The sequence below is a fragment of the Rhodococcus coprophilus NBRC 100603 genome (genome assembly GCF_001895045.1).
Lineage (GTDB): Bacteria > Actinomycetota > Actinomycetes > Mycobacteriales > Mycobacteriaceae > Rhodococcus > Rhodococcus coprophilus.
The window spans coordinates 1-56438 of record NZ_BDAM01000006.1; the positions used below are offsets into that span (position 1 = coordinate 1).

Genomic DNA, 56438 nt, shown 5'->3' on the forward strand with positions numbered 1-56438 from the left:
CGACAACGACAACGGCGCCCAGAACCGCGTATTCTCCAACGCCCTGCCCGGATCGGTGTCGTACGAAATCTTGATCTCGATCATCTTGTCGACCCCCGCCACATCACGCTCGGCCTTCGCCGCACCCTCCGCCACCGCCGGCAACAACTTCTCCGTATACAACTCCATCCCCTTACCCGAGGTGCAGATGAACCCATCACCCGCCCGGCCCGCATACCGCGCCACCACCGGACCCCCCGCCGCCACATACACCGGAATCCCACCCTCGGGCACGTCATAGATCGACGCCCCCTTCGCCGAATAGAACTCCCCCTCGAAATCCACCCGATCCCCACCCCACAGCTCACGCATCAACGCCACCGACTCCCGCAACCGGGCGAAGCGTTCCTTGAACTCCGGCCACTCCCCCACATAACCCGTCGCGATCTCGTTGAGGGCTTCACCCGTCCCCACACCCAGAAACACCCGCCCCGGATACAGACACCCCATCGTCGCGAACGCCTGCGCGATCACCGCCGGGTTGTACCGAAACGTCGGAGTCAACACACTCGTACCGAGCTGCAACCGCTGCGTGCGTTCCCCCACCGCCGTCATCCACGCCAGCGAAAACGGGGCATGCCCGCCGTTGTGCCGCCACGGCTGGAAATGATCCGACACCGTCGCCGAATCCATCCCGTGCGCCTCGGCGAGCACCCCGAGTTCGACCAGCTCACGCGGTCCGAACTGCTCCGCCGACGCCTTGTATCCCAACTTCAGCATGTCTGTTCGTCTCCATATCGACATTTCGCCTCGCCGCGGAGGAGGGGCATCGCGAAGTCGGCGCCCGGAGCCTCGGCGACTCTGGTGATGCTCACTATGATCACGCGAATTCGCGCATATACTGCACGAAATAATGCACATTTCGGAGCGTTTGTGTCAATATCTGTGCACATATTGGAGTGGGTGCGCTATCGTCGCGCATCGCCGCGGAAGCCGTACCCACGGACATCCCGAAAGTGCTGGACGTCAGCAGAACCCCGGAGGAAATTCGTGACCGCGAATGCCAGGCGACGTGAGATCTTCCATCGAATGCTCGCCGACGGTTATGTCGACGCGAAGACTCTCGCCGGCGACCTCGGAGTCGACGCGTCCACGATCCGGCGAGATCTCGATGCGCTGGCCCGTGAAGGAAAGATCGAACGCACCCATGGCGGCGCGCGTCCCGTAGAAGGCGCGGGACCCGAAGTGCCTTATGCCGCAAAGAAAGACGTGCGGCGGGCCGAAAAGGCAGCAATCGCCGCCGTAGCGGCGGCGATGGTGTCCGACGGCGACAGTGTCGTCCTCGACAGCGGATCGACCACCTACGAGGTCGCCGTGGCACTTCGTCACCACTCGTCGCTGACCGTGCTCACCAACGACCTGCGAATCGCCAAGTATGTGGCGAGTTTCCCCGAAGTGCGCCTACTCGTCACCGGAGGTGAACTGCTCGGGTCGGTCTTCACTCTCGTCGGCGACCACGCAGTGCGCTTCATGTCCTCGTACTCTGCGGACTGGACTTTCCTCGGTGCCGATGCGATCGATCCGCGCGCGGGCGTCACGAACACCAACACGCTCGAGGTTCCGATCAAGCGGGCTCTGATCGAGGCGGCGGCGCGCACCGTCCTCGTCGCCGATCATTCCAAGTTCGGCCATCGCGCACTCGCGAAAGTCACTGCGGTCGAGGACATCGACACCCTGATCTCCGACTCCGGATTGAGCACCGAGCAGCGCGACGCCTACGGTCCGGCGCTCGTCGTCGCCGAGCCACTTCCGTCTGCCTGACGGCCCACCACCTCATCGACGCGAAAGCCCGACGCCCCCTTCCGATCCGGTCGACATTGCCGGAAGAAGGGGGCGTCGGGCGTTGTTCGCGTGAAGACGAAGACTCAGAGATTCCAGTCGCCGAGACCGTCCCAACCGTTGAGGGTTCCGCCGGCGGTGTTCTGCACGATCACCGGATCACCCTTCTTGGAGTTCTCGAAGAACCATTTGCCGTCCTCGGTGCTCACGTTGAGGCAGCCGTGACTGACGTTGGTGTTGCCCTGCGCGTCCACCGACCACGGCGCCGCGTGCAGGAAGATACCGCTGTTGGACATGCGGGTCGCATACTCCACGTACGTGCGGTAGCCCTCCGGGCTGTCGACGGGCACCCCGTAGGTCGACGAATCCATGTACATCTCGCGGAACTTGTCCCCGACGATGTACGTGCCGTTGGGGGTGTCGTAACCGGGCTTGCCGAAGGAGGTCGGCATGGTCCTGACCACCTCGCCGTTGCGCGTGACGGTGATCGTCTTGGTGTTGTTGTCGGCCACCGTGACGAGTGCGTCACCGATCGTGAACGACGACTGCGTGTCGCCGGCCTTGACCGTGACCGAGGTGTTCGCCGGCCAGAATTCGAACGGCTTCCAGCGCACCTGGGTGTTCGACGCCCAGTAGAAGTGACCGCCTACGGCGGGCTCGGAGGTGATCTTGATGGCGCGTTCGGCCGCGGCGCGGTCGTCGACCGCTTCGTTGAAGCGGATGATGATCGGCTGCGCGACACCGACCGTCTCGCCGTTCGACGGGTTCACCGACGGCGCGGAGAACGGTGCCGGCTGCTCGGGCAGCAACTGCGGCGGCAACTGAGGTGCCCCCGGACCCGGCGGGACGACGCTCTGGATGACGTCTTCGACGCTCGGCACCTCCGGACCACCCGGCCACAACGGCACCGCGGCGGCGGGACCTGCGGCGGTAAGGGCGACTGCGGCGGCACCGGCGAAAGCCATCGCTACGCGTACGGACCGGCGTCCAGCGCGGCGGCGACGGTTCGACAAGACATGCTTTTCGACCATTCCACAACCCATCATCGACGGTGTGTTACGACGCCGAAATCTTCGCCGTAACACTTTCGTTACTGCTCATCAGACACAAGTGTATTCGAACCGGGCAGTTCGAGCACAAATACTACCTGCGTTACCGCAGGTCAGAGCGGTAGAGCCGCCGACTGCCTAGGCGCCGGTACGCGACGCCGCGAGCATTTCCTCCACCGAGACGAACTTGAGCCGTGATCGTCCTGCGGCCGAACCGCGAGCCTTCTCCTGCTTGTCGATCTGCTGCCATCCGCGGTAGTCGACGTACTCGGGTCGCCGCTCGGCAACCAGGGTCGCAAGCTTCTCGCGATCGGCGACGGGTTCGGGCAGCTTTCCTGCGATGAAGTCGTCGAGAATCTGCTCGACGGTCTCGTTGGAGCACTGCTTGTTGGTGCCGATGACGCCGGTCGGTCCGCGCTTGATCCATCCGGCGGTGTAGACACCCGGCATCGGCTCACCGGTCTCGGGATCGACGACCCGGCCGAGCTGATTCGGCAACACACCCCGACGTTCGTCGAACGGAAGACCGTCCACCGCGGTGCCCCGGTAGCCGATCGAACGCAGCACCAGACCCGTTGGGAGAGTTTCGGTCTCACCCGTGGGCCGGGCTTCGAGACGCCCGTCCACCTCGACCAGCTCGTTGCGCTCGAGGGTGATGGAGTTGACGGCGTCGTCGCCGGTGATCTCGATGGGTGAAGCGAGGTAGCGCAGGACGATCCGCTTGTTTCCGGGCGTCGGGCTCTGCTGCGCGAAATCGGCGACCTGGCGCACCTTGAGCGCGATGCGGGGTTCGACTTCGGGATCGTCGACGAGTGCGCGGCTGACAGGGTCGAGTTCGACCTCGGCAGGATCGACCATGACGTCGACGCCTTCCAGGGCGCCGAGGGCAAGCAGTTCCGGGTTGGTGTAGGCCGCCTGCGCCGGTCCACGCCGCCCGACGACCACCACTTCCTGAATCGCGGAGTTGCGCAGCGCTTCGACGGCGTGTTCTGCCATGTCGGTGCGAGCGAGTTCGTCAGGGTTCATCACGAGAGCGCGGGCCACGTCGAGAGCGACATTGCCGTTGCCGATGATGACTGCGCGTTCGCCGGACAGGTCGAACGTGCGGTCGGCGTAGTCGGGATGGCCGTTGTACCAGGCCACGAACTCGGTGGCAGCGAACGAGCCGGCCAGATCCTCACCGGGGACGCCGAGACGCCGGTCGCTGGACGCACCGACGGCGTAGAGCACGGCGTGGTGATGTGCGAGGAGTTCGTCGTGGGTGATGTGCGTGCCGACCTCGACGTTGAAGTAGCACTGGGTGTTCTTGTGGCCGATCGCGCTGCGGAAGACGTTCGTGACGCCTTTGGTGCTCTGGTGATCCGGCGCGACGCCGGCCCGTACCAGGCCGAAGGGCGTGGGGAGCCGATCGAAGATGTCGACCTGCACGGCGGAATGGGTTGTCAGTTCCTGCGCGGCGTAGCACGCCGAAGGCCCGGATCCGACGATCGCGACCCGCAGGGTTCCGAGGTCGGCGGGGATCTTGCGGCGGGACCGCAACTCCGGCCAGTCCGGTCCGATCGGGTAACGCCGGTAGTACTCGGCGTTGATCTCGAGGTACGGCTCCTGGGCGGGGGTGAGCTCGTTGTCCGCGGCGATCGCGTCGACGGGGCATTCGTCGACGCACGCACCACAGTCGATGCATGTCTCCGGGTCGATGTAGAGCATTTCCGTCGTAGCGAACGGCGCTTCATCGGGCGTCGGGTGGATGCAGTTGACCGGGCAGACTTCGACACACGAGACGTCGTTGCAACATGCCTGGGTGATCACATAAGCCACAGTGGATACCTGCCTGAAAGTGCCGGTGGGGTACGACGATCGAGCCCCAGACTATAACACGTTACAACTCTGGTCGAGAACGCCGTTATCGTCACTCTAGCAGGGCATTTCAGTTCCTGAGAATAACCTTACCGGGCCAACTCGTTTCCCGACTCTATCCTGAATCCGATCTTGAGCGTGACTTGGGTATGCGCGACCTTTCCGTCGTCGATGTGACCCCGCACATTGACCATTTCGAACCATTCCAGATGCCGAGTCTTCTCCGCGGCCCGCGCCACCGCCTTGGCGATCGCATCGTCCACTCCGGAGGTCGACGAGCCGACCACCTCGATCACTCGATACACGTGGTTCATTCGTGCTCCTCGGGCTCACCGCCGAACACGGATTCGTGTTCTGGTTCGGATACTCCCGCGCACGCCAGGTCCCCGTGCCCGATTCAGCAAAAAACGTCGCTACGACGGCCGGGCAGCCGCACTCACGCCTTGCGGGCCAGATCGCGCGCGAGCGCGCCGAGTCGTGCGAGTCGCAGGTCGCCGAGCGGCATCGCCCCGGTACCGAGGCGGTTGGTGACGAAAGCGAGCGACATCCCCGAATCGAGATCCGCGAATGCGCCGGAACCGCCGACCCCGTAGTGCCCGAACGCTCCGCGTGGACGTTCCCGGCTGGCGAAGATCGGCTGGTGGTAGCCGAGACGCCACGCCATCGGCACTCCCAGCACGTAGTCGCGACTCCGCACCCGGACCTCGTCCATCGCCGCGATCGTGGACGGATCGAGGAACTTCACGCCGTCGATCGTGCCGCCGGCCGCGATCGCGCCGTACATGCGCGCGAGCGAGCGTGCGGTGAACACCCCGTTCCAGCCGGGCATCACCGAATCGTGCACGGCCGGATCGCGAACGAGTTCGTCGAACCCGGCGGGCATCGCTGCCTCGACCAGTCCCCGCGTCGGCCCGACCCGGGACAGGACCGAGGCACTCACACCCCAGTCGAGACCCACCGGGTTGATCCGCGGGAACAAGCGGGCGATGCGGCCACGCTCGTCGTGCGGGACCCGGTACCAGAAGTCGGAACTCCCGAGTGGACGCGCGATCTCACGCTCGACGACTTCGGTGAACGGCAGGCCCGTCACGCGCTGGACGATCTCGGCGACGAGCCAGCCGTACGTGACCGCGTGATACCCCGAGCCCGAGTGCCTGCGACGATCGGGAACGGCGGCCGCGAGAGCGGCGACCGTCGCGTCGTAGTCCAGAATGCCGCGCTTGCCGGGGACGAGTCCCCGGACGCGATGCAACCCGGACCGATGCGTCATGACATCTGCGACGGTGAGGGATTCTTTGCCGCCCGCCGCGAATTCGGGCCAGTACTGAGCAACCGGCGCGAAGTAATCGATCAGTCCGCGTTGGGCCAGGCGGTGTACGACCGTGGAGGCGACGCCCTTGCCCGTCGAGAACGACAGCGCCATCGTGTCCTGCGACCATCGGCGCGTGCGGTCGGCCCAGCCCGCCCAGACGTCGAGGACCTTCTCCCCGTGCAAGTAGGCGGTGAGCGCGCCGCCGCCGTGGTGCGGCTGGCGATACAGCGCGAAGAACCTGTCCGCCAGGGGGAGAAAGCTCGGATGGACGTGCATCTCGGTCCGTGAGGGGAGGGCGCCGTAGCCCTCTTCGGTCAGCACTGCTCCGGTCGTCATCGACACACTCCCTCGGACATGTGACGAAGATTACGTGCGGACACCACCGAACGGAAGGGGTTGCGTACACGCTGTCTGTATTCCCGAGAACGCGCACCGAGGCCACGGACGGTCACAAGGGCGGTCGGGTCACAAGGGTGAGGGCGTCACGTAACGGAACGCACCGGCCAGAACGCAACCCGACCCCGCCGTGAGGTTGAACGCCGCGGCGAGGTTCCCTTCGCACAACACCGGATCATCGGCATCACCGACGAAGGCCTGAGAAGCCGGTCCGGTGACGATCACCGCGATACCGGGCTCGTCGAGCATTCCGAGTGCGAGGGAGTCTGCTCCGTACCCGACTGCCAGGAGCCGTCCCGCGCGGCTCTCACCGGCCCCGGCTCCGCCGTCGAAACCCGCGGCCGCGACGGTCGCACCGTCCACGGCATCAGCGAATCCGACGCCGCCCGCGCCGAGGCTCCACGCCCCGCCCGTACCGTCCGTCGTCGACCCGCACGCCTCGGCGTCCTGGACCCGGGTCAGCTCGGCGGGGGCACCCGGCGGGGCCGCGCACGTGGTGGCGGCGAGCGCGGACCCCGGGACGATCAGGCCCGCCCCGACGACGGCAGCACCGATCACACCGGCACCGAACAGCCGACCCGACATCCACGCACGAGACACTGTGACGATCCTCCTGACACTCCGGTGAAGAGCTTTCCGGACAGTCTATGGACGCCGCGAAGAACCCGTACTCCGGCGAGGTAACGACCGGGGAGCAATTCGCTGCGGTGAAACCGCCTCGCGCACCGGAATTCTCAGCTCGTCATCTTTCGGTCCGTGTCGCGCGACGGTTGTACCCGCTTGGGCTCACCTGGCATCTTCGGATGAGTCGGCGGATACGGCAGATCGCCGAGACCGTCCGCGGCATCCCGATCCGCCATCTCGAGCAACACGTCGAGGGAATGCGCGTGGTCGTCGAGCTCGGCCATCGGATCGCCGCGGCGCGCGAGCAGGTCGGGCACCGTCGCAATGGTGAAATCGTCGGGCTCGGCGTCCGCCAGTTCGTCCCACGTCAACGGAGTGGATACGGTCGCGATCGGGGTGCGGCGCACCGAATAGGCAGACGCGATCGTCTTGTCGCGCGCGTTCTGGTTGTAGTCGAGGAACAAGCGGTCCCCCCGCTCTTCCTTCCACCACGAGGTCGTCGCACGACCGTCGCTGCGACGCTCGATCTCACGCAGCAGCGCGATTCCGGCACGACGCACGCCGACGAAATCCCACTCCGGCACGATGCGCAGGTAGATGTGCAGCCCACGACCTCCCGAGGTCTTCGGAAATCCGGTGAGCCCCAGCTCGTCGAACAGCGGTCGCACCACCTCGAGTGCGACGGTGCGCGCATCGGCGAAGCCCGTCCCGTCCGGCGGGTCGAGATCGATGCGGAGTTCGTCGGGCCGGTCCACGTCGCCGCAGCGCACCGCCCAGGGATGGAAGGTGACCGTGCCGAGATTCGCCGCCCACACCACGTCGGCGGCGCTGCGCACCCGCAGCGCGTCCGCGGTACGGCCCGACGGGAAGGTGATCTCGCACGTCGCGACGTGGTCCGGTCGCTTCGCGGGCGCCCGCTTCTGATAGATCTCCTCGCCGCCGATCCCGTCGGGGAACCGCTGGAGGTGAGTGGGCCGGTCGCGCAGCGCCCCGAGAAGTGGGGCCCCGAGTTCGGTGGTGACCGTGCGGTAGTACTCCACCAGGTGCCGTTTCGTGCCGCCGGAGGAGCCGAGTTCCGGGAAGTAGACCTTGTCCGGGTTCGACAACCGCACCGGAACTCCGTCGACGTCGAGTTCCTCCGCGGGTGAGCGTTGGGCAGCGGCCACAGTCAGTCCTCCGTCCGGTCCAGCACGTCGGCCAGGTCGTATCGCACGGGCACGTCCAGCTGATCGTAGGTGCAGCTCTTCGGGTCCCGGTCGGGTCGCCACCGCTGGAACCGCGCGGCGTGCCGGAAGCGCATTCCCGCTCCGGCAGTCCCTTCCATCTGGTCGTAGGCCACCTCGAGGACACGCTCGGGCCGCAACGGCACCCACGAGCGATCCGTCCCGGACCGCCAGCGGGTCGCTTCCCCCTCGGCGACGACATCTTCACCGACGCGCAGCGGCTCCAGTTCCGCGAGCAACTCCTTGCGTCGCGCAGTGGTGAAAGCCGATGCGCCACCGACCATCGCGAGTTCACCGTCGTGGTACAGGCCGAGCAGAAGGGATCCGACGCCGTCGACACTCTTGTGCTTGCGGTACCCGATGAGGACACAATCCGCCGTCCGGGCGTGCTTGAGCTTGATCATCTCCCGCTTGTCGGGCCGGTAGATGCCGTCGAGCCGCTTGGCGACCACACCGTCGAGTCCGGCGCCTTCGAATTCCTCGAACCATCGCCTTGCCGTCTCCGCGTCGGTGGTCGACGCCGTCACATGACAACTCGGCCCGCCACCGATCCCGGTGCGCAGCCGAGCACGACGGTCGGAGAAAGGAGCCTTCATCAGATCGTCGTCGCCGAGCGCGAGCAGGTCGAAACCGATGAATTGGGCCGGTGTCTGTTCCGCGAGCAGCGCCACGCGGCTCGCCGCTGGGTGGATGCGCTCCGACAACGCCTGCCAGTCCAGCCGGGCGAACCCGTCACGCTCCCGCGGAACGACGATCTCGCCGTCTACGACGCACCGGGTGGGCAGTTCCGTCCGGACTGCCTCGACGAGTTCCGGGAAATACCGCGCGAGATCTTTGCCGCCCCGCGACGAGAACACCACCTCGTCGCCGTCGCGGAACACGATCGCCCGGAAGCCGTCCCACTTGGGCTCGTACGACCACACGGGGTTTCCGTCGTCGGGTTGTGGCGGGACCGCGGCGGCAGATTTTGCCAGCATCGGGGCCAGGGGCGGAACCACGGGGAGGTCCATGCGCACATGGTTGCACCCCGCGGTGCTCTCCGCGCTGAGGATCGAGGGAATCCGCCACCTGGACGAACGGACGGAATCAGACATTCCGTACCCTCCACACATGATCCTTCTCCGGCGGGCGGGCCTCGCCTTCCTGGCAGTGGTAGCGACGGCCGCGCTCGCCGGATGCGCAACCGAGACCGACGGCCGCGCGATGCCCGCCGCCGTCGCCGCGACCGAATCCGATTCGGCTCCGGCTACCACGCGTTCGTCCGCTGCCGGCACGACGACACCGGCCGCCGCGGACGTCGATCTCGAAATCGACGTCGAACCCGGCGATTGTGTCGCGCTGGGCGGCACCGTGGACGCCGCCACCATCGACAACGCGGACTGCGGCAGCAGCACCTCGAACTACAAGGTCGTCGACGTCGTCGAGTCGGCCGACGAGTGTGCCGGCGACATCGACCAGACGTACTACGAATCGTTCGGTGGCGTCGAGGTCGGCGCTTTGTGCCTCGACGTCGACTGGGAAGTCGGCGGTTGCATGGACGTCGGTGGGGAGGATCCCCAGCGGATCGATTGTTCCGCGACGGCGATCCAGGGCGAGAAGGTCACCGAAATCCTCACCGGAACCGCTGATGTGAACGATTGCTCGTTGTCGGATGCCGGATACGAGTACCGGGAACGCAACTTCGTGGTGTGCAGCGATTCGTTCTGACATGTACAGGGTGGTCTCGTCGCACGAGCGGTCGTGTCGGTGCCCCCGGCAACAATGCGGGCTGTAGGCAGCATTGACCGATCACATGAACGCGAGGACCCGGATGACGCACTGGCCAGACAGACCCATCTGCGCATTCGACCTCGAGACCACCGACCGCGATCCCCGCACCGCGCGCATCGTCGCTGCCTGTGTGGCCACGTTCGACAGCAACCGGATCGAGTCTCGCTCGTGGCTGCTCGACCCCGGGATCCCGATTCCGCAGGAAACGACGGCTGTGCACGGCATCACCACCGAACGGGCCCGCACCGAGGGCGTCGACTATCTCACCGGTTACCGCGAGATCCGGCAAGCGGTGTGCGATGCCTGGGAGCGCGGCCACATCGTGGTTGCGTTCAATGCGAGCTACGACCTGACGATCCTCGACGCCGAGGGCCGCCGACTGGGCTTTCCGGAACTCGATATCGGCACGGTCGTCGATCCCTACGTCATCGACCGGGAGATGGACCGAACGCGCAGCGGTAGACGCACCCTCCAGGCGGTATGCGAGGCGTACGGCGTCGAACTCGCGAACCCCCACGAAGCGGAAGCCGATGCCCTCGCCGCCGGGCACCTCACGCGAGCGCTCGTCGAGCGGTACCCACAGCTCGCAGACCTCGACATCATGGCCGACCAGGCCGCATGGCACGCGGAGCGCCAGCGCAGCTTCGCGGAGTACCTCCGTGGTCTCGGCCGCGACGTCACCGATGTCGACGACGGCTGGCCGGTACGCCGGCCGGAGCCTGTCGGTGGCGGGATGCTCGACCGGCCCGCGGTCGCGCGTGTGGCGTGGCATCGCCGGATCCTCCTGCGCCTGCGCGGCGTCTTCCGCCGCGCGCCGGACACGCACGCGACACGGTGAGGCGCCCGAAGGACACGATTCGGCGATTTGTCACCTCTGTACCGTTCGGGGTTGGGACGATCACAGGCAACGCCGGTCGCGCGACCACCCGGAGGTGTCTGTGTCCACCGTGTCCTGTGCCCGCCAGTGCGACGATGTGCCCGGTGTGCGTCGTCGGCCCGAGGTAGCCGTCGTCCGCGACAGACCGGCACTGGATACTCGACTGTCATGACGTCAGGCACCGGCACCCCGCGCCGCACCGAACCGGCTGGCCCCGACCCGGCCCAGTTCCGCGTGCACGTCGTGACCCAGGCGATCCGCCTGTTCTCCGAGTTCGGATACGAGTCGACCACCGTCGAGCAGATCGCGGCGGCGGCAGGAGTGTCGCGCAGAACCTTCTTCCGGCAGTTCCGGTCGAAGGAGGACGTTATCTTCGCCGACCACGAGTCGCTGCTCGAGCGGGTCGCCGAGTATCTGTCGGGCAGCTTCGGCGATCCGTGGCTCGCCGCCTGCGATGCCGCCGAACTCGTGTTCGGTCACTTCCGCGACCGGCGTGAACTGGCAGTCTGGCGATACCGCGTGGTGCAGCGAGTGCCTGCGCTGCGGGAACGCGAACTCGTGACGACCTACCGCTACGAGCGACTGTTCACCGATTTCTTGCGCGCTGCCGTGCCGTCGGCCGAGCCGGTGCGCACCGTGAGCTTCGCGGCCGCGATGACGGCGACACACAACTATCTCCTCCGGGCGATGATCCGGGGGGACGAGACCGCGACCGCCGAGCGCTTGCACCGCGCCCTCTACGACGTGCGACGGACCTTCGGCGTGGTGCCGTCGGCCACGGACTCCGGCGCCGGCCAGGGCCGGGGTGCGCCGCAGCGCGCGGTGACGGTGGTGACCTTTCCGGTGGGGTCCTCACCCGCCGAGGTGGCCGAGCAAGTGCGACGCCAGTTGGAAGAAGACCCGCCGTCTCCGTGACGAACCTCCCCCACCATTGACTTGGCACTCAGTGCCGGGGGTAAAATAGAGAGATTCCGTGACGTCGCACACCTTTGAAGCCGAGAAGGTAGTGCAGATCCGCCCCAGTTAATGGCACCGCGTGCCGTTAGGAGTTTGCCACCGTGGCCCTCAATCCCGACTTCGATCTCTTCAAGCTCGGAGACGAGCACGACGAACTGCGCACCGCGATCCGCGCCCTTGCCGAGAAGGAGATCGCGCCGCACGCGAAAGACGTGGACGAGAACTCCCGTTTCCCGCAGGAGGCCCTCGACGCGCTCAACCGCTCGGGCTTCAACGCGATCCATGTCCCCGAGCAGTTCGAAGGTCAGGGCGCCGACTCCGTCGCAGCCTGCATCGTCATCGAAGAAGTTGCCCGCGTCTGCGGTTCCTCGTCGTTGATCCCGGCCGTCAACAAGCTCGGCACCATGGGCCTGATCCTCCGCGGCTCCGACGAGCTCAAGGCAAAGGTCCTTCCCGACATCGTCAACGGCGCGATGGCGTCCTACGCGCTCTCCGAGCGTGAGGCAGGCTCCGACGCCGCGTCCATGCGTACCCGCGCGAAGGCCGACGGCGACGACTGGATCCTCAACGGCTCCAAGTGCTGGATCACCAACGGCGGAAAGTCCACCTGGTACACGGTGATGGCCGTGACCGACCCCGACAAGGGTGCCAACGGCATCTCCTCGTTCATGGTCCACAAGGACGACGAAGGCTTCGTCGTCGGACCCAAGGAAAAGAAGCTCGGCATCAAGGGCTCCCCCACCGCCGAGCTGTACTTCGAGAACTGCCGCATCCCCGGCGACCGCATCATCGGCGAGCCCGGCACCGGCTTCAAGACCGCACTCGCGACCCTCGACCACACCCGCCCGACCATCGGCGCGCAGGCCGTCGGGCTGGCGCAGGGCGCACTCGACGCCGCGATCGAGTACACCAAGGACCGCAAGCAGTTCGGCACCTCGATCTCCAACTTCCAGGCCGTGCAGTTCATGCTCGCCGACATGGCGATGAAGGTCGAGGCCGCCCGCCTCATGGTCTACACCTCGGCGGCCCGCGCCGAGCGCGGTGAGCCCAACCTCGGCTTCATCTCCGCAGCGGCGAAGTGCTTCGCCTCGGACGTCGCCATGGAGGTCACCACCGATGCGGTCCAGCTGTTCGGTGGCGCCGGCTACACCACCGACTTCCCCGTCGAGCGCATGATGCGCGACGCCAAGATCACCCAGATCTACGAGGGCACCAACCAGATCCAGCGTGTGGTCATGTCGCGCGCGCTGCTCCGCTGAGCAGCACGCGTAGGTTGACACCGCTGAACCATCACACCGATCAGGAGTACTCGTAGTGACAGTGGAAAAGGTAGGCGTGATCGGCGGCGGCACCATGGGTGCCGGAATCGCCGAAGTGTGCGCGAAGGCCGGAAGCGACGTCCTCGTCCGGGAGACCACCGAGAAATTCGCTGCGGCTGCCCGTGAGCGCCTCGCGAAGTCGGTCAACCGGGGCGTCAAGTCCGGGAAGATCACCCAGGACGACGCGGACGCGGTGCTCGCCCGGATCCGGGTCACCACCGACATCGAGGAGTTCGCCGACCGCGACCTCGTCGTGGAGGCGGCACCGGAGATCGCGGCCCTCAAGGTCGAGATCTTCGCCGAACTCGACCGCATCGTGAAGCCGGAAGGCATCCTCGCCACCAACACGTCGTCCATCCCCGTCATCAAGGTGGCGCAGGCGACGAAGCGGCCCGGCAAGGTCGTGGGCGTGCACTTCTTCAACCCGGTGCCGGTGATGCCGCTCGTGGAGATCATCTCCGCGCTCACCACCGATGCGGACACCGCCGACACCGTCTTCGATTACGCGCAGAACACGCTCGGCAAGACCGCCGTGCGGGCGGGCGACCGCGCCGGCTTCATCGTCAACGCGCTCCTCATCCCGTACCTGTGCTCGGCCGTGCGCATGCTCGAATCGGGCTATGCCACAAAGGAAGACATCGACGCCGCGATGAAGGGCGGCTGCGGATACCCGATGGGCCCGCTCACCCTCATCGATACGGTGGGCCTCGACATCACCCTCAATGCAGCGCAGTCGCTCTACGAGGAATTCGCAGAGCCGCATTACGCTCCCCCGGCACTGCTGCGTCGCATGGTCGACGCCGGCCGCCTGGGACGTAAGACCGGCGAAGGTTTCTACAACTACAAGTAGAGACCCCGCCGGCACCGGCAGCCACACTCGCGACGCCCCCTCGGTTCGTTCCGGACCGAGGGGGCGTCGTCGTCCCCCCGCCGAACGGGCACCCTTGCGATCCTTGCGATTCCACGGTATCCGCCGGATTCGGGCGATAGCCGTGACTCGCAATCGAGTGGAGTGCGAGCCGAACGCCACCGAGACCGGAAGTACCCGAGCGACGTACAAATCTCGTCGGCGCAACTACGATCGGCGTATCGGCCGACATTCATCGAACCCCGGATCAATGGGCGCATCCCTGGACCCGAATACGCTGCACCACTGGTGACTGTCGGAAACTGAGGTCCGAACACCCTGGAGTGACGATGACCGACAGCTGGATTTCGCGCGATCCGTTCGACGACATCTTCGATCGATTCTTCGGACCCGGCGGGCTGCGCCAACCACCGGTCCAGCGCGTCGATTTGAGCCGACTGCTCAACGACGACGCCAAAAGGCTTGTCGCAGATGCCCGAAATGCCGCAGCAGAATGGGGTAACTCGGAACTGACGCCCGAACATCTGCTCTATGCCGCAACCTTGAACGACCCGACGCGCGGCGTGATCAGCAGCCTGGGACTCGACCCGGACAGTGTCGCCGAACAGATGCGGTCGATCGCGGGCCAGGGCGAGAGCGGGGGCGAGACAGCGGTCCTGAGTCCGGCAGCCAAGCGTGCACTTCGCGTCGCCCAGCAGCAGGCGGCACAGACGGGCATAAGCTACATCGGGCCCGAGCACATCCTCTACGGGATCGCCGAGAACAGCGAGAACCCTGCCGCCCACGTGCTCGCGGGCGCCAAACTCGACACCGGCGGTAAGCGCGACACCTCGCCCAGCACGACCCCCACGCTCGACCAGTACGGCCGGGATCTCACCGCGGAAGCACGAGCCGGGAATGTGGACCCGGTGGTCGGCCGCTCCGACGAGATCGCCCAGACGGTGGAGATCCTCTCCCGGCGCAGGAAGAACAATCCCGTGCTCATCGGGGATCCCGGGGTGGGTAAGACCGCGATCGTCGAGGGCCTGGCGCAGCGGATCGTCAACGGAGATGTGCCCTCCACCCTCGCCGACCGTCGAGTGGTCGCGCTCGACGTGGGGTCGCTGGTCGCGGGCAGTAAGTACCGCGGCGAATTCGAGGAACGCCTGACGAAGATTCTCGACGAGGTACGCGATCATTCCGAAGAATTGGTGCTGTTCATCGACGAGTTGCACACCATCGTCGGCGCAGGCAGCGGCGGCGAGGGGTCGATGGACGCCGGGAACCTGCTCAAGCCCGCTCTCGCCCGCGGGGAACTGCACGCGGTGGGCGCGACCACGATCGACGAATACCGCCGGTACATCGAAAAGGATGCTGCGCTCGAACGCAGGTTCCAGCCGGTCATGGTGGTCGAACCCTCGGTCGACGACACCATCGAAATCCTGCGCGGGCTCGCCGACGTCTACGAGGAACACCACCAGGTGCACTACACCGACGAGGCGCTGATCGCCGCGGCCGAACTGTCGGACCGGTACATCACCGACCGGTTCATGCCGGACAAAGCCATCGACCTGATCGACCAGGCCGGCGCGCGCGTGCGTTTGCGTACGAAAACTCCCGACGCGGACACCCGTTCCCACGAAGAGGAGCTGGCACGGCTCGAACGCGAGAAGGACTCCGCCGTCGCTGCCGAAGACTATGCGAAGGCGGGGGAACTGAAGAAGGCGATCACCGCGCTGGAGGAGCGCACCGGAGTCGGAGAAACCGAATCCACCCCGCAGGTCGAAGTCATCGACATCGCCGAGGTGATCTCCCGGCAGACCGGCATTCCGGTGTCCGAGTTGACGGCGGAAGAGCGGCAGCGGCTCCTCGACCTCGAGGACGTACTCCACTCGCGGGTCATCGGCCAGGAGAAGGCCGTCACGGCGGTCGCCGAGGGCGTCCGCAGGGCGCGCGCCGGACTCGCCGACCCGGATCGCCCGATCGGGTCGTTCCTGTTCCTCGGACCCACCGGTGTCGGCAAGACGGAACTGGCAAAAGCGTTGGCAGAGGCAGTATTCGGTGACCAAGACCGGATGATCCGTTTCGACATGAGCGAATTCCAGGAGAAGCACACCGTGTCGCGCCTGGTGGGTGCTCCTCCCGGCTACGTCGGGTACGAAGAGGCCGGGCAGCTGACCGACAAGGTGCGTCGTCAGCCGTACTCGGTGATCCTGTTCGACGAGATCGAAAAGGCGCACCCGGACGTGTTCAACGTGTTGCTGCAACTTCTCGACGACGGGCGCGTCACCGACGCCCAAGGACGGACGGTCGATTTCAAGAACACCATCGTCATCCTCACCAGCAACATCGGGTCGGACATGATCCTCGCCCACCCGAGTGACGACATCGAATCCCTGACCCCGCAGTTGATGGAACGTCTGCACGCGCACTTCCGGCCGGAGTTCCTCAACCGGATCGACGAGACGGTGGTGTTCCACAGGCTCGCGAAGGAACAACTGCACCAGATCGTCGGATTGCTCCTAGGCGGAACCAAGCGGCTGTTGCGGGCGCAGAACGTCGAGTTCGAGATCACCGACAGCGCGGTGAATTGGCTGGTCGATGCGGGATTCGCACCGGAGTTCGGGGCGCGTCCGTTGCGCCGGACGATTCAGAAGGAACTCGACAACAAGCTGTCCAACCTGCTGCTCGCCGGCACGCTGTCCGGTGGCGACACGGTACGCGTCGATGCGGGGAAGGACGGCCTGCTCATCGAGACCGTCGGCGGAAACGGTCAGGACGCGGACGGCGGCGAGACCGCCGACAGCGATACTCCTGCGGAGACCGCTGCTCCTACGGAGACCGCTGCTGCCGCGGGTGGCGACGGAAAGGACGCCGAGCTCGAGAAGGACTGAACCGCGTCAGTCGTCGAACCGGCCGTGAACCCGCTCGTGCAGCGCTTCCATCCGTACATCGAGTGCACGGGCCGTTTCAGCGGCGAGCCGTAGTTCTTCGCGCAGATCGCTCGGCACTGCACGGTCGTGCTTGTAGTAGATCTTGTGCTCGAGACTGGCCCAGAAGTCCATCGCGACGGTGCGAATCTGGAGTTCCACGAACACCGGTTCCACCCGGTCCGACATGAACACCGGGACCTCGACGATCACGTGCAGGCTGCTGTACCCGTTCGGCTTCGGGTGCGCGATGTAGTCCACCACCTCGACGACCCGCACATCGCGCTGCCGGGTGATCATGTCCGAGATCCGGTACACGTCGGACGTGAAACTGCACGAGATGCGGATTCCCGCGATGTCGCGCAGGTTGACGCGGATGCCGTCCAGCGTGGGATCGATGCCCTTGCGAGCGGCCTTCGCGAGAATCGACTCGGGGGTCTTGAGGCGCGACTTGACGTGCTCGATGGGGTTGTAATCGTGGGCGTAGGTGAATTCGTCCCGCAAGATGTTGATCTTGGTCATCATCTCGTCGATGCCGAACTTGTACACCATCAAGAACCTGGCGAGCTCGCGAGGTGAGAGCGACATCGCGCTCTGTCCGTCCGTGGGAGGTTCCGGAATCGGGGCGCCCGGATCAGGGTCGCCCACCGTCGGTGTCACTGCTCGTCCTCCTCGGGGTGTTCTCCTCCGAGTCTGCCAGTTCCCCGCGACGCGCTGCGGTCCGCTGCCGCAGAACCTGCCATGAGCTGCGCGGATGCACACCCGCCTCGCGGCGCGCACGGCCGCGCGTCACAAGAACACCGATGATCGCGATCACCCAGACGGGATACTGCGCGAGCCACGCGACACGGAACGCGTCGAAGGTGTACCCGCCGAGCCGTTCGAGGACGAGACCCATCGTCTGCACGACGAGCAGGGTGGCGAGGAACCCTCCGATGTTGACGATGCCGTTCGCGGTCCCCAGTGCGGAGCCGGGATTGAACGTACGGGCGTAATCGAACCCGATCATCGAACCCGGGCCGCCTACGGAGATGACGACGATGAGCAGCACGAGCAACGCGATCGGCGCCGGACCGGGCAGCGCCAGCACCACCGTCCAGATCGTCGCGTTCGCCAGCATGATGGCAAGCACCATCCAGGAACGCCGCAGAGGAAAGCGGCCGGACAAGATGCCGAGGACGGGTCCCGCCGCGATCGCGGTGACCACCGAGACAGTCAGCATCGTGCCGGCGGTGGCTGCCGACAGCCCCTGCGCGGAGACCAGATAGGGAACACCCCACATCAACGCGAAGGTCGTCACCGAGAACTGGGTGCCCATGTGGGTGAAGAAGCCCAGCTTGGTACCCGGACGCCGCCACACCACACCGATCTGTGCGACCAACTCGCGAAGACCCATCGGCTGTGTCGCCGGCGCGTCCCCGTACGGCGCATCACGCACCGTCGCGATGACGAGGATGCAGGCGAACACACCGATCGACGCGGCGCTGCCGTACGCCGCCGTCCATCCCACATCGGTCAGCACCAGCACGAACGGAACCGCGGACAGCACCTGCCCGATCTGGCCGAGGATCCCCGTCAGCTGCGAGACGAGGGGCACCCGTCGCGGTGCGAACCACACCGGCACCAGCCGGAGAACCGAGATGAACGTGAGCGCATCGCCCGCGCCGACGAAGACCCGGGCGATATAGGCGATCGGCAACGACTCCGTGGTGGCGAGCACCAACTGGGCCACCGCCATGACCGCCGCACCGATCGCGATGACCCAGCGCGAACCGAACCGATCGAGGAGCACTCCCGCGGGGATCTGCATGCCCGCGTAGACGACGAGCTGGAGCACGACGAACCCCGACAGCACCGAAGGGGAAATCTCGAAACGCTCGGTCGCGGCGAGTCCTGAGACGCCGAAGGCCGTCCGGTGCAGGACCGCCACGACATAGGCGAATACTCCGACACTCCAGACCAGCCACGCTCTCATGATGGACGAACGTTACTCCCACGCTCGATCTTGTCGGCGGGAAGATCGAGTCGCGCGATCCGGGCCGGTGTGAGCGCAACTCCCCGACCACGATTCCACCGGTGCCGTTGCCGTACACGTTCGCGGCGAGCGGGCACGGGCGCCCGGGCTGAAATCGCCATGAGCGCACCCCGGCCGTGTCTAGGGTGGGAACCATGGCGAACGACTGGGTTTCCCTACAACGCACCGCTCGGCGCGAGTTCGACAGTCGCGTCGCGCGGATCACCGACTGGCACGCTTCCACCCCCGACACCGAATGGGACGTTGCCGCTCTGGTCCGGCACGTCGTCGACGAACAGCGCTGGGTAGCGCCGTTGCTGTCGGGACGCACACTCGAGGAGGCCGAGGCTGCTCTCGAACCGCTCGGCGACGACCTTGCCGCCGACTGGGCCAAATTCTCCGAGCAGGCGACCGAGGCGTGGGCCGCGACGCCGGCCGACCAGGAAGTCCAACTGTCCTACGGCGCGGTGCCGTGCATCGATTATCTGAGGCAGCAGGTCGGCGACATCGCCGTGCACGCGTGGGATCTCGCACGGGCCACCGGATCGGACGAGCAACTCGATCCGGTTCTCGTCGATGCCATCTGGAAGGACCTCGAGCCGCAGACCGACATGCTGGCAGGCAGCGGGTTGTTCGCCGATCCCGTGCCTGTCGGCACCGATGCTTCCGTGCAGGACCGCCTGCTCGCTCTCACCGGACGCGACCCCCGCCGGCACGGAGCGTCATGACCGATCGGCCCGAGCAGCACGTCCCCGACCTCAAACCCCGCAGCCGCGACGTCACCGACGGAATCGAGAAGACCGCCTCCCGCGGCATGCTCCGCGCGGTGGGCATGGGCGACGACGACTGGGACAAACCGCAAATCGGGGTCGCGTCGTCGTGGAACGAGATCACCCCGTGCAATCTGTCGCTCGACCGGTTGGCGCAGGCCGTGAAGGAGGGCGTGCACGCCGCCGGGGGGTATCCGCTCGAGTTCGGCACCATCTCCGTGTCCGACGGCATCTCGATGGGGCACGAGGGGATGCACTTCTCCCTCGTGTCGCGGGAGGTGATCGCCGACAGTGTGGAGACGGTGATGCAGGCCGAGCGACTCGATGGATCGGTGCTGCTGGCCGGGTGCGACAAGTCGCTGCCAGGCATGCTCATGGCCGCCGCCCGCCTCGACCTCGCGTCGGTGTTCCTGTACGCCGGATCGATCCTGCCGGGAGTAGCAAAACTCTCCGACGGCACCGAACGCGATGTGACGATCATCGATGCGTTCGAAGCCGTCGGCGCATGCGCGCGGGGCCTTATGTCGGAAGCCGACCTCGGTGCCATCGAGCGGGCCATCTGTCCGGGAGAAGGCGCATGTGGAGGCATGTATACCGCGAACACGATGGCCAGTGCGGCCGAAGCCCTCGGCATGTCGCTGCCCGGGAGCGCGTCGCCGCCGGCCGTCGACCGCCGGCGCGACGGATTCGCGCGGCGTAGCGGGCAAGCGGTGGTGGAACTGCTGCACCGCGGGATCACCGCGTCCGACATCCTGACGAAGGAAGCGTTCGAGAACGCGATTGCCGTGGTCATGGCGTTCGGTGGATCCACCAACGCGGTCCTTCATCTACTCGCCATCGCGCACGAGGCGCAGGTGGAACTCACCCTCGACGACTTCGTACGCGTCGGTGCGCGGGTGCCGCACCTCGCCGACGTCAAACCGTTCGGCACCCATGTCATGAAAGATGTCGACCACATCGGCGGCGTACCGGTGATCATGAAGGCGTTGCTCGACGCCGGACTGCTGCACGGCGACTGTCTCACCGTCACCGGCCGCACGCTGTCGGAGAATCTCGCGGGCATCGCCCCGCCCGATCCCGACGGCAAGGTGCTGCGCGCTCTGAGCAACCCGATTCATCCCACCGGCGGTATCACCATCCTGCGCGGCACGCTCGCTCCCGGCGGTGCGGTCGTGAAGTCGGCGGGATTCGACGAGTCGGTATTCGAAGGCACCGCGCGGGTATTCGAGCGGGAACGTGCGGCGATGGACGCGCTCGAGGACGGCACCATCACGGTGGGCGACGTCGTGGTCATCCGGTACGAAGGCCCGAAGGGTGGGCCCGGGATGCGGGAGATGCTCGCGATCACCGGCGCCATCAAGGGCGCGGGGCTCGGAAAGGACGTCCTGTTGCTCACCGACGGGCGCTTCTCCGGTGGCACGACCGGCCTGTGCGTCGGGCATGTCGCACCCGAAGCCGTCGACGGCGGACCCATCGCCTTCGTCCGCGACGGCGACCGGATTCGACTCGACGTGGCGAACGGCCTCCTCGACGTGCTGGTGAGCGACGACGAGATGGCGGCGCGGCAGCAAGGGTGGGAACCGTTGCCGCCGCGATACACACGGGGCGTGCTCGCGAAGTACACAAAACTGGTCGGCTCCGCGTCGCACGGCGCGGTGTGCGAATAACGCCGATTCACCTTGTGCGGGAAGGGCTTCCGGCTAGATCGGCCGGAAGCCAGTTCCTGCACCTCCGCGAGCGGTGATGTCGGCGAAAATCACGTCGATGTTCGTTCCGACCTGCGGGCCGGCACACGGCGCGAACAGGTAGGCGTTGACCATCGCGACGAGGGTCGTGCCCACCACGAGCGGTGCGCCCGAATCACCCTCGATCACGCACACCTGGGTCCAGGTTTCCTGCGAGCCGAAGACGTCGCCCCACACGACACCGCAGGTGTTGCCTGTCGTGCGGCCCTCTTTGCACGCGACGTCGGGGAAGCCGGCGGGCGATCCCAATGCGGTGATGGTGGTGTTTCCCACCCGATTGACCGGCACGACCTTGCCTCGATCGAACTCGATGACCGCGTAGTCGAGCACGGTGTTCGCGGAGACGATCCGGCCGACGGGACCGGCCGCGGGGTCGTACTCGGCCTTCACGGTCATGCCGGGGAGACCGCAATGCGCCGCGGTCAGGCCGACGAGACGACCAGCGGCATCGTTTCCGATGGTGGTGAGCGTGCAGTCGTAGATGTCCTGACCACCGTCGCCGAGAGTGATCCCCGAACCCCCACCGAGGGTGACAGGAGGTGCTGCGGTAGCAATCCCCATCCCGGCGCCCGCCGAAGCGAGCATTGCTACGGCCAGTACAGCGAGCCTTCTGAACATCGTGTCCCTCTCGCGCGGCGGGCGACCTTCGTTGTGAGGGTACTAGAGGTCGGTGCTGGTTTTCGGGGTTGCGCCGAGACTTTCCAGGGCTTTTCGGGCCTCCTCGAGTTCACGGCTGAGCAGCGCGACTCGTTCCTCGGCCGCGCTTCGGGCCGCGTCGATCACGGACTGGACTGCCTCGACGGCACCGGGATCAGCGAGTTCTTTGACTGCCCGTTCGACGGCATCGGGTGCCACGGGTGACGGCTTGCCGACCTTCCGTGTGCCGTGCGCGATTCCGACGGTCCATTCGCTCTCGGGGTCGATGGTGATCGTGATGCTGATCGTGGGCGCCTTCTTCGCCTTGCGGGCCGGGGCTTTCGGCTTGGCGGGCGACGCGGGCGCGGCGGAACCGGGGGTCGTGTCGTTCACGGGTTTCGTCTCCTCGACGCTCTTGGTCTGGGCACCACGCACCGAAGCCGCCGACCTCGACGTGGGTTGGGCGGCAGCGGGACCGGCGGCAACAGGCTGGGGTGCAGCGGGCTTGGGGGCAGAAGGCTTGGGGGCAGAAAGGGCCGCAGCCTGGGACGTCGACGCCACCACCTTCGCGGGAGCGGACTTCGTGGCCGCCGCCTTCTTCGCCGGCGCCCCGGCCGGTTGCCGGGTCAGGCGGAGTTCGTCGGACTCGAACGGCAACTCGTCGTCGACCCCTTTCGGCCGCACCATGACGGTGGTGCCGGATACCGAGATCACCCGCGCCGACGCGCCGGGTTCGATGCCGAGGCTCGGGATGCCGTCGATGAGATATACAGTCGCGCGACGACCCTCCGCGAGTGCATCACTCAACTCGCCGAGTTGCTCCTCCGTCAGATGGTCCGCGCGTGTGCGGGGCGACATGCATGTCCTTTCTCGGCTCGCTGGATTGTCCGGCGCTTTTTCGACGCCAACTGTCGCACATGTGTACGACACGACACCGAGCGCCGGGGGCGGAATCTACAGCCCCCGCAACCGGAGGACAGGTAAGGATGGTCTCGTGACCCCGTCCGATGAGCGATCGCAGGCCACCCCCGAGGTGGTTGCGACGATCCGAGCCGAGCTCGAACGCACCCTGCTGGGCGTTCGCCGATACACCTTGCGCGAGGTCGCGGACCTCGCCGGGCTGGAGCCGACCCGGGTCCGCCAGTTGTGGCAGGCCCTGGGATTCACGGTCGACTCCGACCCGGGCGCGGTCATGTTCACCGACGGGGATCTCGGCGCCCTGCGCAATATCGCAGCGATTCTCGGCAGCGGCGCCGTCGACCCCTCCGCCGAGATATCCGCGGCGCGTTCGCTGGGACAGTCGATGTCGCGGCTGAGCGAATGGCAGTTCGCCCTCTTGAGCAGCCACGTCGTCTCCCAGCTCTCCACCGCATACGGCACCGCGTCGACGCCCCCGGAAGACGAGGAGATCCGCGAGTTCGTCGATGACATCCTCCGCCGGGTGGCGAACCGTGCCGAGAGCCTCCAGGGCTACATGTGGCGTCGGCACCTGGTTGCCACGACCAACCGCACGGCCGTCCGGGCACAGGGTGAGGGTGACGCGCAGACCCGTCCGCTCGTCGTCGGGTTCGCCGACATGGTCGGGTACACCCAGTTGACGCGGCGTATCGATGCCGACGAACTCAACGTGCTGCTCGATCACTTCGAGGCCGCGGTGTCCGGCGTGATCACCCGGCACGCCGGCTGGGTGATCAAGACCGTAGGCGACGAGGTGATGTTCGCCTCCGAAGATGCGGTCGACGCCGCGCGGATCGCGCTCGAACTGCAGGAGGCGTTCGCGGCGTTCGAGGACACACCCGCCCTGCGGATCGGTCTGGCCTCGGGCCCGGCGCTGGCCCGGTTCGGCGACCTGTTCGGTTCGGTGGTCAACATCGCCGCACGGTTGACCGGTGCCGCTCGCCCCGGTTCCGTCCTGGTCGACGAGCAACTCGCGGCCGCGCTCGAGGGCCACGACGAATTCCGGCTCCACGCCGTGCGGAACTTGCGGGTCAAGGACTTCCGCCACTCCCGTGCCTATGTGTTGCGCCCTTCGCGGCACCCCAGCGGGGACGCACGCAACGAGACCCCGCCTCCCCCTGCAGGAACCGCGGCGCCAGCCGATCCTGCTGCGTGATCTCCGGCAGGACCGGAGAATTCGAGCAGGGCCGAACACCAGCGGTTACGATGCGCGCAGTCTCGCCCATGCTCCGGTACCACCTTCGTCCGGAAGGCACCCGTGTCCGAAACAGCCACTTCGGCCCAGAAGACCCGTATGACACGGTCGCAGGTGTGGCTGCTCACGGTCGCGTGTGCGGCGGTCGCCACCGTGATCGCGGCAATGGCGTCGCTCAACACGGCACTGCCGGATATCGCGGTCGAGACGGGGGCGACCCAGGCCCAGCTCACGTGGATCGTCGACGGGTACACCCTCGCGCTCGCGGCGCTGCTGCTCCCGGCGGGCGCGCTCGGAGACAGGTTCGGGCGGCGCGGCGTCATGCTGGCGGGGCTCGTCGTCTTCGGGATCGGGTCGGCGCTTCCCCTGTTCGTTTCCGATCCGACCTGGTTGATCGCCGCTCGCGCCGTGGCCGGGGTGGGCGCCGCGCTCGTCATGCCTGCGACGCTGTCCCTGATCACCGCTGCGTTCCCCGCGGAGCATCGGTCCCGGGGCATCGGAATCTGGGCGGGTGTAGCCGGATCCGGCGCGGTCATCGGCATGCTCGCATCGGGCGTCATTCTCGAGTACTGGTCGTGGGAGGTCATCTTCGCGGGGTTCGCGGTGATATCGGTTGTGCTCGTCATCGCAGGTGCCACGGTGGGGTCTTCCCGTGCGGCGGAACCGGCCCGGTTCGACATCTTGGGAGCCGTGCTCGTCGTCGCTGCGGTCGGGCTGTTCGTCCTCGGCGTGATGGAGGGCCCCCAACGGGGATGGGTCGACCCGCTCACCGTCGGATCCCTGGTCACGGGGGTGGTCGCAGGAGTGGTGTTCGTACTCGTCGAGCGGCGTTCACCAGCACCCCTGCTCGACGTACGGCTCTTCACCCAGCGCGCGTTCGCCGTCGGAGCGGGCAGCCTCACGCTGCAGTATCTCGCCGGTTTCGGCGTCTTCTACCTCATCGTGCAATACCTGCAACTGGTGCTGGGGTATTCGCCGCTGATGTCGGCGGTGGCCCTCACCCCGATCTTCCTGGTGGTGATGGCACTCTCGGTGGGGATGCCGATGTTGTTGCGGTGGTTCGGCCTCCGTGTCCTCATGAGTGCCGGGCTCGCACTCATCGGGGTATCGCTGATCGTCATGGGCCTGCTGGACGCGGACTCGTCGTACACCGACGTCGCGCTCGCGATGGCGATCGCGGGTGTAGGGATCGGCGTCTGCACCGCGCCCGCGACGCACGCGATCGTCACCAATACCCCGGAAGACCAGCTCGGTGTCGCGTCGGCGGTCAACGACGCGACCCGCGAGGTGGGTGCCGCCATCGGAGTGGCTGTCGCGGGCAGCGTGCTCGCCGCCGCGTACGGGCACCGGATCGATCCCGTAGCGCCGTCGATTCCAGAACCGGCGCGCAGCGCCGTGCAGGATTCGCTCGCCGCGGCCGTACAGGTCGCCGAAGCTGCGGGTCCGCAGGGTGACGCTCTCGCCGACGTGGCCCGGGACGCCTTTCTCGCGGGTATGCAGCAGGGCATGTGGGCGCTCGCCGCAATCCTGCTGGTCGGTGCGGTCGCATCGGCGCTGTGGGCTCCTGCCCGCTCGTAGCTGCCCTGCGCTGCTTCCGCCTTCGACAGAACACTCTTGTCGTAGGCGTTGTGCTGTGCCCGCGCTCACGCTAACCTGACTTAACAGTTACCCGTCGTCACACTAAAAGGTGGAGACAATGACCGCATCGCTCACCCGCGAATCCAGCAAGGGTTTCGTACCCGGCATCCGGCTTTCCGATCGCGAGGAAACGGCCGGTCGTCTACTCGCTTCGTCCGCACGCAAGTCGTACGACCCGGTCGTCGAAGTGGACTGGGAAGCGCCCGTCCCCGACGACAAGTTCGGCATGACCCCCGAGTGGAGCACCCTCTACGGCACCGCACTGTGGGACGAACTCACCGACGAGCAGCGCATCGAGCTCACCAAGCACGAGGCCGCGAGCGTGTCGAGCACCGGCTTGTGGTTCGAGATCCTGCTCATGCAGATGCTCCTGCGCGATGTCTACGACCGAAACAAGCACAGCCGGCACGTGCAGTTCGCGCTCACCGAAGTCGCCGACGAGTGCCGTCACTCCGTGATGTTCGCCCGCGCCGGTGAACGGCTGAACATGCCCGGTTACGGCCCGCCCCGCTACATCCACCACCTCGGCCGTCTGTGGGGTCACTTCTTCAAGGGCGCCAACGCGTACGCCGCGGTCATGGCCGCAGAAGAAATCCTCGACATGATGCAGCGCGACTTCATGCGCGACGAACGCGTCCAGCCCGTCACACGTGCGGTCTCGAAGATCCACGTCCTCGAGGAGGCGCGCCACATCCGGTTCGCTCGCGAAGAAGTGGGACGACGCCTCAACGGTGCGAGCCGCCTGCGGCTCGCGATCGAACGAATCAACACCGCGGTGGTCGTGTATTTCGTCGTCAAGAGCATGATCCACCCGGACGTCTACGCCAACGCGGGCCTCGACACCGAACGCGCTCTCGCCGAAGCCCGGAACAACACTTACCACCACGACCGGGTGCGCAAGTCCGGCGCCAAGCTCATGACGTTCCTCGACACCGTGGGCCTCATCGGCGGGCCGTCGAAGTTCCTCTTCAAGAAGGTGCACCTGCTCTAGGCATCTGCTGAGCGGGAACGTCGGTGCACCGTCGAAGGTTTCGGCATAGCCTCCGCGGCATGTTCTTCGACAATCCTGCAGACTTCACCGGTCGCGCGGTCCTCGTCACCGGCGGCACCAAGGGCATCGGGTACGTCATCGCCGAAAGCTTCCTGGCCGCCGGTGCGGAGGTACTGGTGTGCGGGCGGACCTCGCCCGAGCGGTTGCCCACGGCCGACGGCCGCTCCGCCGAGTTCGCTGCCGTCGACATCCGCGACGCCGAGCAGGCGAAGACTCTCGTCGAGACGGCCGTGGAGAAGTTCGCACGGCTCGACGTTCTCGTCAACAATGCCGGTGGCTCACCCGATTCGGATGCTGCGACGGTGTCGACGCGATTCTTCGACAAGATCGTCGCTCTCAACCTGCTCGCCCCGTTCTACGTCGCCCAGGCTGCGAACGCCGTGATGTGTGGGCAGGACGAGGGCGGTTCGATCATCAACATCGGGAGCGTGTCGGCGCACGATCCGCAACCCGGCACCGCCGCCTACACCGCCGCGAAGGCCGGACTGCTCGCGCTGACGAAGGCTCTCGCCCTGGAGTGGGCGCCGAAAGTGCGGGTCAACCACATCACCACCGGCCTCATCCGCACCGAAGCCGCCGCCGAGGTGTACGGCGCCGACGGCGGTGCCGCCGTGACGAGAACACTGCCGATGCAGCGTATGGCGGTGCCGTCCGATATCGCGGGGGCGTGCATGTTCCTCGCCGGCCCCCTGGCCTCGTACGTGAACGGGGCGGATCTCGCGGTACACGGCGGCGGCGAACTGCCCGCGCGGTACATGGCTCTGCACCCCGAAATGTGAAGTGCCGGCGGATCTTCCGCCGGCACCTCGTGACGCGTCCGATCGCGACTAGCGGCCGCCGGCAGCCTTGGAGACGACGCTGCCGAGCGGCGCGGTCGTCGCCATCGGAGTACCGGGCACGGCGTCGTCGCGGTCCTGGTCCGGGAAGAGCGTGCGGGTGATCTTGCGGGCCGCGTCGGCGACGATCGGCGCCACCCATTCGAGCCGGGTCGACCGCGCGTCCGCAGCCAGGGAGAGCGCTGCGACCGGGCCGTCCACCCCGCGCAGCGCTACACCGACACAGCCGATGCCCGGCGCAGCCTCCTCACGTTCGAAGGCGACGCCGCGGCGCTTGCGGATCCGGTTGAGTTCCTGATGGAGCGCAGCGTTGTCGCCGATGGTGCGCTCGGTGCACGGCGGCAGGCGCTTGCCGTAGAGCGCGTCGACGCGCTCGGGCTCGAGCCACGCGAGGATCGCTTTGCCGCACGCGGTGGCATAGGCGGGAAAGCGCCCACCGACCCGTGACGGAACACTCGACGCGAACTGCCCTCCGACCTTGTCGAGGTAGAGCACCTCGTTGCCGTCGAGCACGGTCAGGTGCACGATCGCGCCCGTCTGCAGAGCGAGTTCGTGCAGATGCGGGGCAGCGGCCTCGCGGATGCGCCGGTGACCGGTGTCGCTGCCGCCGAGGCCGAGTGCGCGTGCACCCAGGCAGTATCCGTACGACGCGTGATCGATCCACCCGCGTCCGACCAACTGGTCGAGGATGCGGTGCACCGTCGAGCGGGGCAGGCCCGAACGGCAAGTGACCTCTTCGAGTGTGAGCGCTCCCCTGCTGTCGAAACTCTCGAGGATGAGCGTCATCCGATCGATCATCGACGGAGGGAGTTCGCGCTTCACCGGGCTGCCGGCATGCTCGAGTGAGAAGTCCACGGCGGTCAAATTTACCTCCATAAGCACTGGCCACGGCCTTGCGCGCCCCACGAAACTAGAATCTGTTCCAGAACGTTAGCAGGATCACACACTTCGACGGAAGAGCAACACACAGCCTGTAGGTACGGTTGCCCGACCCCGCGCGCCGTCCCGCCGCCCCCGATTCCCTACGGGCCTGGTCGGAATCGCCGCGAGCCGTTATTGTCGAAGCCGTGAGCAAGACGTACGAGCGGTCGGCACAGCGGCCGCGCCGTCATGCCTGTCTCCTGTGTATGTGCGGGTGTCCGGCCGGCTGACCGCCCGCACCCACCCCCAGCCCCTTACGGACCGCCCTCTCAGCGGCGTCGCGCGCGGGGCCGCAAGGTCAGCGTCTCGACGACCCGTTCCACTCACCGAATCCGGAGCAGTAGACCCATGAGCGAAAACACCCCCGAAGCCGTCGATCCCACCGCGTCGTGGAGCTTCGAGACCAAGCAGATCCACGTCGGTCAGCCCGCCGGGGGCGACACCAAGGCCCGCGCGCTGCCGATCTACCAGACCACCAGTTACACATTCGACAGCACCGACCACGCCGCGGCGCTCTTCGGGCTCGCCGAGCCCGGCAACATCTACACCCGCATCATGAACCCGACCCAGGACGCGGTCGAGCAGCGCATCGCCTCGCTGGAGGGCGGTGTCGCCGCATTGCTCCTGTCCTCCGGGCAGGCCGCCGAGACGTTCGCGATCCTCAATCTCGCCTCCGCCGGCGACCACATCGTGTCGAGCCCCTACCTCTACGGCGGCACCTACAACCTCTTCCACTACACGCTGCCCAAGCTGGGGATCGACGTCTCGTTCGTCGAGGATCCCGACGATCTCGAGCAGTGGCGCGCGGCGGTGCGCCCCAACACGCGGGCGTTCTACGGCGAGACCATCGCCAACCCGAAGAACCACATCCTCGATATCGCCGGCATCGCCGGAGTCGCCCACGACAACGGGCTGCCGTTGATCGTGGACAACACCGTCGCCACCCCGTACCTGCTGCGCCCGCTCGAGCACGGCGCCGACATCGTGGTGCACTCGGCCACCAAGTACCTCGGCGGTCACGGCACCGCGATCGCGGGCGTCATCGTCGACGGCGGCACGTTCGACTGGACCCAGGGCCGCCATCCCGGCTTCACCACTCCCGACCCCAGCTACCACGGTGTCGTGTTCGCCGATCTGGGCGCTCCCGCGTACGCCCTCAAGGCACGCGTGCAGTTGCTCCGCGACCTCGGATCGGCGGTTTCGCCGTTCAATGCCTTCCTCATCTCCCAGGGCATCGAAACCCTGAGCCTGCGGATGGAACGCCACGTGTCCAACGCGCAGAAAGTCGCCGAGTTCCTCGAGGCGCGGCCCGAGGTTCTCTCTGTCGCCTACGCGGGCCTGGAGTCGTCGCCCTGGCACGAGCGTGCAGAGCAGCTCACGCCGAAGGGCCCCGGCGCCATCGTCGTGTTCGAACTCGCGGGCGGGATCGATGCCGGTAAGAAGTTCGTCAACGCGCTGACCCTGCACAGCCATGTCGCCAACATCGGTGACGTTCGCTCGCTGGTCATCCACCCGGCGTCGACCACCCACTCGCAGCTCACCGCGGAGGAGCAGCTCGCGGCCGGCGTCACCCCCGGACTGGTCCGCCTGGCTGTCGGCATCGAGAACATCGACGACATCCTCGCCGATATCACCACCGGACTCGAGGCTGCAGCCTCCTGACATCTTCGGCTCGAACCACGGCAGGCCCGGCCTCGACGAAAGTCGTTGCCGGGCCTGCCGTTTCGGATCCGGATACACCGGACGTCCGTTCAGATCTTGTCGCGCGACAGCGCCTCGACGATCCGCTCGGTCTGCGCATTGCCTTCGAGCAACTGACGCACCAGCCACAGCTTCAGGACCTTCGACACCGCCGACGCGATGTAGACCGCCGCGCCGACGAGCGTCACCGCGACGAAGGCCGTGCTCAGCAGCTGGTAGGACACGAGGTCGCGCAGGTCCGACAAGGTCAGCGACGCGATGTAGACGACGAAGGCGGCTACCGCACCGACGATCATCAGCACCATGCCGACGATCCGGCTCTTCCCGCCGGATCCGCTCTCCGCGGTTCCCAGCCCCAGTGCAGCCACATCCTGCTTGAATTGTTCACGTCGTTCGTCGACCGCAGTGGTCATCGTCATCCTCCTAGGTAGCTGGTAGACAGTTCTTCTTCGATCTCCGCCGGATCGCCCGTGCGCACGACTCGTCCCTGGAGCATCAGCGCAGCGCTGGTGGCGATGGGCAGGACCGCCCGGGCGAACTGTTCGGCAACGAGAATCGACACCCCCTCCGCCGCAAGTTCTCCCACTATGTCGTAGATCTGCGAGACGATACGCGGGGCCAGGCCCATCGACAGTTCGTCGAGCAGCAGCACCGTCGGGTTCGTTCCGAGCGCCCGCGACAGTGCGAGCATCTGTTGCTCGCCGCCCGACATCGATCCGGCGAGCTGTGTCCGGCGCTCTCCGAGAATTGGGAAGCGGGTGTAGGCCACGTCCTCGAGTTCTGCCAGTGAGACGCCCGTGCCGGTCGCGATCCACAGGTTCTCGCGCACCGTGAGGTTGGGGAACACGCCTCGCCCCTCGGGGATCGAGCAGATGCCCAGGCGTGCGAGTTCGGCTGCGGAGGCTCCGTTGACGACGTGTCCCCCGAGCCGGAACTCCCCGGACGACACAGGGTGGATGCCGGAGCACACCTTCAGTGTTGTCGTCTTGCCGCCTCCGTTCGGCCCGAGAAGGGCGACGACCGCCCCCGGTGGGAGCGCGATGTCCACCCCGTGGAGCACCTCGATGGAACCGTATCCGGCACGGACGCCGGACAATTCGAGCAGGGGTTCGGTGCTCATACCGCCTCCTTCTCGGTTCCGATGTAGGCGTTGATCACAGCGGGATCGTTCTTGATCTCGTCGGGGATCCCGCTTGCGAGCACCGCACCGTAGTCGAGCACATGGATCGTGGAACAGATCTTCATCACCAGCGGAATGTCATGTTCCACAAGGCAGATCGCGAGTCCGCCGGCGGCGAGACCGGACAGCAGTGCGGCGAACTCCTCGGTTTCCTGTTCCGTCTGACCGGACGCCGGTTCGTCGAGCAGCAGAATCTGCGGATCGGTCATCAGTGCTCGTGCGACCTCGACGACACGCGCCCGCCCGGTGGGGATGTCGGACACGTCTCGGTCGGCGATGTCGCCGAGGCCCGTCAGCTCGAGCAGACGATCGGTTTCCGCTTCGACGTCGACTCGATTGCGCGAGTTCGCGTTGTGGATGTCGCCGGCCACCCGCAGGTTGTCCCGCACCGACAGCGACACGAACAACTCGAGACGCTGGAAGGTGCGAGCGAGTCCCATCCGGGCCCGCTTGAACGGCGGCAACGTCGTCACGTCCCGGCCGTCGATGAACACCTTGCCCGCAGAGGGTTTCTGCAATCCGGTGATCGTGTTGAACAGGGTGGTCTTGCCGGCACCGTTGGGCCCGATCAGACCGGTGACGGTCCCACGTCCCACTTGAATGCTCACGTCCTTGACCGCGACGTGGCCGCCGAAACGCACGGTGATACCGCGAGTTTCGAGAATCGGCGTGTCAGCCATTGGTGACCAGCTCCTTGTCTGTCCGGGCGGGCTGGGTCGACAGGTACTCGGAGATACCGAGTTCACGATCGATCTCGTCGCGCACCGCCGCGCTGTACGGCTCGTCGACACCCACCCGTTCAGGGATCAGCGGGCGGCGCCGCGCCGCTTCTTCTTCACCGAGCACCGCTTCGGGCATCAACCACTGCCCCATCACCGGGAGCATGAACACCGTCACGATCGTGATCGACGCAAACCACCAGTTGTCGAGCACACCCACGAGTGCGAGCACGTACGACACCAGGACCACGGCGGCGCCGCCCACCAGGACGGGTTTCGCATTGGCGAGATGGCGGTAGCCCTCGACAACCTGGTGGACACTGCCGCTGGGGTTGGCCGCGACACCGATACCGATCAGCGCCGGGCTCACCGCCGCGACGTGGCCGAGGAACGTCCACATTCCCGCGAGTTCCGGTTGGTCTGCCGCGAGATTCGCGAACGAGGTCATGATGACCGCGAACCCGACCCCCGACATCAGGCCGCCGAAGAGGGCGCCCGATACGTAGCCGATACCGGCCACCACGGTGAGCATCAGCAACGACAGGCTGACCATGATCGAGAAGCTCTCGTTGGACACCGACCCCATCGCGCTCGCCATGAACAGACCACCGAGGCCCGCGATACCGGCCGAGAGCGTGAACACGCCGAGTTTGAGCCGGACGAGGCTCTGCCCGAGCATCGCCGACGCGGCGGGGCTGTCCTTCATCGCCGCGAGGCGGCGTCCGTAACCGCTGTTGCGCAACGCGATGACACCGACGCCGAGCACCGCGAAGATCACCGTGACCGTCATGAGGAAGACGGTGTCGTTGCGCAGATCCAGCGGTCCGACCTTCAGCGGCGGAATCGCGATGTTCCCGTCGGTGAAAATGGAGAACTTGATGCCGAACAGTTCGTGCACGGTGGTGTCGCGCAACACCATGTTGGACAGGAACACTCCGAATGCCATGGTGGCCAGCGCCAGATAGAGCCCTCGGAGCCGAAGCGCCGGGAGCGCGATGAGGCCACCGACCACCGCGGTCGCGGCGACCCCCAGCGCGACGCCCCACAGGTTGAGATGGGCCGCCAGTCCTGTGCCGGAGATCCCGAAGTGGAAAGCCACGATGGTGGCGATCGCACCGAAGGACACCGGTGCCAGGTTCATCTCGCCGGCGTAGCCCGTCAGCAGGGTCAGCGAGAGCGCGATGATCGCGAAGGTCATTCCGATCGTGAGCGTGGTGATCGCCGACGTGACCATCAACAAGCGGATCGCGTAGACGATCACGACCAGCGCCACCGCCCACGCGACGGCCTTGCGCACCGACGGAACGTGGTAGCGCTCCCGGGTCCGGGTCACCGCTCCGCGCAAACGGTCCTGCGGCAGCACGATCAGCACGACGAACAGGGCGATCATCGGCAGGGACACCCGCAGGTTCGACGTCCACGTCCAGGCCGTCGGGAAGTACGCGAGCACATACGTCGCGGTCAGGCCGAGGAACAAGGCACCGGCGAAGGTGCGCGGAATGCTCCGGAGTCTGCCGAACATCGCCGCCGCGAACGCATCGATGACGAGCAGGGTCAGCATGTTCGCTTCCAGCGTGCCGCCGTTGATCGGTGTCACGAGGATGCCGGCGAGTACCGCCAGGGTCGAACCCATGACCCACGACAGCGCCGCGAGCCGGTCCGGGTCGTGCCCGTTGAGCCGCAACAGATCAGGATCGTCGACCACGCCGCGCATGGCGACACCGGAGCGTGTGCGGGTGAACATGATCCGCAACCCGATCGCGATGAGGACAGCGACCGCGATGCAGATCAGCTCGTGGTACCGAATTCCCACTCCGAAGATGTCGATCTTGGCCTGGTCTCCGAAGAACATCGTCATCGTCCGGGCCTGCTCGGGATGCCAGAACCAGTGCGACACCGACAGCATGCCGAGCAGGATCGAGACCGTGACGACGATCTTGGTGACCTCTGCCGTGTTGCGCATGCCGCGCATGATGAGGACGTAGAGCAGCAGTCCCATCAGCGGCCCGAGGACTCCGAGCACGAGGATCAGTGCCACCGGGGTGGGCAGTCCCCAGCCGTAGCGGAATTGCCAGTATGCGAACGCGCCCAGCATGGCCTGCGCACCGTGCGCGAAGTTGAAGATGCCCGACGTGTTGTAGGTGAGAACGAGGCCCGATGCGGCGATGGCGTACACCGATCCGAGCACCAACCCCACGATCGTGAAGGTCAGGAAGGTATCCATACAAGTACCTCTGCTCGAGGGTGCCGGCGGTCGCGATTCACGCCGCCGGCACCGGTCGAACGGATCAGGCGTTCGGCCTGATGACGTTCGGGTTCAGGTATTTCGTGGAGATGCGGTCCGGTCCGAGTTCCGTGCCCCACGTGGATGCGTCGGTGGCGACGAGATACCGGTCGTCGCATTTGAACTCCGCGGCTTCCGCGGGGAATGCCTGCGAGTACTCGGCGCCCTTCAGGGACACGACGAGTCCGCATGTGGCGGGCATGTTGTTGCCCGGATCGGTGACAGCATGCAGCCCGCCGCCGTCCCACTCGTGGATCTGCGAGAGTTCGTCGATCATGCACTGGCGGGTCAGGTCCGATCCGCATTCCTTCGCGGCCGTCGCCCACAGCAGGAACGACGAGGTGGCCTGCATACCGAGGAGTGCGGTCTTGCCGCCGGCTTCGGCGACGAGTTCGGTGTACTTCTTCACCGCCGGGACGACGTCGGCGTTCTCGAGCATCTGGAAGGTCATGCCCGCGTGCATGTTGTCGAGCAAGCCGGTCTCACCGTTCCAGGCCGGAACAGCGTTGGCGTACCAGGTGGCCTCGCCGAGAAGGATCGGATCGACACCGACCTGGTCGAGTGCCTTCACGAAGTTGAACTCCGCGGGTACCGGCGAACGGGAGGTCCACAGGCCCTTGGCGCCGCACTGCTTGATCTTCTCGGCGAACGGGACGTAGCTCGATTCACCGTCGTAGTTGAGCGTGACGCCGCAGTTCTTCAGGTTGAAGCCGGCCGCTGCGGCGATCGAGCGGGCCTTGGTGTTCGCGGTGATGATCGTGGGCATCGTGCTGTCGACCACGTCGAACTCGTTGACGAGTTCGGGGTACATCTCCGCCATCTGGAACCACTGCGACCCGTTCGCGTAGTCGACGGGGAACGGAACGCCCTGATAGGTCATCGGACCGTTCGCCGCGTCGGGCGAGACGGTGAATGCCGGGACGGCCGCGAGATTACAGGCGACGCGGGTCTGTTCCGACGTCTGATCCATCGCGAACCCGTGTCCCACCAGCATGAACTCGGAGGCACACGCGTTCTGCATGACCGCGTTGGCCTGCGTCATGGCACTGTCGAAGAGGGTGCCCACGATTCGGCGGCCGTTGATTCCGCCCTGCTCGTTGCACCAGTCGATCATGGCCGAGACGGCGTCGCCCATCTCCTTGTTCAGGCCCGGGCTCTTCGCGTAGCCACGGTCGTCGCCGTAACCGATGCGAATTTCGGTGTCGCTCACCCCCTGATCGGTGGCCCCACTGGCATCGCCCGCACCACAGGGGGATTCCAGTGTCCCGAAGGTCGCGTCGGACGCCTGCACCGGCGCGGCGGCAGCGCCGGGCGCTCCGGCGGACACGACCGCGTCGCCTTCCCGATCGGACGCGCAAGCGGACGTCACCACCATGACGGCGGCCAATGCCGCCACCAACTTCGTAGTAGAGCTACGTTTCACTGCGAGGTCTCCTTGGTCTCAACCGAACCCCGCTCGAATACTGTGGACGGCGAGGGCCGAAGCATCACATCGGCGTATCGGGTGACGCGAAGGTAGCCAGGGTGACCTGAACCACCACGAGTACTCCCGGTGAGTGGGACTTGAAAGTGACCGCCACCACAGGGTCTTCCGGCCAGTGGCACGGGTCACCCCAAATACCCCTGGCGACGTGGCATCTTGTGCGTCACGTGACACGAGTAGTTGTCGGTAACCGGAAAGGCTCGTCATGACAGCGCCAGCAGACCTCCAGCAGATGTTGATCCAGGTGACTTCGAAACTCACCGGTCCCGGTGGACGATTCGAACTCGTCGAGGAGGAGGTGCGCGGAAACCGCATGCCGGTGATCCGCAACCGCGACCGGAAGGTCGGTGACCTCGTTGCTGCGTCGAAGGCATGGGGAGACCGCGATTACCTGGTCACCCTCGATCGCCGGATCTCGTTCGCCGAGCATGCCGACGCCGTCGCCGCGGTCGCAACCGCGATGCGCGACGAGTACGGCATCGAAAAGGGAGACCGGGTCGCACTGCTCGGCGCAAACACACCCGAATGGGTCATCGCGTTCTGGGCGGCACAGTGTCTGGGCGCCGTCGCAGTCGGACTCAATTCGTGGTGGACGCCCGCCGAACTCGAGTACGGCATCGGCAAGGTGCGGCCGAAGATCGTCGTCGCCGACGCCAAGCGAGCCGAACTGCTCGCCAAAGCGCAGGTCTCGGGGTTCACCGTTCTCACCGTCGAGGACGACCTGCCCCGCCTGGTGGCAACGGGGGCAGGAGCAGACCTCCCCACAGCCGACGTCGACGAGGACGATCCCGCAGTCATCCTGTTCACGAGCGGGACGAGCGGTCGCCCCAAGGGAGCGCTGCATTCGCAGCGCAACCTGCTCGCCGTGGTGGACTATCACCGCTACTCCGACGCGATGGTCGCGCACATGTACGGCCGGACCTACGACGACTCCGCACCGAGCGACGCCCGGTACCTGCTCACCTCACCGCTGTTCCACATCGCGAGTCTCCACAACCTCGTTGTGCCCCGCCTTGCCACGGGCAGCGCCGTCGTCATGACCGAGGGCCGCTTCGACATCGATCAGGTCTTCGGACTGATCGAACGCGAGAAGGTCACCAACTGGGGCGCGGTGCCGACCATGGCCGCGCGCATGCTCGAACACGAGAACACCGACCGCTACGACCTGTCGTCTCTCACCGCGTTCGCATTGGCGTCCGCTCCGTCCTCTCCCGCGTTCAAGAAGCGGCTTCGCGAGAAGTTCCCCTTCGCTGATCGGGCTCTGGTGGACAGCTACGGCCTCACCGAATGCAGCACCGCGATCGCGGTCGCCACCGCAGGCGAACTCGAAGCCTTCCCCGGCACTCTCGGGAGCCCGATCCTCACCGTCGCGATGGAAATCCGCGACCCCCTGGGCGAAAAGGTCCCCGACGGCGTCGAAGGCGAAGTCTGCGTCCGCAGCCCGTTCGTCATGCTCGGTTACTGGGAGGACGACGCCGCCACGGACGCCGCGATCACCGAGGGTGGCTGGTTGCGGACCGGTGATTTCGGAATCATCGAACACGGCCGGCTCAGGCTGACGGGACGCCGGTCGGATCTGATCCTGCGCGGCGGGGAGAACGTCTATCCGACCGAGATCGAGCAGGTTCTCGACGAGCATCCCGCCGTGCAGGAATGCGCGGTGATCGGGGTCGACCACGAGGATCTGGGTGAGGAAGTGGCGGCGGTTGTCGTGCTGCATCCCGGCCACGACGCGAGCGAACAGGAATTGCGCGACTTCTGTGCGGAGCGCCTTTCGTACTACAAGGTGCCCGCCCACTGGCGGATCACCCGCGACGCGCTGCCGCGTAATGCCACCGGCAAGATCCGGCGCCGCGAGGTGAACGTGTAGTCACAGCAGAGCCCGGGGGGCGGCAGTCACCCGGCATCCGACGAGCGGTCGCGCTGATCGATCCCGAACAGCGCGGCCGCGTTGTCGTGGCACACCGCGCGCAGCCAGCCCGAATCCGGTGCGACCCGCTCGAGCGACTCCAGTTGATGAAAGTAACTGTAGGGAATATTGGGAAAGTCGCTTCCCAGAAGTATTTTCGACCGCAGGTCGTCGAGTCTCGGCAGGGCATCGCGCGGAAACGGTGAGTCTTCCTCGACGAAATCGGTGAACGCCATCGTCGTATCGAGGTGCACCCGCTCGTACTTCTCCGCAAGATCGAGGAAGTCGACGTACTCGGGCAACCCCATGTGCGCGACGATCACCGTCAGCTGCGGGTACCGGCGCAGCAGTTCCGCCATCGGGCCCGGCCCGGTGTGGGTGCCGGGCGCCGGCCCCGATCCGCAGTGCACCACGATCGGCACCGCGGCGTCCTCGAGGAGTCCCCACACCTCGGCCAGCAGCGGGTCCAGAGGCGTGTAGTCGCCGACCTGCACGTGCGACTTGAAAACTCTCGCACCCCCGTCGAGCGCGGAAGCGACGTACGCGTCCGCCCCGGGCTCGGGGTAGAAGGTTGCGGTGCGGAGGCAACCGGGAGTGCGCGCGGCGAACCCGGCCGCCCACGAGTTGAGCCATGCCGCCATGTCGGGCTTGTGCGGATACACCATCGAGGTGAAGAACCGCACCCCGAACGCGCGTAGTTGCGCGACTCGCTCGTCCTCGCTGCTCCGGTAGGAGATCGGCCAGTGCCGCCCCAGCAGCGGCCCCGCCGAATCGAAATACGCCCACACCTTGTCCATGACGTTCGCGGGCATGAAGTGGGTATGCACGTCGACGAGCGCGTCGAGGCCGTGCTCCCGCCGGAAGCGCGCGATCCGGTCAACCTCGCTCATGCCCGTGACCGTACCCCGAGCCTGCCGGAAGGTGATGGCGCCGCGGCGGGCCCGTCAGAACAGTGTGAGTTCGGCGTCCTGGGATCTCGCGGTGCCGGCCCGCGCCACCGAACGGGGAAGCGGGTCGGGAATCTCGATCGGTCCGGGACGGGCTGCGATCTCGCGCGCAGCCTCGCCGGCCAGCGTGTCGGCAACTTCGTTGAAGTGATTGCCCACGTGCCCACGTACCCACCGGAACCGGACCGGCCCGGTGCGCTCGACGAGTTCGCGGTCGATCGCCCGTACGAGCTCGATGTTTTTCACCGGTGACCCCGTGGACGTCTTCCAGCCCTTGCGTTTCCAGCCGGGCAGCCACTCGGAGGCACATTTGATGGCGTACTGCGAGTCGGATTCGATGATCATGGGCTCGGCCCCTGGATGTGCGCGCAGGGCCTCGAGTACGGCGCGCAGTTCGGCGATCTGATTGGTACCCGACCGTTCACCCCCCGATGCGCTCGGCCCTTCGTGATTGACCCACGCCCATCCGATGGCGCCGCCCGGATTACGCAGGCAGGATCCGTCGGTGCTCACGATGATCATGTTGCCGACCATAGCCTTTCCGTCCGACACCGGGAAACTGTCACGGCCGTCACAGAAGACTTGCAGGTACCGGAGTACGGTAAGTCGGTGACCGCGTCCGTCAACGATGCCGCACCTGTCGACACTCTGGTGAGGGTGCCCGGGCCCGTCGACGTCGCACAAACCCTACGCCCACTGCAGCACGGCCCCCGCGACCCGTGTCACCGCCGCGACGGCAGCGCCGTGTGGCGGGCGTCGCGGATGGAGTCCGGGCCGGTGACCTACCGGATCACCCAGGCCGGACCCGATTCCGTCCACTGCCTCGCGTGGGGTCCCGGGTCCGGTGAACTCCTCGATCGATTGCCCGCGCTGCTCGGCGCCGACGACGACCCCTCGGGCTTCGCTCCTGCTCATCCCGCGCTCGCCGAGGCGCACCGCCGGATGCCCGGGCTTCGGATCACTCGCACCGGTCGTGTCCTCGAGTCGCTCGTTCCCGCGATCCTCGAACAGCGCGTGCACGGCATCGCGGCATTCGCCTCGTGGCGCCACCTCGTGACGCGGTTCGGAGAGCCGGCGCCCGGACCTGCCCCGCACGGCATGCGGGTGCCACCGAGTGCGGAGGTGTGGCGGCGGATTCCGTCGTGGGAATTCCATCGCGCGAACGTCGACCCCGCCAGGGCCAAGACGATCGTGCGGTGCGCACAGTCGGCCGACTCGCTCGAGCGGCTCGTCGACCGCGACGCCGTTCGAGCGCGACGTGCCCTGCGCACCGTGCCCGGTGTCGGAGTGTGGACCGCCGCCGAGGTCGCACAGCGCGCATTCGGCGACGCCGACGCCCTGTCGGTCGGCGACTACCACCTCGCCACAGTCGTGGGCTGGGCGTTGCTCGGCTCCCCACTCGACGACGCCGGCATGATCGAATACCTCGAACCCCTTCGCCCGCACCGGTATCGAGCGGTACGCCTCCTCGTCGAAACCGGAGGTTACTCGGCCGTCCCGCGTCGTGGTCCACGCACCGCTGTCACCGATCACCGCCGCCATTGATCCGACCCTGCCGTTCGATCCGACCCTGCCGTTCGACCCACCGCCACTGATCCACTGCGCCACCGCACGGCGACAACTCCCGGCGCCGCCCCGCCCCCATCAACACCGACATCAGGGAGATCCACCAATGTCCGAGCCCGACGACTTTCCGGTGCCGACCCGGCTCGATCACCTACCCAGCTTTCTGCTGACGCAGTCGGCGATGCGGGTGCATCGAGTGGTGTTCGGCCGCCTCGACGCTGCCGGCGCCCGCGGCCACCACTACCGGATGCTTTCCGCCCTCGACGAATTCGGTTCGTCCAGCCAGGTGGAACTCGGGCGCCGGTGCGGCCTGGACCGAAGCGACGTCGTGGCGTGTATCGACGCACTGGCCGACCGGATGTACGTGCGGCGCGCCCCCGACCCCCAGGACCGACGGCGCAACATCGTGAGCCTCACCCGCAAGGGGCGCGACCGGCTTGCCGAGTTGGAACGCGTGCTCACCGCGGTACAGGACGAAGCCTTCGCCCCACTCGACGACGGCGAACGCGAGCAACTCGTCGCCATGCTGACGAAGATCATCGCCCACCACACCCGGGCATCCGAGCGGCGGTCGTAGCGGCGCGCTGCCCGGCGACCGTCGTACGCTGGACGGGTGCGATCGGCAGAGATCCTGCAGGTCCCACCCTCGAAAGGATCCCCGTGGAAGCAAGAACCTGCAGCGAATCACGAGTTGTCAAGACCAGTAGGGTCTTTCCCAACGACGTCAACGATCACAACACGTTGTTCGGTGGGAAGCTGATGAGCGATATCGACATGACCGCCTCGATCTCGGCCACCCGCCACAGCCGTGCATCCGTCGTAACGGCCTCCACCGACTCTGTGGCGTTCCTCGCACCCGTGCACCAGTCCGACTCGGTGTGCCTCGAGTCCTTCGTCACCTGGACCGGCCGCAGTTCGATGGAAGTGTTCGTGAAGGTGACCGCGGAAGACCTCCGCAGCGGCGACCGTCGCATCGCCGCTACTGCTTTCCTGACCTTCGTGGCAATCGACGACGGCGGGCGGCCCACGCAAGTGCCCCCGGTGATTCCGGAATCCGACGAGGAACGCAAGCTCAACGAGTCCGGTGAGGTGCGCGCCGAGCATCGTCGCGCACACCGTCGCCAGAGCCAGGAGATGGCTGCGTACCTCACGACGAGTCGGCCGTGGTGAGGTACGCAGCGCAACGTCTCGCTGCCTGAACAGGCAGGATCCGGCGGGTACGCCTACAGGGAACGGGCGATGAGGACCTTCATGACCTCGTTCGCGCCCGCGTAGATGCGCTGAACGCGGGCGTCCTCGTACATCCGCGCGATGAGGTACTCACGCATGTAGCCGTAACCGCCGTGCAGCTGAACACACCGGTCGACGACCTCGCACTGCTTGTCGGTGAGCCAGTACTTGACCATCGCCGCGTCGGCGGGGTCGAGCTCACCGCGCAGGTGCTGCTCGATGCAATGATCGAGGAAGATGCGGCTGGTGCGGGCGATCGTCTGGCATTCGGCAAGCTCGAAGGCCGTGTTCTGGAACTCGAAGAGGCTGTGGCCGAACGCTTGTCGCGCCTTGGTGTAGCGGACGGTCTCGTCGACAGCGCGCTGCATGGCGCCCGCCGCCTGTGCTCCGATGATCAGGCGTTCCTGCACCAGTTGTGCCATGAGCTGCGAAAAGCCCTGTCCTTCTTCGCCCAGCACGTTCGACACCGGCACCCGCACGTCGGTGAACGACAGTTCCGAGGTGTCGGCGGCGTGCTGGCCCACCTTGTCGAGCACGCGCCCGACCGCGAAGCCCTCACAGTCGCGCAGGTCGACGATGAGCAGCGACACACCCTTGGCGCCGGCCTTCGGGTCGGTCTTGACGGCGAGGACGATCATGTCGGCCGACGAGCCGTTCGTGATGAAGGTCTTCGACCCGTTCACGACGTACTCGTCACCGTCGCGGATCGCGCTGGTCTTGATCGCTTTGAGATCGGAGCCGGCTCCGGGCTCGGTCATGCCGATCGCCCCGAGGATCTCGCCGGTTGCCATGCCGGGCAACCAGGTCCGCTTCTGCTCCTCGGTCCCGTATTCCAGGATGTAGTGCGCGACGATGCCGCTGTGCACGGAGATGCCGAGCGCGAGATCGCCCGCGTAGCCCTGCGCCTCGAACACTGCGAGGTCGTGCGCGAACGTACCGCCGCCACCGCCGTACTCTTCCGGAATCGAGCACAGCAGCAGCCCCAGCTTGCCTGCCTCGAGCCACACGTGGCGGTCGATGCGACGCTGCTCGTCCCACTTCTCGGCATGCGCCATGACCTCGCGTTCGAAGAAGTCACCGGCCAGCTCCGACAGTGCCCGCACCTCGTCGTCGTGCCACGACGGCACGTGCTTCTTCTTCATGGGTTCCCTTCGTCGATCTCCGGCCGTGGCGGCCCGATGTTCCTGATGCCCTGACCCCTGACACCCCCGGCGCCGCAGTCGCTCGATCTTCGCTGCGCCGACGCGGCACCGGGTCACACGGCGCGCAGTTCCCGCTTGAGCAGCTTGCCGCTCTGGTTGCGCGGGAGAGTATCCACGAAACGGACGATCTTGGGCACCTTGAACGGCGCAAGCCGGGCCCTGACATGGTCGACGAGTTCGCGCTCGGTGACGGTGTGACCGTCCTTGAGAACTACGACCGCGGTGACGGCCTCGATCCACTTGTCGTCGGGGGATCCGATCACGGCCACCTCCGCTACGGATCCGTGCGTGTAGATGGCGTCCTCCACCTCGCGGGAAGCGACGAGGATTCCGCCGGTGTTGATGACGTCCTTGATCCGGTCGACGACGGTGATGTAGCCCTCGGAATCGCGAGTGACCAGGTCACCCGAGTGGAACCAGCCGTCGCGGAAGGCTTCGGCGGTGGCGTCCGGGTTCTCCCAGTAGCCGAGGCACAACTGCGGCGAGCGATAGAGCACCTCACCGGGTTCCCCGTCGGGAACATCGTTTCCGTCGGGGTCCACGACACGGGTCTCGACGAACAGCACGGCACGCCCGCACGACGAGGGGCGGTCGGCGTGCTCGTCCGGTCCCAGCACGCAGGCCAGGGGACCGATCTCGGACTGTCCGAAGCAGTTGTAGAAACCGAGATCGGGATACCGCTCGCGCAACCGGTTCAGCACCGTGACGGGCATGATCGACGCGCCGTACTGCGCCTTGCGCAGCGACGACAGGTCGCGGGTGTCCAGGTCGGGGTGGTTGGCCAGCGGGACCCACACGGTGGGCGCGAGGAACAGCGAGCCGATCCGCTCGGCTTCGATCAGCCGCAGGATCTCCGGGATGTCCGGCGCCGGCATCAGGGTGATCGTCGCGCCGACTGCGAGGTACGGGAGCAGGAACACGTGCATGGCCGCGGAGTGGTACAGCGGCATGCAGATCAGCGGGTTGTCGTCGGCGCGCAAGTCGAGCGCGATCATCGACGACGTGTACTCGTGCACCAGCGCGCCGTGAGTCATCATGGCGCCCTTGGGCTTCGACGTCGTTCCCGAGGTGTACAGCAGTTGCACCAGATCGGTAGCCGCGACGGTCGTGTCGAGTTCGGGCACCGGCCCGCTCGTCGCCTCGTCGAGCAGGGACCCGTCCGCGTCACGCAAGACGAGTACGTGTCCGGCCGGAACGTCGTCGAGCACGCGGTCGAGTTCGCCTCGCAGCGCCGGGTCTACGAGCACCGCCGCGGCACCGGACTGGCCGAGGAGATAGGACAACTCCTCACCGCGCAGCGCGTAGTTGATCGGCACGTGCACGAGACCGGCGCGCGCCGCCCCCAGGTAACCGAGGACGTATGCGTCGGAGTTGGTCCCGTATCCGGCCACCCGGTCACCCGCGGCGAGACCGAGGGACAACAACTCCGCCGCCGTCCGCGACACCGCGTCGTCGAGTTCGCGGTAGGTGAGGCTGCGGTCCGCGAAACGCAGCGCGACGCGTTCGGGGAACCTGGCAGCGGAACGGTGGAGTACGCCGTCGACGGTGTCGGCACGGGGATCGGAACTCATGCCGGTCACGTTATAGGACGTCCAACAATTGGTCCAGACCTAGCGCTCGATAAGCGCTACCCTCATCGGCCCGTCCATTCCGGTGCGCGCTTCTCGAGGAACGCGGAGATGCCTTCTTGCGCGTCGTCGAGAACCGCGTTGCTCGCCATCGTCTCCGCCATCGCCTCGTACGCGGCGTCCTGTGGGAGGTCGATCTGCCGGTAGAAGGCGTCCTTGCCGATCCGCAGCGTGGCCGGAGAAGCGGACGCGATCTTCGCCGCCAGCGCCGTCGTCTCGGTGTCGAGCGCCGCCGCCTCCACGACGAAGTTCACCAGTCCCCAGTCCGCCGCCGTCCGGGCATCGATCGCCTCGCCGGTCAGCAGCATCTGCAGCGCGCGCTTACGTCCGACGGCGCGGCTGACCGCGACCATCGGTGTCGAGCAGAACAGTCCGATCCGCACGCCCGGCGTGCCGAACTCCGCATCGTCGGCAGCCACCGCGAGGTCGCACGCCGCGACCAACTGGCAGCCCGCCGCCAGCGCCGGGCCTTGCACCGACGCGATCACGGGCTGAGGGATCGCCTGCACGGTCTTCATCATCTCGTTGCAGGTGTCGAAGATGGCGCGCTCCTCCTCGAGGGTGCGCCCGATCATGTCCCGCAGATTGTGGCCCGCCGAGAAGACCGGACCCTCGGCACGGATCACGATCACCTTCGTATCCGCGGACAGTGCGATCAGCCCCGCGATCACCTCACGCATCGTGGTGACGGACAGCGGGTTGCGCTGCCCGGGATTGTTCAGCGTGAGTACGCCGATTCCACTGGCCTCGTCCACGGCGACGAGTACTGGTGCGGTACTGGTGTCGGTCATGGTCCCAGCCTGCCGGACCGGACCGGCGCGCACCACCGCGACACCCACATGCCGCGTCGACGAGACCGGTGGAATCGGTGTACGGGAATTCAGCGCGGCGCGAGCGCCCTGATCATCGGTGCGGGATCCTCGGACGGCAGCAGCGCGATAGCCGGGGTCGTCACGCCGTTGTCCATGTAGCGCTCGACATGCTCGCGGCACTTCTCCGGAGCACCGTGAACGATGAGATCGTCGACGACATGATCCGGAATGGCTTCGAGCGCGCCCTTGCGGTCGCCTTCGGCCCACAGTCGCCACATCGCGGCGAAATCGTCGGAGCGTCCGAGGAATTCGTGGAAGGCGCGGTAGACCGGAACGTTCATGTACGCGGCGATCATTCGGCGCCCGATAGCACGGGAGGTGTCCGCGTCCATGCCGGGGAGCACAAAGATTCGCGCGGCGATCTCCTTACCGGCGCCGCCTTCGTTCACATACGGGGCAACAGTGCGCACGTCGTCGGCGGACAGCCAGTTGACGATCGCACCGTCTGCTTCCCTGCCTGCCAGCCTGAGCATGCCCGGACGCAGTGCTGCGAGCAGGACCGGCGGCACGGGGTCCGGAACGAGACCCGCGCGGAAACCCTGGACCGAGAAGGTGTCGTACTCGTGGCTCACCTTCTCACCGGCGAGGGCGGACCGCAGGAACCGCAGGGTGTCGCGGGCGCGCTTGAACGGCTCCTCGAACGGGATACCGTTCCACTTCTCCACGATGACGTCGGAGGACGTGCCGACGCCGAGGACGAACCGGCCCGGAGCTGCGGCCGCCAGAGTCGCGGCCGACATCGCGAGCGTCGCGGGCCCGCGGGTGTAGACCGGCACGATCGCGGTGCCCAGCCGGAGCGACGGAGCCCAGGTGCTCGCCAGCGCGAGGGGTGTGAAGGCGTCCCCGGCGCCCGCCTCGGACGACCAGACATCGGTGTAACCGAGATCGGGCAGTTCCTCTATCACTCGCCGCTGCTGGTCGAAGGAGATGCCGTCGAGCGGAATGGTGAGTCCCCACCGCCGTGTCGTTTTGTCCGTCATGGCGGACACCTTAGTCACCATGTGGGCCCGGTCACCCCGGCGCGCTGTCCTCCCAGGTTGCCCCGGCCGCGCCGTATGCTGGCACGTTGTGCGAATCGGTCAGCTGTGGCGTTATCCGGTGAAGTCGTTCGGTGGCGAGCGACTGGACGCGGCGACCGTCGAATCGGACGGCCTCCGCGGCGACCACGTGTGGGCGATCGTGGATCCCGAGACGGGCGATGTCGCGAGTGCGAAACGGTTCCGGCGGTGGGGGTCCCTCCTGTCGTGCCGGGCGCGACTGCTCGACGACACCGACCCCTGCGACCCTGCCGCACTCGAGATCACGCTTCCGGACGGCACCGTCGTCCACGGCAACGACGCCGCCGTGGCGGATCTGCTGTCGGATGCGACCGGGCGGCCCGTCCGGCTCGAGGCACGACCGCGCACGTATGACGAAGCGCCGCTTCACCTCCTGTCCACCTCGGCAGTGGAGGCCCTGGAGACGGGCGACGCGCCGGCGGTCGCCCTGCGCAGGTTCCGGCCCCAGATCGTCGTCGAGTCTCCCGGACGCAGGGGCTTTCCCGAAGACGAGTGGGTCGGCAGACGCATCGGGATCAGTTCCGCAGTCGTGGTACCGAGCAAGCTCACCTCACGGTGCGTGATGGTGACGCTCGGGCATCAGGAAGTACCCGCGCGACGCGACATGCTGCGGACGGTGATGTCGCGGCCGATCGCCACCGGGCTTGCGGACGACAAACCCGGTGCCTGCATCGGCGTGTATGCCGACGTGGCGGAATGCGGGTTGATCGCGGTAGGAGATGCGATCGACGTCCGGTAGGACCGCGCCGTAGACATATCGATTTTCGATGTGTACAACGAATATCGATATTATCGACTTTCGTTATGCCGGGAGGACCCATGCACACGGTCGAAGACGTACCCCCGATCACTCCCACCGAGACGTCGAAAAAGGAGCGCCGAGACCTCTGGGCGTCGATCACGGTGTTCGCGGCCACAGCCCTCGTCGTCGTCGTCAACTACGTCGTCGGACTCCTACACGACCTGGAGAATCGGACCGTGACGGCGCGACTCTCCTTCGAACACACACCTCCACCGACCATGCTCTCCCCCAACGGAACCCCCGTTTCCGTCGCCGGTACGTCGAACATCGACATCCCCACCGACGCGGTATCACCGGTGACCGTCGGGTTCCTCCGCAGCGCCGACGCGGTGGAGACGATCGGCTACCTGGCGGTTCTGGCCCTTCTCACCTGGGTCATGGTGCGATTCGCACGCGGACGGTTGTTCGACAGAGGTGTCATCCGCGGAGTCACCGCGGCGTCCGTTGCTGCCGTCGTCACCATTGTCGCGCCGACGTTTCCACGCGTTCTCGGCTCCAATCTCGCCATTCGAGATCTCGCATGGCAGAACGGCGTCGACGCCCAGGGCATCGGGCCGGAGTTCTGGTACGCCTATGTCTTCTGCATGGCCTTGTCTGCCGTCGCGGTCGTACTGCGCATCGGTAGCCGGGTGGCACGCGACAACGAAGGACTCGTCTGATGCCACCCGATACCGACCACGCCGTACGGTGCCACCTCGACGACCTGCTCGCCGCCCGGGGAATGACCCTGGCACACCTCGCGGAACAGGTCGGCGTCAGCGTCGTCAACCTGTCGGTACTCAAGAACGGGCGTGCCCGCGCGATCAGGTTCTCCACGCTCACCGCAGTGTGCCGTGCACTGAACTGCACTGTCGGAGAGCTTCTCTCGCTCGAGGAGGAACCCGACACAGACGGGCACGCCGGCTGACGAAACTCCTCAGATCCCGGTACCCGTGGCGGGAAGGATGCGCGTGCGGACCTCACCGAATCCGATCCGGGTGCCGTCCGGGCCCGGGGCCGTGGCAGAGATGGCGATTTCGTCGCCGTCCTCGAGGAACGTGCGAGTCTCGTCGCCGACCCGAACGGGTTCTGCGCCACCCCAGGTGAGTTCGATGAACGCGCCGCGCTGGTCCTTCTCCACGCCCGAGATCGTCCCGGAACCGAACAGATCACCGGTACGCGTCGCCGCACCGTTGACCGACGTATGCGCGAGCATCTGCGCCGGCGACCAGTACATCTGGGCGTACGGCGGCCGCGAGACGAGGTGACCGTTCCATTCGACGGCGAGATCGATGTCCAGACCCCACTTCTCGTCGCCCCTCAGGTAGGGCAGCGGCTCCGGATCCTGCACCGGCGTGTCGATCCGCGCGGCCTCGAGAGCGGCAAGCGGTACCACCCACGGAGAGATGGACGTCGCGAACGACTTTCCGAGGTTCGGACCCAGCGGCACGTACTCCCACGCCTGGATGTCCCGGGCCGACCAGTCGTTGAGGATCACCGCACCGAAGCAATGATCGGCGAAGTCGTCGGGAGCGATCTGCGAGCCCATCGGCGAACCGACACCCACGACGAAACCCATCTCCGCCTCGATATCGAGGCGGACCGAGGGGCCGAAGACGGGAACCTCGTCGTTCGGGCCCTTGCGCTGACCGCACGGGCGGACGATGTCCACTCCCGAGGTGACAACGGTGCTCGACCTGCCGTGATACCCCACCGGCAGGTGCTTCCAGTTCGGCATGAGCGGGTCGGGATTCTGTGGACGGAACAGCCGGCCCAGGTTCGAGGCGTGATTCTCGGAGGCGTAGAAGTCGACGTAATCGGCCACCTCGATGGGAAGGTGCAACGTGACGTCGTCGATGGAGAACACCGCGTCTTCGTCGAGATCGCCGGTGATCGCATCCTGGATTGCGGCACGAACCTCGTCCCACCGCGCGCGCCCCTGAGCCATGAACGCGTTGAGCGACGGTTCGGCGAAGACGATGTCGTCGAACAACCGGCTCAGGTCGAGAACCGAGTCACCCACGCGGACACCGACGCGCGGCTCGGTGTCCGCGGTGGAGAAGATCCCGTAGGGCAGGTTGCCGGGTCCGAAGAGCGAGCCCTCCGGGATTGCGATGACGGTCATGCGGGTGTTCCTTCCGAGGTCGGGGAGTCGGTCGACGGCACGAGGCCGAGTGCACGGAGGTCGGCGAGCGGTTCGGCGATACTGCACGTCCCGTACGAGAGGAATCGGGCGCGGACCTCGGCGGCTCGGTCGGCGGCCAGTCCGGCGAGCCGAGTCGCAAGCGCGGCACCGTCTCTCTCGGCGAGGACAGAGGAGACAGCGTGTGTGTCTCCACCGTCGAGCGCCGCCGCGACCGCCGCCAGTACGTTCACGAATCCGTGCTGCTCGAACCCGGTGCCGGACGCGGTGTTACGGACCGCATGGTGCAGTCCGGCAGTCGCCTTGAAGGGTATCCCCGCGGTGACCGTCGTGGTGATCGCCTCGGCGAGTTCGGCCTCGTCGGGGTATGCCTCGGCGACCACTCCACCGGTGCGAAACTTCGCCGCATACGGGCTCCCTGCGAGCCGTCCCAGGATCGCCGTACGCCGCGCGTCGCGCGGAACCTCCACGAACAGAGCGATATCCGGGTGCAACGCCGAGACCTCGTCGAGCGCTGAAAACAACTCGTCGACGCCACACTCGGTGGGCACCACGATTTCGAGTGCGGCCACGATCACCGCATCCAGCGCACCCGCGCGCTCGAGCGCGGGCAGCATCGCCGACGGGCGCGGTACCGTCAAGCTCAGCACCAGCTCTCCGGGGTACGGGAACTGCGCGAGGAAGTCTGCGAGCTCCCCGAGTCGCCCTTCCGGGAAGACGAACGAACCGACAAGGTCTGCGTGGGAGGATTTCCCATGTTCTGCGTGTGCGGGTACGGCTTCGGAGAGGGGTGCGTTTCCGGGTGGGAACAGTGCGGCATCGTCACACAGTCCTGCCAGGAGCGGACCGTATCCGACGCTCATCGGTTTCGGTTCCAACTGCTCGCGTAGGACGGGTCCTCGCACGCGAGTGCTCCCTCACCGAGTTCGAGAGGCCGGAACGTGTCGACCATGACCGCCAACTCGTCGAAGAAGTCCACACCGATGCTCCGCTCGTAGGCACCGGGTTGCGGACCGTGTGCGTGTCCACCGGGATGGACGGAGATCGACCCCTGCCCGATGCCCGATCCCTTGCGGGCTTCGTAGTCGCCCCCGCAATAGAACATCACCTCGTCCGAATCGACGTTCGAGTGGTAGTACGGCACCGGAACAGCGAGCGGGTGGTAGTCCACCTTGCGAGGCACAAAGTTGCAGATCACGAAGTTGTTGCCCTCGAAAGCCTGGTGCACCGGTGGCGGCTGATGGACACGGCCGGTGATCGGCTCGAAATCGTGGATGGAGAACGTGTACGGATACAGGCATCCGTCCCACCCGACGACGTCGAAGGGATGGTTCGGTACTACGTAACGCGTGCCCACGATGCCGTTCGACGTGCGGTGCTTGACGAGAACTTCGACGTTCTCCTCCTCGACCTGCACGAGTTGCGAGGGACCGTGCAGGTCGCGCTCACAGAAGGGGGCGTGCTCGAGGAACTGTCCGTACTTCGACAGGTAACGCTTCGGCGGAACGATGTGGCTGCTCGCCTCGATGACGTAGGCGCGCAGCGGTTCGTCGCCTGTCGGGACCCAGCGATGCGTGGTGGCCATGGGGAGCAACACATAATCCCCGGGCTCAGCCATGAGAGTGCCGAAAACCGTTTGAATTTCGGCAGTTCCGGACTCGACATACACCATCTCGTCGCCGACGACATTGCGGTAGAGCGGCGATTCCTTCGCCGATACGACGTACGAGATCCGCACGTCCGGGTTCCCGAGGATCAGGCGGCGTCCGGTGACCACGTCGGTTTCCGACCAAGTCGCCTCGGGGAAGAGCTTGTGGAGTTGGAGATGCCGCGGTTCGAGCGGGTGATTCGGCGTCGTGCTCTGGTCACCGAGTTCCCACTTCGTAGCTTCGACGATCGCCGACGGAATGTACCGGTGATAGAGCAGCGACGAGTCGGAGGAGAAACCTTCCTCACCCATCAGTTCCTCGTAGTAGAGATTGCCGTCGTCGTCCCGGTGCTGGGTGTGACGCTTGGCGGGAATGACACCGAGCTGTCGGTAGAACGCCATGGTTCGAGCTCCTCGCATGTTCTCGAGCTGTCGCGAGCGACTGCACCGCTATTAGTAAATACATTAACTAAATGCAGATCGTGAGCGCAACCACAAAGAAGCCGGATACCTCGCTCAGTTGCGTCCGCGCACGTCGAACTGGCTGCGGTTCGTAATCAGCTTGTTCAAGAGCATCACGAGGATCTGTTGCTCGGTTTCGGACAGCACATCGACCCATGCCGCTTCGCGCTCGTTCTGCGCGGCGAAGACCTCGACGATTTCGTCCTCCCCTTCGGGAGTGAGCGACAACTGCACGGACCGCGCATCGTGAGCGACCGCGGCCTTTTGCAGCAGACCGGCCTCTACCAGGGGTTTCGCGAGGTTCGATACCGCGGCCCTGCTCATGCCCGTCAGCCGCGCCGCAGTGTTCGGCTCGATGGGACCGGCGAGCCAGATCACGAACATGAGCCGGTACGCCGACCACGACCGCCCACGGGGCCGATGGACGGTGGATTCGAGATCGTAGGTGACGATGTCCGACGCACGGTTGAGCGTGAGGAGCACCTCTGTCGCACTGCGATGGTGATCGCCGAACTTGCTGTTCAGACGCTCCTGCGCGAGTTCGACGAAGGACCAGTAATCGAGGTCCCGGGGAGCTGACATGCGGTTACAGTACCTCAGGCGGCATATAGTTCACATATTTATCAACTCGACGGCGAAACGCCGGCACCCGAGGTGGATGCCGGCGTTCGAGTCGATCCGTCAATCGGTCCGCAACTCGATTCCCTTGGTCTCCTTGATGGTGAAGACCGCAATCAGAGTGAGCAACGCACAGAAGACGAAGTACCCGGCAGGCGCCAAGGAATTCCCGGTGAGGTCGATGAGGTAGGTCGCGATGAACGGCGCGGTGCCGCCGAGACACATGTTCGTGATGTTGTTGCCCAGCGCGATACCGCTGTAGCGCACGGAGGCCTTGAGCATCTCGACGTAGACGACGAACGAGGCACCGTTCACGACGGACACGCAGATGAACAGCACCGACTGGCCGAGCACGGCCTGCCAGATCGTTCCGCCCGCCATCAACATGAACATCGGAACGCCCAGCACGGCCGAAGCCACACTACCCGCGAACAGCACCGGCTTGCGTCCGAACTTGTCGGCCATGTAGCCGGCGATCGGGAGGGTGATCACACCGAGTACCAGTGCGAGCGAAGTCGACAGGAAGGACACCGACTTCGTCTGCCCGCCCTCGGTCTGCAGGTAGGTCGCCGCGTACACCGAGGCGATGTAGTAGCCACCGACGATGAGCGCGCCGAGCATGACGATCTTGACGACGCTGCCACCCGAGGTCTTCAGCAGTTCGACGAACGGAAGCTTCTTGGTCTCACCTTTGTCCGCGAGTTCCTCGAACTGCGGCGTGTCCTCGAGATGGTTCCGGATCCAGACACCGACCACACCGATGACGACGCTGAGCAGGAACGGGACACGCCACGCCCATTCGAGGATCTGCTCTTCGGTGAAAACCGACGTGATACCAAGGGCGACAAGGGAAGCGACGAGGGAACCGAGATACGTGCCGCTGTTGACGAGGGATGTCTGCGTCGCACGCCAGCGAGCCGGGGCGGACTCGGAGACGAACGCGTTGGCGCCGCTGAGTTCGCCGCCCGCGGCGAAGCCCTGCAGACACCGGGCGAGCACCAGCAGCGCCGTGGCCCACACGCCGAGTGTCGCGTAAGTGGGCATCAAGCCCATGGCTGCGGTGGCCACGACCATCAGCAGGATCGTCCAGGACAGCGCGGTCTTCCGGCCGTACTTGTCGCCGATGTGTCCGAAGAAGATTCCACCCGGTACCCGGAGGAAGAACGCGACGGCAAATGCCGCGAACGTTCCGAGCAGTGCTGCGGTTTCGTCCTCGGAGACGAAGAACAGGGTGGCGACCATCGTCGCCATGTAGCCGTAGATACCGAAGTCGTAGTATTCGACGACGGTGCCGACCACGGCGGCGCGGATGACCTTCGCCGTCGACTGCTTGGGCTGCGCGGGCTCTGCGACCGGGGGACTTTCCACGGCAAGTGCCGTGTCGGATCCGAGCATGGTGTGTCCTTATGTGATTCGGGGGATGGCCGGCGTCAGACGCCGACTGCGCCCAGTTCGGGGGATGTAGCAGCGGCAGAGGCGCCTGCTGCGTTGCGGCCGGCGATGCGGCCCATGGTCAGGGCGTTGGCGATGGCGTTGCCGCCGCCGACGTAGCGGAGACCGAGGATCCCGGCTCCCGCTTCACCGGCCGCGTAGAGGCCGGGTACGACGTTCCCGATTGTGTCGAGAACTTCCGCATTGCTGTTGATTTCGAGTCCTGCGTGAGTGCAGACGAGTTCGGCGGGGAGCATCCGCACTGCGTAGAAGGGAGCGTGTGCGATCGGGTCGGGATGTGACGTCGAGCCCTTGTTCGCGAGTGTCCGATTCCGCAGGAAATCCTCGTCGATACCGTTGGGCAACTGGGTGTTCCAGCGCTCCACCGTCCTGGCCAATGCTGCGGCCGGCACGTCCGTCAGCCGCGCGAGTTCCTCGAGGGTATCGGCGCGCAGGGTTCGCCCGGCGTCCGCCTCTTCGGCGATGCGGTCGGCATCCCAGTCCGCGTATCCGGTGGGCAGTTCCGTACGGGCCTTCTCGTCGAATACCGCCCACACCGGCCCGTCCTGAAGGTCCATGATGCCGCCGGACACCGCGTAGGACGCGTCTTCGTCCATGAACCGCCGGCCCGCCTTGTTGACGTAGAGCCGGGACTTGGGCGGAAACCCCGCCTGCCAGTGGTGAAGATGCTGGAAGTACGCGGTCGGGAGCATCAATCCCCAGCCGTCACCGGCGATCGCGGAACCGACCTGCTCACCGAAACGCAGGTGGTCACCGCGACTACCCGGCGCGGCGACAACGAATAGCGATTCGCCGGCCTGCAAGGCATACGGGTAGTAACGCTGCAGCAGGTCCGGGTCCTGGGCGAAACCCCCGGACGCGACGACGACAGCGTGCGCCCGCACTTCGATGTCGTCCGCGACGACGCCGGCCACACGTCCGTCGTCGACGAGGAGGCGCTGCACTCGGGTGCCGAGGATCGCTTCGACCCCCTGTGCGCGTCGCGCACGATCGAGGGTCTGCACCAAGCCGTATCCCTGGTCCTTCGGGACATGGCCGCGCCAGACGTCCTCGACCCCGGCCTGGCACAGCCCGGGCATGTGGGCGTTCGACGACACCCGCGCCGGAATCTCCAGTCCCAGGCCGAGAAGCCATTCGAGGGTGGGACCGGCGTTGTCGCAGAAGGCGCGAACCAAGCCTGGGTTGAGCACCCAGTGATTGAGATCCATGTAGTGCTGGAAGAACTTCTCGGCGCTGTCCTCGATACCGAGCCCGTGCTGCACGCTGGTGCCTGCCGCAGTGAACAGCCCGGCGGACAGCTGCGTCGAGCCGCCCAACTCCGTCTCCGACTCGAAGAGCAACACGCTCGCGCCGGCCTCGGCCGCGGATACTGCTGCGGCCAGCCCCGCGCCGCCGCCGCCGATCACCACCACGTCGATGATGTCGTCGTCGATCATGACAGTTGGTCTCCCGTTTCCTTGATGATGCGGTGGTACAGCCCGTTCGAGGTCAGACCGCCGTCGACAGTGAGTTCGCTCCCGGTCATGTAGCTGGAGCGGTCGGACAGCAGAAACAGGACGGCGTCGGTCACCTCGTCGGCCGTAGCCATCCGTCCCGCCGGGATGCTCTCGAGAGCCGCGCCGACGAATGCGTCGGCACCCTCGAGAAGCGACGTGCGGACGAGGCCGGGATGCACCGAGTTCACCCGGATACCCCACTTTGCGAAGTTGCCGGCTGCGGATTTCGACAATCCCCGCAGTCCCCACTTGCTCGACGAATAGGCAGGAGAGAAGTAACCGATCTGCCCTGCGATCGACGAGATGTTGACGATCGCACCGCCGCCTCCGTCGCGCATCAGGGGTGCGACGGCTTTGATCCCGTGGAAGGGGCCGAACAGGTTGATACGCATGGTGGTTTCCCACACGTCGTCCGGGGTGTCCATGAACTCGAGTCTGCGCGAGATCCCGGCGTTGTTGACGAGACCACCGAGTTCGCCACGCAGCGAGCGGATCTCGCCGACCACACGGTCCCACGCAGCGGCATCGGTCACGTCGAGCGTGTGCGCCGACGCGGACCCTCCGGCTGATCTGATCTCTTCGGCTACGGGCTCCGCATCCACGACATCTGCGAGGCACACATGAACACCGCGGGCGGCGAGCGCGCGGGAGTGGTTGGCGCCCATGCCTCCTGCCGCACCGGTGACGAGTACGACCGAGGGGTAGGTCGTAGCGTCCGCCACTGTGTCAGACATGCCGAGACCCACCGTCCACTGCGATGGAGTGACCGGTGACGTAACGCGCACTGTCCGAGAGCAGGAACAGGAGTGGGCCGAAGACCTCTTCGGGAGCACCGAGGCGGTGGAGCGGGACGGAGTCTAGAGCGCGTGCCAATGCGGCGGGATCCTCCTGGACCCAGCGGGTCATCTCGGTGTCGATGTACCCGGGCGCAATCGAATTGACGCGAATACCTTTGTCGCCCAGTTCGACTGCCAACGATTCGGTGAGGTGAGCAACGGCCGCCTTCGAAGTGCAGTACGCACCACGACCCTTACGGACACGCAGGGCAGAGACCGAGGACATGTTGACGATCGCCCCGCCCTGTTCCATGTGCCGCGACGCCGCCTGCGCGCCGAACAGCACACCCTCGACATTGACGTCCAAGGTCAAGGCGATCTGCTCGCGGGTGATGTCGTCGACGAGGGCGAACGGGAAGACGCCGGCGTTGTTGATCCAGAAGTCGATCCGGCCGAACTCTCGGAGTGCAACCTGCGCAAGCGCTTCGTGCTCGTCGGGATCGGTGACGTCCACGCGGGCACCGACGACCGTACCCGGCTG

Annotated in this window: 53 protein-coding genes (1 of these 53 running past the window's edge); 21 read left to right on the top strand and 32 right to left on the bottom strand. The window is 66.3% G+C overall.

Translation table 11 applies throughout. The annotated features are described in order from the left end of the window. Positions 1 to 759, bottom strand: a 759-nt coding sequence (gene fgd, locus RDCOP1_RS11145; RefSeq protein ID WP_072700486.1) for a glucose-6-phosphate dehydrogenase (coenzyme-F420), incomplete at its 3' end; no start/stop codon positions are given. 270 nt (positions 760 to 1029) lie between these two features. Here fgd and RDCOP1_RS11150 point away from each other — a divergent pair. Further along, positions 1030 to 1800 carry a DeoR/GlpR family DNA-binding transcription regulator gene (locus RDCOP1_RS11150; RefSeq protein ID WP_072700488.1) on the top strand — a complete coding sequence of 257 codons (771 nt, stop codon included), beginning with the start codon at positions 1030 to 1032 and terminating at the stop codon, positions 1798 to 1800. A 104-nt stretch (positions 1801 to 1904) separates the two neighbouring features. Here RDCOP1_RS11150 and RDCOP1_RS11155 read toward each other — a convergent pair whose 3' ends face one another. The 7 genes from RDCOP1_RS11155 to RDCOP1_RS11185 form a co-directional block, all read right to left on the bottom strand. Continuing rightward, positions 1905 to 2849, bottom strand: a complete 945-nt coding sequence (locus RDCOP1_RS11155) for a L,D-transpeptidase (RefSeq protein ID WP_072700489.1) — start codon at positions 2847 to 2849, stop codon at positions 1905 to 1907. Positions 2850 to 3005: 156 nt separating this feature from the next. Next, positions 3006 to 4685 carry an FAD-dependent oxidoreductase gene (locus RDCOP1_RS11160; RefSeq protein ID WP_072700491.1) on the bottom strand — a complete coding sequence of 560 codons (1680 nt, stop codon included), beginning with the start codon at positions 4683 to 4685 and terminating at the stop codon, positions 3006 to 3008. Between the two features lie 128 nt (positions 4686 to 4813). Further along, positions 4814 to 5038 carry a dodecin gene (locus RDCOP1_RS11165; protein ID WP_072700493.1) on the bottom strand — a complete coding sequence of 75 codons (225 nt, stop codon included), beginning with the start codon at positions 5036 to 5038 and terminating at the stop codon, positions 4814 to 4816. A gap of 122 nt (positions 5039 to 5160) precedes the next feature. Beyond that, on the bottom strand, positions 5161 to 6372 hold the full coding sequence (locus tag RDCOP1_RS11170; protein ID WP_072700495.1) for a serine hydrolase domain-containing protein: 1212 nt from the start codon (positions 6370 to 6372) through the stop codon (positions 5161 to 5163). A 129-nt stretch (positions 6373 to 6501) separates the two neighbouring features. Beyond that, positions 6502 to 7032: a DUF6764 family protein gene (locus RDCOP1_RS11175; protein WP_231922874.1), complete on the bottom strand. Its 531-nt coding sequence runs from the start codon at positions 7030 to 7032 to the stop codon at positions 6502 to 6504. Positions 7033 to 7166: 134 nt separating this feature from the next. Next, positions 7167 to 8222, bottom strand: a complete 1056-nt coding sequence (locus RDCOP1_RS11180) for a DNA polymerase domain-containing protein (RefSeq protein ID WP_072700499.1) — start codon at positions 8220 to 8222, stop codon at positions 7167 to 7169. A gap of 2 nt (positions 8223 to 8224) precedes the next feature. Beyond that, a complete protein-coding gene (locus RDCOP1_RS11185; protein WP_072700501.1) occupies positions 8225 to 9289 on the bottom strand; it encodes an ATP-dependent DNA ligase in 1065 nt (354 codons plus the stop codon). Positions 9290 to 9389: 100 nt separating this feature from the next. Here RDCOP1_RS11185 and lppU point away from each other — a divergent pair, with 100 nt between their 5' ends. From lppU to RDCOP1_RS11215, 6 genes are all read left to right on the top strand, one after another. Further along, entirely contained in the window at positions 9390 to 9986 is a 597-nt protein-coding gene (gene lppU / locus RDCOP1_RS11190) for an LppU family putative lipoprotein (protein ID WP_072700731.1), read from the top strand. A 103-nt stretch (positions 9987 to 10089) separates the two neighbouring features. After that, on the top strand, positions 10090 to 10887 hold the full coding sequence (locus tag RDCOP1_RS11195) for a 3'-5' exonuclease (protein ID WP_072700503.1): 798 nt from the start codon (positions 10090 to 10092) through the stop codon (positions 10885 to 10887). Positions 10888 to 11094: 207 nt separating this feature from the next. Beyond that, a complete protein-coding gene (locus RDCOP1_RS11200; RefSeq protein ID WP_072700505.1) occupies positions 11095 to 11841 on the top strand; it encodes a TetR family transcriptional regulator in 747 nt (248 codons plus the stop codon). A gap of 143 nt (positions 11842 to 11984) precedes the next feature. After that, positions 11985 to 13142 (top strand): acyl-CoA dehydrogenase, encoded by a 1158-nt coding sequence (locus RDCOP1_RS11205; protein ID WP_072700507.1) that lies wholly within the window; start codon positions 11985 to 11987, stop codon positions 13140 to 13142. A 61-nt stretch (positions 13143 to 13203) separates the two neighbouring features. Further along, positions 13204 to 14052, top strand: a complete 849-nt coding sequence (locus RDCOP1_RS11210) for a 3-hydroxybutyryl-CoA dehydrogenase (protein ID WP_072700509.1) — start codon at positions 13204 to 13206, stop codon at positions 14050 to 14052. Positions 14053 to 14399: 347 nt separating this feature from the next. Next, complete coding sequence (locus tag RDCOP1_RS11215) at positions 14400 to 16943, top strand: ATP-dependent Clp protease ATP-binding subunit (RefSeq protein ID WP_072700733.1); 2544 nt, start codon at positions 14400 to 14402, stop codon at positions 16941 to 16943. Between the two features lie 6 nt (positions 16944 to 16949). Here the strand turns inward: RDCOP1_RS11215 and RDCOP1_RS11220 are convergent, their stop codons facing one another. Both RDCOP1_RS11220 and RDCOP1_RS11225 read right to left on the bottom strand, forming a co-directional pair. Next, positions 16950 to 17639 carry a GTP pyrophosphokinase gene (locus RDCOP1_RS11220; protein WP_072700511.1) on the bottom strand — a complete coding sequence of 230 codons (690 nt, stop codon included), beginning with the start codon at positions 17637 to 17639 and terminating at the stop codon, positions 16950 to 16952. After that, positions 17614 to 18954, bottom strand: coding sequence for an MFS transporter (locus RDCOP1_RS11225; protein ID WP_084722574.1), 1341 nt, complete (start codon positions 18952 to 18954; stop codon positions 17614 to 17616). The genes RDCOP1_RS11220 and RDCOP1_RS11225 overlap by 26 nt, the downstream gene beginning before the upstream one ends. A gap of 194 nt (positions 18955 to 19148) precedes the next feature. Here RDCOP1_RS11225 and RDCOP1_RS11230 point away from each other — a divergent pair, with 194 nt between their 5' ends. After that, positions 19149 to 19721: a TIGR03086 family metal-binding protein gene (locus tag RDCOP1_RS11230; protein ID WP_072700513.1), complete on the top strand. Its 573-nt coding sequence runs from the start codon at positions 19149 to 19151 to the stop codon at positions 19719 to 19721. Next, positions 19718 to 21430, top strand: coding sequence for a dihydroxy-acid dehydratase (gene ilvD / locus RDCOP1_RS11235; protein WP_072700515.1), 1713 nt, complete (start codon positions 19718 to 19720; stop codon positions 21428 to 21430). Before RDCOP1_RS11230 ends, ilvD begins: the two co-directional genes overlap by 4 nt. Before the next feature lie 33 nt (positions 21431 to 21463). Here the strand turns inward: ilvD and RDCOP1_RS11240 are convergent, their stop codons facing one another. Together RDCOP1_RS11240 and RDCOP1_RS11245 are read right to left on the bottom strand one after the other, a co-directional pair. Further along, positions 21464 to 22126, bottom strand: a complete 663-nt coding sequence (locus RDCOP1_RS11240) for a chymotrypsin family serine protease (RefSeq protein WP_072700517.1) — start codon at positions 22124 to 22126, stop codon at positions 21464 to 21466. 42 nt (positions 22127 to 22168) lie between these two features. After that, the gene (locus RDCOP1_RS11245) at positions 22169 to 23002 is read right to left on the bottom strand and encodes a DUF6319 family protein (protein ID WP_072700519.1); all 834 of its coding nucleotides are present in this window, start codon (positions 23000 to 23002) and stop codon (positions 22169 to 22171) included. Between the two features lie 136 nt (positions 23003 to 23138). On the opposite strand from RDCOP1_RS11245, the gene RDCOP1_RS11250 reads away from it, so the two are divergent. The 4 genes from RDCOP1_RS11250 to RDCOP1_RS11265 all read left to right on the top strand — a co-directional run bounded on the left by RDCOP1_RS11250 (position 23139) and on the right by RDCOP1_RS11265 (position 27764). Continuing rightward, complete coding sequence (locus RDCOP1_RS11250) at positions 23139 to 24257, top strand: adenylate/guanylate cyclase domain-containing protein (protein ID WP_231922873.1); 1119 nt, start codon at positions 23139 to 23141, stop codon at positions 24255 to 24257. Between the two features lie 138 nt (positions 24258 to 24395). Then, the gene (locus RDCOP1_RS11255) at positions 24396 to 25874 is read left to right on the top strand and encodes an MFS transporter (protein ID WP_072700522.1); all 1479 of its coding nucleotides are present in this window, start codon (positions 24396 to 24398) and stop codon (positions 25872 to 25874) included. Between the two features lie 118 nt (positions 25875 to 25992). After that, entirely contained in the window at positions 25993 to 26925 is a 933-nt protein-coding gene (locus RDCOP1_RS11260; RefSeq protein ID WP_072700524.1) for an AurF N-oxygenase family protein, read from the top strand. Between the two features lie 59 nt (positions 26926 to 26984). Beyond that, a complete protein-coding gene (locus RDCOP1_RS11265; RefSeq protein ID WP_072700526.1) occupies positions 26985 to 27764 on the top strand; it encodes an SDR family oxidoreductase in 780 nt (259 codons plus the stop codon). Positions 27765 to 27812: 48 nt separating this feature from the next. Here the strand turns inward: RDCOP1_RS11265 and RDCOP1_RS11270 are convergent, their stop codons facing one another. Beyond that, positions 27813 to 28685, bottom strand: coding sequence for an IclR family transcriptional regulator (locus tag RDCOP1_RS11270; RefSeq protein WP_371836825.1), 873 nt, complete (start codon positions 28683 to 28685; stop codon positions 27813 to 27815). Positions 28686 to 29090: 405 nt separating this feature from the next. On the opposite strand from RDCOP1_RS11270, the gene RDCOP1_RS11275 reads away from it, so the two are divergent. Beyond that, on the top strand, positions 29091 to 30404 hold the full coding sequence (locus tag RDCOP1_RS11275) for a bifunctional o-acetylhomoserine/o-acetylserine sulfhydrylase (RefSeq protein WP_072700530.1): 1314 nt from the start codon (positions 29091 to 29093) through the stop codon (positions 30402 to 30404). Between the two features lie 89 nt (positions 30405 to 30493). Here RDCOP1_RS11275 and RDCOP1_RS11280 read toward each other — a convergent pair whose 3' ends face one another. The 5 genes from RDCOP1_RS11280 to RDCOP1_RS11300 all read right to left on the bottom strand — a co-directional run bounded on the left by RDCOP1_RS11280 (position 30494) and on the right by RDCOP1_RS11300 (position 36001). After that, entirely contained in the window at positions 30494 to 30862 is a 369-nt protein-coding gene (locus RDCOP1_RS11280) for a hypothetical protein (RefSeq protein WP_174555800.1), read from the bottom strand. Continuing rightward, positions 30859 to 31563 carry an ABC transporter ATP-binding protein gene (locus RDCOP1_RS11285; RefSeq protein WP_072700534.1) on the bottom strand — a complete coding sequence of 235 codons (705 nt, stop codon included), beginning with the start codon at positions 31561 to 31563 and terminating at the stop codon, positions 30859 to 30861. The genes RDCOP1_RS11280 and RDCOP1_RS11285 overlap by 4 nt, the downstream gene beginning before the upstream one ends. Next, positions 31560 to 32303 (bottom strand): ABC transporter ATP-binding protein, encoded by a 744-nt coding sequence (locus RDCOP1_RS11290; RefSeq protein ID WP_072700536.1) that lies wholly within the window; start codon positions 32301 to 32303, stop codon positions 31560 to 31562. The genes RDCOP1_RS11285 and RDCOP1_RS11290 overlap by 4 nt, the downstream gene beginning before the upstream one ends. Then, entirely contained in the window at positions 32296 to 34566 is a 2271-nt protein-coding gene (locus RDCOP1_RS11295; RefSeq protein WP_072700539.1) for an ABC transporter permease, read from the bottom strand. The genes RDCOP1_RS11290 and RDCOP1_RS11295 overlap by 8 nt, the downstream gene beginning before the upstream one ends. A 64-nt stretch (positions 34567 to 34630) precedes the next feature. Beyond that, positions 34631 to 36001 carry an ABC transporter substrate-binding protein gene (locus RDCOP1_RS11300; RefSeq protein WP_174555802.1) on the bottom strand — a complete coding sequence of 457 codons (1371 nt, stop codon included), beginning with the start codon at positions 35999 to 36001 and terminating at the stop codon, positions 34631 to 34633. Positions 36002 to 36314: 313 nt separating this feature from the next. Between RDCOP1_RS11300 and casG the strand changes: the two genes are divergently transcribed. Next, entirely contained in the window at positions 36315 to 37979 is a 1665-nt protein-coding gene (casG, locus tag RDCOP1_RS11305; protein ID WP_072700542.1) for a steroid-24-oyl-CoA synthetase, read from the top strand. A gap of 26 nt (positions 37980 to 38005) precedes the next feature. Here casG and RDCOP1_RS11310 read toward each other — a convergent pair whose 3' ends face one another. Together RDCOP1_RS11310 and RDCOP1_RS11315 are read right to left on the bottom strand one after the other, a co-directional pair. Beyond that, a complete protein-coding gene (locus tag RDCOP1_RS11310; RefSeq protein WP_072700543.1) occupies positions 38006 to 38908 on the bottom strand; it encodes an amidohydrolase family protein in 903 nt (300 codons plus the stop codon). A 54-nt stretch (positions 38909 to 38962) separates the two neighbouring features. Next, entirely contained in the window at positions 38963 to 39487 is a 525-nt protein-coding gene (locus RDCOP1_RS11315) for a ribonuclease H family protein (protein WP_072700735.1), read from the bottom strand. 87 nt (positions 39488 to 39574) lie between these two features. Here RDCOP1_RS11315 and RDCOP1_RS11320 point away from each other — a divergent pair, with 87 nt between their 5' ends. The 3 genes from RDCOP1_RS11320 to RDCOP1_RS11330 all read left to right on the top strand — a co-directional run bounded on the left by RDCOP1_RS11320 (position 39575) and on the right by RDCOP1_RS11330 (position 41701). Next, the gene (locus RDCOP1_RS11320) at positions 39575 to 40510 is read left to right on the top strand and encodes a DNA-3-methyladenine glycosylase family protein (RefSeq protein ID WP_072700737.1); all 936 of its coding nucleotides are present in this window, start codon (positions 39575 to 39577) and stop codon (positions 40508 to 40510) included. Between the two features lie 127 nt (positions 40511 to 40637). Next, entirely contained in the window at positions 40638 to 41108 is a 471-nt protein-coding gene (locus tag RDCOP1_RS11325) for a MarR family winged helix-turn-helix transcriptional regulator (protein WP_072700545.1), read from the top strand. Positions 41109 to 41191: 83 nt separating this feature from the next. Then, the gene (locus RDCOP1_RS11330) at positions 41192 to 41701 is read left to right on the top strand and encodes an acyl-CoA thioesterase (RefSeq protein WP_072700547.1); all 510 of its coding nucleotides are present in this window, start codon (positions 41192 to 41194) and stop codon (positions 41699 to 41701) included. Positions 41702 to 41754: 53 nt separating this feature from the next. On the opposite strand, the gene RDCOP1_RS11335 is transcribed toward RDCOP1_RS11330, so the two are convergent. From RDCOP1_RS11335 to RDCOP1_RS11350, 4 genes are all read right to left on the bottom strand, one after another. After that, a complete protein-coding gene (locus tag RDCOP1_RS11335; RefSeq protein WP_072700549.1) occupies positions 41755 to 42903 on the bottom strand; it encodes an acyl-CoA dehydrogenase family protein in 1149 nt (382 codons plus the stop codon). A gap of 113 nt (positions 42904 to 43016) precedes the next feature. Next, the gene (locus tag RDCOP1_RS11340; protein ID WP_072700739.1) at positions 43017 to 44534 is read right to left on the bottom strand and encodes an acyl-CoA synthetase; all 1518 of its coding nucleotides are present in this window, start codon (positions 44532 to 44534) and stop codon (positions 43017 to 43019) included. A gap of 62 nt (positions 44535 to 44596) precedes the next feature. Continuing rightward, on the bottom strand, positions 44597 to 45382 hold the full coding sequence (locus RDCOP1_RS11345; protein ID WP_072700741.1) for an enoyl-CoA hydratase: 786 nt from the start codon (positions 45380 to 45382) through the stop codon (positions 44597 to 44599). Between the two features lie 89 nt (positions 45383 to 45471). Further along, a complete protein-coding gene (locus RDCOP1_RS11350; protein ID WP_072700743.1) occupies positions 45472 to 46443 on the bottom strand; it encodes an LLM class F420-dependent oxidoreductase in 972 nt (323 codons plus the stop codon). Between the two features lie 88 nt (positions 46444 to 46531). Here RDCOP1_RS11350 and RDCOP1_RS11355 point away from each other — a divergent pair, with 88 nt between their 5' ends. From RDCOP1_RS11355 to RDCOP1_RS11365, 3 genes are all read left to right on the top strand, one after another. Continuing rightward, entirely contained in the window at positions 46532 to 47260 is a 729-nt protein-coding gene (locus RDCOP1_RS11355; protein WP_072700552.1) for an MOSC domain-containing protein, read from the top strand. 80 nt (positions 47261 to 47340) lie between these two features. Beyond that, entirely contained in the window at positions 47341 to 47982 is a 642-nt protein-coding gene (locus tag RDCOP1_RS11360) for a hypothetical protein (protein WP_231922872.1), read from the top strand. Beyond that, positions 47982 to 48230 (top strand): helix-turn-helix domain-containing protein, encoded by a 249-nt coding sequence (locus RDCOP1_RS11365; protein WP_231922871.1) that lies wholly within the window; start codon positions 47982 to 47984, stop codon positions 48228 to 48230. The genes RDCOP1_RS11360 and RDCOP1_RS11365 overlap by 1 nt, the downstream gene beginning before the upstream one ends. Positions 48231 to 48239: 9 nt before the next feature. Here the strand turns inward: RDCOP1_RS11365 and fahA are convergent, their stop codons facing one another. The 8 genes from fahA to RDCOP1_RS11405 form a co-directional block, all read right to left on the bottom strand. Further along, positions 48240 to 49427 (bottom strand): fumarylacetoacetase, encoded by a 1188-nt coding sequence (gene fahA / locus RDCOP1_RS11370; RefSeq protein WP_072700557.1) that lies wholly within the window; start codon positions 49425 to 49427, stop codon positions 48240 to 48242. Further along, complete coding sequence (locus RDCOP1_RS11375) at positions 49424 to 50308, bottom strand: hypothetical protein (RefSeq protein ID WP_072700558.1); 885 nt, start codon at positions 50306 to 50308, stop codon at positions 49424 to 49426. Before RDCOP1_RS11375 ends, fahA begins: the two co-directional genes overlap by 4 nt. Beyond that, a complete protein-coding gene (locus RDCOP1_RS11380) occupies positions 50305 to 51495 on the bottom strand; it encodes a homogentisate 1,2-dioxygenase (RefSeq protein WP_072700560.1) in 1191 nt (396 codons plus the stop codon). Before RDCOP1_RS11380 ends, RDCOP1_RS11375 begins: the two co-directional genes overlap by 4 nt. Before the next feature lie 114 nt (positions 51496 to 51609). Continuing rightward, complete coding sequence (locus tag RDCOP1_RS11385; protein ID WP_072700562.1) at positions 51610 to 52137, bottom strand: MarR family winged helix-turn-helix transcriptional regulator; 528 nt, start codon at positions 52135 to 52137, stop codon at positions 51610 to 51612. A gap of 99 nt (positions 52138 to 52236) precedes the next feature. Then, positions 52237 to 53568, bottom strand: a complete 1332-nt coding sequence (locus tag RDCOP1_RS11390) for an MFS transporter (protein WP_072700564.1) — start codon at positions 53566 to 53568, stop codon at positions 52237 to 52239. Positions 53569 to 53603: 35 nt separating this feature from the next. Continuing rightward, positions 53604 to 55061 carry an FAD-dependent oxidoreductase gene (locus RDCOP1_RS11395; protein WP_239537267.1) on the bottom strand — a complete coding sequence of 486 codons (1458 nt, stop codon included), beginning with the start codon at positions 55059 to 55061 and terminating at the stop codon, positions 53604 to 53606. Continuing rightward, complete coding sequence (locus RDCOP1_RS11400; RefSeq protein WP_072700747.1) at positions 55058 to 55855, bottom strand: SDR family NAD(P)-dependent oxidoreductase; 798 nt, start codon at positions 55853 to 55855, stop codon at positions 55058 to 55060. Before RDCOP1_RS11400 ends, RDCOP1_RS11395 begins: the two co-directional genes overlap by 4 nt. Next, positions 55848 to 56438: the 3' portion of an SDR family NAD(P)-dependent oxidoreductase gene (locus tag RDCOP1_RS11405; RefSeq protein WP_072700566.1), read on the bottom strand. It continues 240 nt past the right edge of the window; the window shows 591 of its 831 coding nt (coding positions 241–831); the start codon falls outside the window, past its right edge; it ends in the stop codon at positions 55848 to 55850. The genes RDCOP1_RS11400 and RDCOP1_RS11405 overlap by 8 nt, the downstream gene beginning before the upstream one ends.

Excerpts from the sequence above, each read along its gene's own strand:
- RDCOP1_RS11365 (WP_231922871.1), top strand. The coding sequence starts at position 47,982 with ATGCCACCCGATACCGACCACGCCGTACGGTGCCACCTCGACGACCTG.
- RDCOP1_RS11230 (WP_072700513.1), top strand. The coding sequence starts at position 19,149 with ATGGCGAACGACTGGGTTTCCCTACAACGCACCGCTCGGCGCGAGTTC.
- RDCOP1_RS11245 (WP_072700519.1), bottom strand. The coding sequence starts at position 23,002 with ATGTCGCCCCGCACACGCGCGGACCATCTGACGGAGGAGCAACTCGGC.
- RDCOP1_RS11310 (WP_072700543.1), bottom strand. The coding sequence starts at position 38,908 with ATGAGCGAGGTTGACCGGATCGCGCGCTTCCGGCGGGAGCACGGCCTC.
- RDCOP1_RS11295 (WP_072700539.1), bottom strand. The coding sequence starts at position 34,566 with ATGGATACCTTCCTGACCTTCACGATCGTGGGGTTGGTGCTCGGATCG.
- RDCOP1_RS11260 (WP_072700524.1), top strand. The coding sequence starts at position 25,993 with ATGACCGCATCGCTCACCCGCGAATCCAGCAAGGGTTTCGTACCCGGC.
- RDCOP1_RS11335 (WP_072700549.1), bottom strand. The coding sequence starts at position 42,903 with ATGAAGAAGAAGCACGTGCCGTCGTGGCACGACGACGAGGTGCGGGCA.
- RDCOP1_RS11280 (WP_174555800.1), bottom strand. The coding sequence starts at position 30,862 with ATGACGATGACCACTGCGGTCGACGAACGACGTGAACAATTCAAGCAG.
- ilvD (WP_072700515.1), top strand. The coding sequence starts at position 19,718 with ATGACCGATCGGCCCGAGCAGCACGTCCCCGACCTCAAACCCCGCAGC.
- RDCOP1_RS11385 (WP_072700562.1), bottom strand. The coding sequence starts at position 52,137 with ATGTCAGCTCCCCGGGACCTCGATTACTGGTCCTTCGTCGAACTCGCG.
- RDCOP1_RS11315 (WP_072700735.1), bottom strand. The coding sequence starts at position 39,487 with ATGATCATCGTGAGCACCGACGGATCCTGCCTGCGTAATCCGGGCGGC.
- RDCOP1_RS11215 (WP_072700733.1), top strand. The coding sequence starts at position 14,400 with ATGACCGACAGCTGGATTTCGCGCGATCCGTTCGACGACATCTTCGAT.
- RDCOP1_RS11345 (WP_072700741.1), bottom strand. The coding sequence starts at position 45,382 with ATGACCGACACCAGTACCGCACCAGTACTCGTCGCCGTGGACGAGGCC.
- RDCOP1_RS11155 (WP_072700489.1), bottom strand. The coding sequence starts at position 2,849 with ATGGTCGAAAAGCATGTCTTGTCGAACCGTCGCCGCCGCGCTGGACGC.
- RDCOP1_RS11400 (WP_072700747.1), bottom strand. The coding sequence starts at position 55,855 with ATGTCTGACACAGTGGCGGACGCTACGACCTACCCCTCGGTCGTACTC.
- RDCOP1_RS11380 (WP_072700560.1), bottom strand. The coding sequence starts at position 51,495 with ATGGCGTTCTACCGACAGCTCGGTGTCATTCCCGCCAAGCGTCACACC.
- RDCOP1_RS11360 (WP_231922872.1), top strand. The coding sequence starts at position 47,341 with ATGCACACGGTCGAAGACGTACCCCCGATCACTCCCACCGAGACGTCG.
- RDCOP1_RS11225 (WP_084722574.1), bottom strand. The coding sequence starts at position 18,954 with ATGAGAGCGTGGCTGGTCTGGAGTGTCGGAGTATTCGCCTATGTCGTG.
- RDCOP1_RS11185 (WP_072700501.1), bottom strand. The coding sequence starts at position 9,289 with ATGGACCTCCCCGTGGTTCCGCCCCTGGCCCCGATGCTGGCAAAATCT.
- lppU (WP_072700731.1), top strand. The coding sequence starts at position 9,390 with ATGATCCTTCTCCGGCGGGCGGGCCTCGCCTTCCTGGCAGTGGTAGCG.
- RDCOP1_RS11300 (WP_174555802.1), bottom strand. The coding sequence starts at position 36,001 with ATGGTGGTGACGTCCGCTTGCGCGTCCGATCGGGAAGGCGACGCGGTC.
- RDCOP1_RS11255 (WP_072700522.1), top strand. The coding sequence starts at position 24,396 with ATGACACGGTCGCAGGTGTGGCTGCTCACGGTCGCGTGTGCGGCGGTC.
- RDCOP1_RS11325 (WP_072700545.1), top strand. The coding sequence starts at position 40,638 with ATGTCCGAGCCCGACGACTTTCCGGTGCCGACCCGGCTCGATCACCTA.
- RDCOP1_RS11395 (WP_239537267.1), bottom strand. The coding sequence starts at position 55,061 with ATGATCGACGACGACATCATCGACGTGGTGGTGATCGGCGGCGGCGGC.
- RDCOP1_RS11275 (WP_072700530.1), top strand. The coding sequence starts at position 29,091 with ATGAGCGAAAACACCCCCGAAGCCGTCGATCCCACCGCGTCGTGGAGC.
- RDCOP1_RS11350 (WP_072700743.1), bottom strand. The coding sequence starts at position 46,443 with ATGACGGACAAAACGACACGGCGGTGGGGACTCACCATTCCGCTCGAC.
- RDCOP1_RS11285 (WP_072700534.1), bottom strand. The coding sequence starts at position 31,563 with ATGAGCACCGAACCCCTGCTCGAATTGTCCGGCGTCCGTGCCGGATAC.
- RDCOP1_RS11195 (WP_072700503.1), top strand. The coding sequence starts at position 10,090 with ATGACGCACTGGCCAGACAGACCCATCTGCGCATTCGACCTCGAGACC.
- casG (WP_072700542.1), top strand. The coding sequence starts at position 36,315 with ATGACAGCGCCAGCAGACCTCCAGCAGATGTTGATCCAGGTGACTTCG.
- RDCOP1_RS11265 (WP_072700526.1), top strand. The coding sequence starts at position 26,985 with ATGTTCTTCGACAATCCTGCAGACTTCACCGGTCGCGCGGTCCTCGTC.
- fahA (WP_072700557.1), bottom strand. The coding sequence starts at position 49,427 with ATGACCGTCATCGCAATCCCGGAGGGCTCGCTCTTCGGACCCGGCAAC.
- RDCOP1_RS11200 (WP_072700505.1), top strand. The coding sequence starts at position 11,095 with ATGACGTCAGGCACCGGCACCCCGCGCCGCACCGAACCGGCTGGCCCC.
- RDCOP1_RS11240 (WP_072700517.1), bottom strand. The coding sequence starts at position 22,126 with ATGTTCAGAAGGCTCGCTGTACTGGCCGTAGCAATGCTCGCTTCGGCG.
- RDCOP1_RS11390 (WP_072700564.1), bottom strand. The coding sequence starts at position 53,568 with ATGCTCGGATCCGACACGGCACTTGCCGTGGAAAGTCCCCCGGTCGCA.
- RDCOP1_RS11375 (WP_072700558.1), bottom strand. The coding sequence starts at position 50,308 with ATGAGCGTCGGATACGGTCCGCTCCTGGCAGGACTGTGTGACGATGCC.
- RDCOP1_RS11165 (WP_072700493.1), bottom strand. The coding sequence starts at position 5,038 with ATGAACCACGTGTATCGAGTGATCGAGGTGGTCGGCTCGTCGACCTCC.
- RDCOP1_RS11340 (WP_072700739.1), bottom strand. The coding sequence starts at position 44,534 with ATGAGTTCCGATCCCCGTGCCGACACCGTCGACGGCGTACTCCACCGT.
- RDCOP1_RS11290 (WP_072700536.1), bottom strand. The coding sequence starts at position 32,303 with ATGGCTGACACGCCGATTCTCGAAACTCGCGGTATCACCGTGCGTTTC.
- RDCOP1_RS11170 (WP_072700495.1), bottom strand. The coding sequence starts at position 6,372 with ATGACGACCGGAGCAGTGCTGACCGAAGAGGGCTACGGCGCCCTCCCC.